Genomic DNA, 55,639 nt, shown 5'->3' with positions numbered 1-55,639 from the left:
GTTCTGACCTTCGACAAGCCAGAACCTAGGCAGGACAACGGCATGCGCCATAAACGACGCACCGAACCACCCACACATGCGTCACAAGACCCATATTTATGCCCCTGAGGCATATCGCTCGGCAGGGAGAATGCCGCCGCCCGCCGCCCGCCGCCCGCCGCCCGCCGCCAAGTGAGGTGTCAGCCGGCGAGCACGTCGCTCGCCGCGGACGCCAGCAGCTCCCACGCCTCGTCGACGTGCTCCTCGGCGGTCAGCGGCGAGCCGACCGCCAGGCGCAGCGTGTACCGCCCGCCGACCCGGGTGTGCGTCAGGTGCACCCGGCCGGTGTCGTTGACCCGGGCCAGCAGCGCGGCGCTCGCCTCGTCGCCAGCCCGCAGCCGGAAGCAGACCAGCGAGAACGGGTGCGGTGCGGCGAGGTCGAACCGGTCGTCGGCCGTCACCCGGCGGGCGAACCGGTCGGCCAGCGCGACGCCCGCGCGGATGTGCGCGCGCAGCCCCTCGACGCCGTACCAGCGGAGCACGAACCAGAGCTTCAGCGCCCGGAAGCGCCGGCCCAGCGGCACCTGCCAGTCCCGGTAGTCGATCACCGCGCCGGACTCGGTGGCGGCGTTGCGCAGGAACTCCGGCATCACCGTCAACGCCTCGATCAGCTCGCCCCGGTCGGCCACCCAGAACGCGTCGCAGTCGAAGCCGGTGAGCAGCCACTTGTGCGGGTCGAAGCAGTACGAATCGGCCTGCTCCAGCCCGGCGTGCGACCAGCGCAGCTCCGGGCAGACCGCCGCCGCCCCCGCGTACGCGGCGTCGACGTGCAGCCAGACGCCGTACTCGGCGCAGATCGCGCCGATCTCCGGCAGCGGGTCCACGGCGGTGGTGGAGGTCGTCCCGATGGTGGCCACCACGATCGCCGGTACGTCCCCGGCGGCCCGGTCGGCCTCGATCGCCGCCCGCAGCGCCGCCGGGCGCATCGCCAGCGTCTCCGGGTCCACCTCGATCGGGCGGACCCCGTCCTCGCCCAGCCCGGCGATCCGCGCCGCCTTCTCGATGGAGGAGTGCCCCTGGGTGGAGGTGTACGCCCGGTACCGGCGGTCGATGCCCACCGCGCGCCACCGGCCGCCGCTGGCCCGGTGCAGCGCGCCCAGGGTGGCGACCAGCGTGGCCGAGGAGGCCGAGTCCTGGATGACCCCGCCGCCCGGACCGGTGGAGCGGAACCGTTGCGGCAGGTCCATGAGCCCGGCGAGCCAGTCCAGCATCACCGTCTCCAGCTCGGTGCAGGCCGGGCCGGTGGCCCAGAGCATGCCCTGCACGCCGAGCCCGGAGCTGACCAGGTCGCCGAGCACGCTCGGGCCGGAGGTGTTGGCCGGGAAGTAGCCGAAGAACCCGGGGTGCTGCCAGTGGGTCAGCCGGGGAGTGATCAGGGTGTCCAGGTCGGCGAGCACGGCCTCGACCGGCTCGCCGTGCTCGGGCGGGCTCACGGGCAGCGCCGCCGCCACCGCGCCGGGCGGGTCCTGCGAGGTAACCGGACGCTTTCCGAGCGTCGTCCAGTAGTCGGCGATCCAGTCCACCACCGCGTACCCGGCGCGGCGGAACTCGTCCGGGTCCATGTGCTCAGCCATCCGACGAGTCGACCAAACCGATCCGGCGCGGGCAAGGGCCGAGCGACTGCCGTTGCGGGCGGGAAGGCGTTCGGCGATGGCATGGGCACCCCGCCCACGCGGAACATCTACCTGCGCTGAGCCCGAAGCCTCGATCCGGTAGGCACCGGGTCGCCAGCTGCGGAATCCGCACCACTGGCGACCCGGTGCTCCACACCGCAGCACCCCCGACCCGTCCCGACCGGGAGTGCCGTACCACCACCGATCACCAAGTTAGGCGCGGCACGCGACACTGGGGTGACGTGGGTATGAAGAGCGTGTTTCAGGCATTCCGCCTGAGCCCGCCGGCCACCTCGTCGGCGACCAGCTCGAAGGAGCGCACCCGGTCGGCCACGTCGTACACCATCGTGGTGACCATCAGCTCGTCCGCGCCGGTGCGCGCCAGCAGGTCGCCGAGCTGCCGGCGGACCGTCTCCGGCGAACCCATGGCCTGCCCGTCGCGGCGCTGCCGCACGAACTCCCGCTCGAACTCGTTGTACGGGTACGCCGCCGCCTCCTCGGGCGTGGCGAGGGGCTCCGGCCGCCCCGAGCGCAGCTTCAGGAACGACAGCGCGCTCGGCCCGGCCAGCCACTCGGCCCGCTCGTCGGTCTCCGCGCACACCACGTTCACCGCCACCATCGCGTACGGCTGCTCCAGCCAGCGCGACGGGCGGAAGTTCTGCCGGTACAGCTCCAACGCGGGAAGGGTGTTCTGCGCGCTGAAGTGGTGCGCGAACGAGAACGGCAACCCGAGCAGCCCGGCCAGCTGGGCGCTGAAGCCGCTGGACCCGAGCAGCCAGACCGCGGGGGACTGGCCGAGCCCCGGGGTGGCGGTGATCTGCCCCGGCTCGTCGCCGCTGAAGTAGTTCATCAGGTCCGCCAGCTCGCGCGGGAAGCCCTCCGCCGACAGCCCTTCCATGGTGCGGCGCAGCGCCAGCGCGGTCACCTGGTCGGTGCCCGGCGCGCGGCCGATGCCCAGGTCGATGCGGCCCGGGTGCAGCGCCTCCAGCGTGCCGAACTGCTCGGCGACCACCAGCGGCGCGTGGTTGGGCAGCATCACCCCGCCGGAGCCCAGCCGGATCGTCGAGGTGTGCGCCGCCAGGTGCGCCAGCAGCACCGCCGGCGCGGAGCTGGCGATCGCCGGCATGTTGTGGTGCTCGGCCACCCACAACCGGCGGTAGCCCAGCTCCTCGGTGCGGCGGGCCAGCTCGGTGGTGGCCCGCAGGGCCTCCCCGGCGGACGCCCCACGGGCCACCGGCGCAAGATCAAGAACAGACATCGGTACGTCGATCACGGCTGTGGCCAACCCGCCGCGCGCCGGATTTGTTCCCCTCGTCGGGTACGGGTGACCCGATCCATCCCGTCGGCGCCCGCCGGTCAGCCCATGCCGCGAGCCTGCTCGAAGATCAGGCTGGTCTGGGTGTGCTGCACGGCCGGGTCCACCGCGAGGTGGTCGAGCACGAAGTCGCGCAGGGCGTCGCCGGACGCCGCCCGCACATGCAGCACGTAGTCCTCCGCGCCGGCCACGTGGAACACCGACACCACCCCGGGCAGCCGGACCGACCGGGCCCGGAAGGCGTCCACCGCGGCCCGCTCGTGCGCGGTCAGCCGGACCGACACCAGCGCCTGCAACGGCAACCCCACCGCGGCCGGGTCCACCTCGGCGTGGAAGCCGCGGATCGCCCCGCAGTCGCGCAGCGCCCGGGTCCGGGTGAGACAGGTCGAGGGGGCCACTCCCACCCGCTCGGCGAGGGCGTTGTTCGGCAGCCGGCCGTCGGCGGCCAGCTCGGTGAGGATCGCTCGGTCCACGTCGTCCAGCGCGGCGAACGGCCGCACATCATTCGGCGCAGGGGGCATGTGAACATCCTTCCGCGAATGCCCCGACAACGAAAGCGGCTCCTACAGAATCATCTTCGATCCTATTGCCCGGCGACAGCTTATTGTTCGACGCTTCCGGCATGACGACCGTGGACACCCGGGCCGTGCACGCCGGCCGCGACGATCTCGCAGGCCTCGGCGTCCACGTGCCGCCGATCGACCTCTCCACCACCAACCCGCTGCCCTCGGTCGAGGGCGGCGGCGACGCGTACGAACTGCTCGCCACCGGCGGCACCCTCCCGGCCGGCGCCAGCGCCGTCTACCAGCGGCTCTGGAACCCCACCGTGGCCCGCTTCGAGACCGCCCTGGCCGAACTGGAGGGCACCGCCGCGGCCGTCGCCTTCGCCAGCGGGATGGCCGCCCTGACCGCCGCGCTGCTCGCCGCCACCCGGGACGGCAAACGGCACATCGTCGCCGTCCGCCCCCTCTACGGCGGCACCGACCACGTGCTCGCCACCGGACTGCTCGGCACCGAGGTCACCTGGGCCCGCCCCGACGAGGTCGCCGCCGCCGTCCGCCCCGACACCGCCCTGGTGATCGTCGAGACGCCCGCCAACCCCACCCTCGACCTGGTCGACATCGCCGCGCTCGCCACCGCCGCCGGCGACGTCCCGCTGCTCGTCGACAACACCGTCGCCACGCCCGTGCTCCAGCAGCCTGCCCGGCACGGCGCCGCGCTCGTCCTGCACAGCGCTACCAAGAGCATCGGCGGCCACGGCGACGTGCTCGCCGGCGTCGTCGCCTGCGACGCCGACTGGGCCGCCCGACTGCGCCAGGTCCGCGCCGTCACCGGAGCCGTGCTGCACCCGCTCGGCGCGTACCTGCTGCACCGGGGCCTGCAGACGCTGCCGCTGCGGGTCCGCGCCCAGCAGGCCGGCGCGGAGAAGCTCGCCGGCTGGCTCACCGGCCACCCGGCCGTCGCCCGGGTGCACCACCCCTCGGTCCACGACCCGTCCGGCCTGGTCGGCCGCCAGATGTCCGGCACCGGCAGCCTGCTCGCCTTCGAGGTACGCGGGGGCGCGTCCGCCGCCGCGGCCGTCGCCGGCGCCTGCGAACTGATCACCCACGCGGTGTCGCTCGGCGGGGTGGACACCCTGATCCAGCACCCGGCCTCGCTCACCCACCGGCCGGTGGCGGGGGAGGCCAAGCCGGGCGGCGGGCTGCTGCGGATCTCCGTCGGGCTGGAGGACCCGGAGGACCTGCGGGCCGACCTGGAGCGGGCGCTCGGAGTGCTCTGACCGGCGCTCGCCGTTCCTGTCGCGCGGCTGAGGCGACCCGCGCCTCGCCCTGAAGTCCGTCATGTCGGGTTCATGACTTCGGGCCGACGTGCCGGTCGAGGGCCGCGACCGCCTCCCGTCGGGCGACGGAGAGGGAGTTGCGGCGGTTCATCCTCCAGGCGATGCCGAGCAGGTCGAGGGCCCACTGGCAGAGCCCCATGATGTCGGCGGACTCGTTGGTGAACATGTAGCGCGGATAGACGTAGCCCTTGCCGCGGACGGTGACCCGGTTGCTGACCCGGCAGCCGTCGGAGTGGAAGAGGCCCCGCAGGAAGTCACCCGCGTGGCCCTCGACGATCTCGCGCTGCCAGTCGGCGAGGACGATCGGCCGCTCGTGCTTCTTGCCCGGCCCGTGCTGCGGAAACAGGCATGGCCAGTGCACGCCGTAGCTCTGCACGGTGACACAACCCTGCTTCTGCACCCGTTGAACCGAACCCGCCAGCACCTCCCGCATCGCCTTGTCGCAGAGCGTGATCAGGTCTGGCCAGGCATCGGCGCAGTAGATCCGCAGCACCGGCACACGGGCTGCGGTGACGAGGTGACCATCACCGAGATAGAGGCCGAGGAGGTACGCGTAGGCGGCGGGCTTTGTCGGATTGTCGACGTCAGCCCGGCAGCGGAAGCAGCGCGCCTGGGTGGCGTGCCGCTTCGGTTCGCGCCGATCTTTGCACCAGTGACGAACGGTCGGATACGGCAGGCCGAACCGGCGAGCGACCTCGGCGACCGTGTTACCGGCCAGATACTGCTCACGGGCGCGGGAGCGGATCTCAAGGGAATGCACGGGGCCATCTTCGAACGCCCGTACGACAATCTGGTGCCCCCGGTGGGACTCGAACCCACACTGTCGGAGGTTTGAGCTCCGTCTCTCTTCCGTTGGAGTACAGGGGCGTTCCGTGATTCGGTCTTAACAGACTACCCATTACGCTAAGGGCGGCGACACCCGGCACGGCGGGTGTCGAGCACAGACTGGTGGGAGTGGCTCGTGGCCGAGACGCAGACGGACGCCGAGCGCAGGCGGGTACTGATCGCCGAGGACGAGGCGCTCATCCGGCTGGACCTGGCCGAGATGCTGGTCGAGGAGGGCTACGAGGTCGTCGGCGAGGCCGGCGACGGCGAGACCGCCGTCCGGCTGGCCGAGGAGCTGAAGCCGGACCTGGTCATCCTCGACATCAAGATGCCGATCATGGACGGGCTGGCCGCCGCCGAGCGGATCGCCGGCGCCCGCATCGCCCCGGTCATCATCCTGACCGCGTTCAGCCAGCGCGACCTGGTGGAGCGGGCCCGGGCGGCGGGCGCGATGGCGTACCTGGTGAAGCCCTTCCAGAAGAGCGACCTGGTGCCGGCGGTGGAGATCGCGCTGTCGCGCTACTCGGAGATCGCCGCCCTGGAGTCGGAGGTCGCCGGCCTCACCGACCGGCTGGAGATCCGCAAGACCGTCGAGCGGGCCAAGGGCGCGCTGATGACCACGTACGGGATGACCGAGCCGCAGGCGTTCAAGTGGATCCAGCGCACGGCGATGGACCACCGGATGACCATGAAGGAGGTCGCCGAGCGGATCCTCGCGGAGACCGCCGGCGGTGAGGTCGCCCAGCCGACCGCCTGACACCGGTCGGCCCGCCGGGTCCCCGGAAACCACCGGCGGTGGCTAGCATCGACGCGTGTCCACTCGGCGCGTGCTCGCGGTGCTCGGCGTCCTCGCCGTGCTGCTGGCCGCCTGTGATCCGGCGCCCGCGCCACGCCCTGCCGAGGAGCCGGTCCGCCCGGCGTGGCAGGCGCTGACCCTGCCGGCGCCGCCGGGTCCGCCGGGCCGCGCGCTGCTGCGTGACGCGACCGCCTGCGCGGGCCGGTGGTACGCGGTGGGCGGCGTCGCCGACACCGCCGGCGGCACCCGGCCGGCCGCGTGGACCAGCCGGGACGGTACGAACTGGACGATCGTGCCGATCGCCGCGGATTCCTTCTACGGCAAGCAGAACGTGCTCTATTCGGCCGGCTGCCGCGACGGTGCGCTGGCGGTGATCGGCGCGAAGGTCGGCGGCGCGCACGGCTATCCCCGGGTGAGCACCTGGCAGCAGCGCCCCGACGGTGGGCTGGTCGAGGTGTCCGCCTCGTTCGAGACGTACGGCGGGCCCAAGGCGGTGAACGTGTCCCGCCTGACGGGCGGGCCGGCCGGCTGGCTGATCGTCGGCAACCGGTCCAGCGGCGCGGCGGCCTGGGTGTCGCCGGACGCGGCGGACTTCGCCCTGGTGGAGGGGGCGCCGGAGCTGGCCAGCGACGGGCGCGGGGTCAGCTGGGCGTTCGACGCGGTGGGCGTACCCGGGGGGTGGTTGGCGGTGGGCGGCGTGCTGCCGGCGGGCCGGATCGACCGCGACCCGGTCGCCTGGTCGTCGGCGGACGGCCGCACCTGGCGGCGGACGGCGCTGCCCGGTACCGACCGTTACGAGGAGTTGCAGCGGGTCGTCCTGGTCGACGGTGCGGCGGTGGCGGTCGGGCTGCGGGGCGGGGCGTTCGGCGCCTGGCGGCGCGACGGTGACCGGTGGGCGGCCGCCGGCGGCTTCGGCGGGGCGGCGCCGTCGCAGGTGCCGTCGGTGGACGGCCTGGTCACGGCGGGTGGGTGGCTGGTGGCGGCGGTTTCCGACGGGAAGTCCCGTTCGGTCTGGACGTCCGCCGACCGGGGTGGGTCCTGGCGGCGGGTCGAGCTGCCGGGTCCGGTGCCGGCCGGGGCGGACCGGGACGTGGCGCTGGCGGCGGTGGGGGAGCGGCTGTGGATCTTCGCCGACGACGGTGTCCGCTCCGCGGCCTGGTCGGCCCCGATGCTCGCCGTTCCGCGGTGAGGGCACAGCTGGGGCTTAAGGACCGCTCAGGGAACCACCTGTTACGGCGTCCGTATCCATCGCGCGCGTCTTCGTAACGGTTTGGCAGACCACGCCCCAAGCCCTTCCTCGACCGTATGAGTGTCGGTACGCTCCGCCATCACGAGCCGTAACGCAGGGGCGTCCCTGCCGGGTGGGGTGGTGGTGCGGGCTGTACTCTCGCCGTCCTTCTCGGTGCCGTCGCCATCTGCTTCTGGAGGAGGTCAGGAAGCCGTGAGGCGTAGCTATGTACGGGTGCTCGGAGCCGCCGCGATCGCTGCGGCGATGGTCGGCGCCGCGGGTTGCCAGGACTCTGGCGGTGGCAGCGGCACCGCGTCCGGCGACTGCGGTGGCAAGATCGCTATCTTCGGCGCGTTCACCGGTGACAACGCGGGCCTGGTGATCCCGTCACTGAACGGCGCGAAGCTCGCCGTCGAGCAGTTCAACGAGAAGAACAAGGACTGCAAGGTCACCATGCAGGAGTTCGACACCCAGGGTGACCCTGCGGTGGCGACCCCGTTCGCGAACCAGATCGCCGGTGACAACTCGTTCCTCGGCGTCATCGGTGGTCACTTCTCCGGCGAGTCCGACGCCACCATGCCGATCTACCAGGCCGCCGGCCTGGCGATGGTGAGCCCGTCGGCGACCCGGACCGACCTGACCCAGAAGGGCAACAAGTCCTTCTTCCGGGTGGTAGGCCACGACGGCACCCAGGCGGGCGCCGTGGCGACCTACATGAAGTCGCAGAACGCGGCGAAGGTCTTCGCCATCGACGACGGCAGCGCCTACGGCGCGGGCATCACCGCCGAGCTGGGCAAGAACCTGCAGCTCGCCGGCACGGACAAGATCCAGGAGAAGCAGTCGCAGTTCGACGCGACGATCTCCAAGATCAAGGCGGCGCAGGCGGACTTCGTCTTCTACGGCGGTTACACCCGTGAGGCGGCCCCGCTGGTCAAGCAGATGCGCGCGGCCGGTGTCCAGGCCAAGTTCGTCGGCCCGGACGGTCTGTACGACCCGGCGTTCCCGCAGGGCGCGTCGGGTGGCGCCGAGGGCGCCATCATCACCTGCCCCTGCCTCCCGGCCGACAAGGCCGGCGGCACCTTCTCCGCCGACTACCAGAAGAAGTTCGGCCAGGCGCCGGGTTCCTACGGCGCGGAGGGCTTCGACGCGGCCCAGGTCTACCTGGACGCGTTCAAGGACGGCAAGAAGAGCCGGGCCGACATCCTCGCCTACGTGAAGTCCTACGACAAGCAGGGCGTCTCGAAGTACATCAAGTTCGACGACAAGGGCGATGTCGACCCGTCGAAGGTCGTCATCTGGGCGTACCAGATCAAGGGCACGGAGATCACTGCTCTGCAGGAGCTCAAGCTCAGCTGACGTCATGGCACTGGAGTGCGGCCGGGGTGTCGTCCCCGGCCGCACTCGATGCAAGGAGACCCCGGTGAATTTCGACGAACTCTTCGGCCACCTCGGCCAGCACACCGTCGACGGGTTGTCCAAGGGGGCGATCTACGCCCTGATCGCCCTGGGCTACACCCTCGTCTACGGCGTACTGCGACTGATCAACTTCGCCCACTCCGAGGTCTTCATGGTCGGCACCTTCGCGGTGCTGGGCGTGTGGACCGCTTTCGGGGTGCAAAATAACCCGCCGATCGGCCAGGCCATCCTCTTCCTGGTGCTCGGCCTGATCGCCGCGGCGGTCGCCTCGGGCGGCACGGCCCTGGCGATCGAGCGGATCGCGTACCGCCCGCTGCGGCGCAAGAACGCCCCGCCGCTGATCTTCCTGATCACCGCGATCGGCCTCTCCCTGGTGCTGGTCGAGGTCTTCGGCCTGCTCCTGCCCGACGTGGCGGGCGGCGCGCTGCCGTCGCTGTTCGGTCGGGCCCGGCAGATCGTCGGCATGCCGACGATCATCAAGCAGGAGACCCTGTTCCAGATCGGCGGCACGTCGATCACCAACATCCAGGTGATCGTCTTCGTCTCCGCCGTGGTGATGATGGCCCTCCTCGACTGGTTCATCAACCGCACCCGCTACGGCCGGGGCGTGAGGGCGGTGGCGCAGAACCCGGAGACGGCCGCGCTGATGGGCGTCAACCAGGAGCGCGTGATCATGCTGATCTTCGTGCTGGGCGGGATCATGGCCGGCGCGGCCGCGCTGCTGTGGAGCATGCGTTTCGGCTTCACCCAGAACAGCATCGGCTTCGTGCTCGGCCTCAAGGCGTTCACGGCCGCGGTGCTGGGCGGTATCGGCAACCTGCGGGGCGCGCTGGTGGGTGGTCTGTTCCTCGGCGTCGTCGAGGTCTACGGCGCCACGCTCTTCGCCTCCAACTGGGAGGACGTCATCGCGTTCATCGTCCTCATCGTGGTGCTGATGTTCCGCCCGACCGGCCTGTTGGGCGAGTCGCTCGGGAGGGCCCGCGCATGATCGACAGGATTCGGAACGCAGACCGCCGCCGGGTCGGCATGCTGACCTCCGTCGGTGACCGATTCAGCGCGCTGCCGAAGTGGCAGCGGATCGCGGCGCTCGTGGCCCTGGTGGGCTTCCTGTACTACCTGCCGCTGCTCGGCATCCCTGGCCTGACCTGGCTGCGCACCGACTCGATCGCCGGTGGCAACAACTGGGCCGGCGTGCTCTTCGTCTGCGCCATCTACGTGCTGGTCGCGATCGGTCTGAACGTGGTGGTCGGCCTGGCCGGCCTGCTCGACCTCGGCTACATCGGCTTCTTCGCCGTCGGCGCGTACAGCGTGGCGCTGTTCGGCTCGGTCAACTCGCCGGTGGTGAAGTGGATCCAGAACGAGTTCGACCTGCCGCCGACCTGGGCGGTCACCTGGTCGATCTGCCTGCTGCTGGCGATCGTGCTCACCATGGTCTTCGGGGTGCTGCTGGGCTGGCCGACGCTGCGGCTGCGCGGTGACTACCTGGCGATCGTCACGCTGGGCTTCGGCGAGATCATCCGGATCGTGGCCCGCAACGCCAACGGGGTGACCAACGGCCCGCAGGGCATCTCCGCGATCCCGGGCCCGGAGGGTCCGCCGGCGGCGGAGAACGAATGGTTCGGCCTGATCGACGCGAAGCCGTGGTACTGGCTGGCGATCACCGCGGTGCTGCTGATGGTCTTCGCGGTGCGCCGGCTGGAGCGCAGCCGGGTCGGCCGCGCCTGGCTGGCCGTCCGCGAGGACGAGGACGCCGCCGCGGTGATGGGTGTCTACCCGTTCAAGTTCAAGCTCTGGGCGTTCGCCATCGGCGCGGCGCTCGGCGGCCTGTCCGGGTTCCTCTTCGCCAGCCGGAACGCGTTCATCGACCCGACCCAGTTCAACGCGAACCTCTCCATCCTCTTCGTCGCCATGGTCGTGGTCGGCGGCTCGGGGAACATGGTCGGGGTCTCGCTCGGTGCGGTGCTGCTGGCCTACCTCCCGGAGCGGTTCCGGGAGATCGCCGACTACCGGTGGCTGGCCTTCGGCCTGGCCATGGTGCTGGTGATGATCCTGCGTCCGCAGGGCCTCATCCCCAGCCGGCGGCGGGCCCGTGAGCTGAAGGACCGCGCGGCGGAGGCAGAGGAGGCGCCCGCTCATGTCTGACGAGACCACCAGCACCGCCACGCCGAAGATCCCGGCGCAGCCGGGTCCGCGGCCGGTGCTGCTCGAAGTCGACGACGTCACGCTCCGCTTCGGCGGCGTGGTCGCCCTCGACAAGATCGATTTTCAGATCTACGAGGGCGAGATCCTCGGCCTGATCGGGCCGAACGGCGCCGGCAAGACCACCAGCTTCAACGTGATGACCGGCGTCTACAAGCCCACCTCGGGCGCGGTCCGGTTCCGCGGCGAGCGGGTCACCGGGCGCAAGCCGCACCAGATCAGCCGGCTGGGCATCTCGCGGACGTTCCAGAACATCCGCCTGTTCCCGGAGATGACCGCGCTGGAGAACGTCATGGTCGGGACCGACTCCCGGCACAAGACGAGCGTGCCCGGGGCGCTGTTCCGGCTCTACCGGGTCCGCCCCAAGCCGGAGGAACTGCCGCAGGTCACCGCCCCGGACGGCATCAAGCGGACCTGGCAGCAGGTGCGTCGGTCGTGCGCGAAGACCTTCGGCCTGTCGCGGCACATCCTGGAGGAGCGGGCCGCCGAGGCCAAGGCGCTGGAGCTGCTGCGCTTCGTCGGGATCGCCGACCGGGCCAACGACGAGGCCCGCAACCTGCCCTACGGCTACCAGCGTCGGCTGGAGATCGCCCGGGCGCTGGCCACCGAGCCGAAGCTGATCTGCCTGGACGAGCCGGCCGCCGGCTTCAACCCGGCGGAGAAGGAGGAACTGCTCACCCTGATCCGGAAGATCCGCGACAAGGGGCTGACCGTGCTGCTCATCGAGCACGACATGCGCCTGGTAATGGGGGTCACCGACCGGATCGTGGTGCTGGAGTTCGGCCGCAAGATCGCCGAAGGGGCGCCCGCCGAGGTCAGTCGGAACCCGAAGGTGATCGCCGCATACCTGGGGGAGTCCGCCGATGACGCTGCTTGAGCTGAACGACGTGAGCGTCGCGTACGGCCGCATCGAGGCCCTGCACGGCATCAGCCTGACCGTCAACGAGGGCGAGGTGGTGGCCCTGATCGGCGCGAACGGCGCCGGCAAGACCACCACCATGCGGGCCATCTCCGGGACCCGGGCGCTCGCCGGTGGCCGGGTGACCTTCAACGGCGAGGACATCAGCAAGCTCCGGGCCGACCTGCGGGTCGTCCGGGGGCTGTGCCAGTCGCCCGAGGGTCGGCAGATCTTCCCCGGCATGACGGTGATGGAGAACCTGGACATGGGGGCGTACACCCGGCGGGACTCCGCCGGCATCGCCGCCGACCTGGACCGGGTGCTGACCCTCTTCCCGCGGCTGGCCGAGCGGCGCAAGCAGGCCGGCGGCACGCTCTCCGGCGGTGAGCAGCAGATGCTCGCCGTCGGCCGGGCGCTGATGAGCCGGCCGAAGCTGCTGCTGCTCGACGAGCCGTCGATGGGCCTGGCCCCGATGGTGATCCGGCAGATCTTCGACATCATCACCGAGATCAACGAGCAGGGCACCACGATCCTGCTGGTGGAGCAGAACGCCCAGCAGGCGCTCTCCCGGGCGCACCGGGGGTACGTGCTGGAGACCGGTCGGATCGTGAAGGAGGGGTCCGGTCAGGACCTGCTCACCGACCCGGCGGTCAAGGAGGCGTACCTCGGCGTGGCCTGAGCTGCGTCGTAGCGTCGGCGGCCGTCCGTCCCCCAGGGGGCGGGCGGCCGTCCGGCGTCTGCCCGGATGTCGGTTTCCCTCCTACCAGCGCGGTGCCGCCGCCCGGAGATGTCGGGCGTTGCGGCTAGAGTCGCTGCCGTGACAGCTACGACCCCGCGCCTGCTCCTCGTCGACGGACACTCGATGGCATACCGGGCCTTCCACGCCCTGCCGGTGGAGAACTTCTCCACCACGACCGGGCAGCCGACCAACGCGGTCTACGGCTTCACCTCGATGCTGATCAACGTGCTCCGCGACGAGCAGCCGACGCACATCGTCGTCGCCTTCGACGTCTCCCGCCGCTCCTTCCGCACCGAGAAGTACGCCGAGTACAAGGCCGGCCGCAAGGAGACCCCGACCGACTTCAAGGGCCAGGTCAGCCTGATCAAGGAGGTCCTCGACGCGCTGCGCGTCCCGGTGGTGGAGAAGGAGGGCTTCGAGGCCGACGACGTCATCGCCACCCTCGCCTGCCAGGCCCGCGACCAGGGCATGGAGGTGCTGATCAGCAGCGGCGACCGGGACGCCCTCCAGCTCGTCGGCGAGCGGGTCACCCTGCTCTACCCGCGCAAGGGCGTCTCCGACCTGGCCCGGATGGACCCGGCCGCCGTCGAGGCGAAGTACGGGGTCGGCCCCGAGCGCTACCGCGACCTGGCCGCGCTGGTCGGCGAGGACAGCGACAACCTCACCGGCGTCGACGGCGTCGGCCCGAAGACCGCCGCCAAGTGGATCAACCTGTACGGCGGCGTCGACGGGGTGGTCGCCAGCGCCGACGCGATCAAGGGCAAGGCCGGCGACAACCTGCGGGCCCAGCTGTCCCGGGTGATCCGCAACTACGAGATCAACTGCCTGATCTCCGACCTCGACCTGCCGCTGCGTCCCGAGGACGCCCGCTGGACCGGCTGGGACCGGGAGGCCGTGCACCAGGTCTTCGACACCCTGCAGTTCCGCATCCTGCGCGACCGTCTCTACCAGTACCTGGAGGCGGTCGAGCCGGAGGCCGAGGCCGGGTTCGACCTGGCCGGCGAGGTGCTGACCGAGTCGGGGGCGCTGGCCGGCTGGCTGGCCACGCACGCCCCGGCCGGCACTCCGGTGGGGCTGGCGGTGAAGCTCGACACCGGCCCGAACCGCCGGCACACCGCCTCGGTCACCGGGATGGCGCTCGCCACCGCCGGCGGCGCGGCGGCCTGGTTCGACCCGGCCGCGCTGGCGCCGGGCGACGAGTCGGCGCTGGCCGGCTGGCTGGCCGACCCGCAGCGCCCCAAGGTGCTGCACGACAGCAAGCCGGCGGTGCTGGCGCTGGCCGCGCACGGCTGGTCGCTGGAGGGCATCGCCCGGGACACCCAGATCGCCGCCTACCTGGCCCGCCCCGACCAGCGTTCCTACGACCTGACCGACCTGGCCCTGCGCTACCTGCACCGCGAGCTGCGGGTCGACGCCCCGGAGACCGGCCAGCTCACCCTCGACGGGCTGGGCGACGAGGGCGTCGTCGAGCAGAATCTCATGCTCCAGGCCCGGGCCACCCTCGACCTGGCCGACGCGATCGACGCGGAGCTGTCCCGCGACGGTGAGCAGCCCAACCGGCTGATGGCCGGGGTGGAGCTGCCGCTGATGCGGGTGCTCGCCGGCATGGAGCGGATCGGCATCGCCGCCGACACGCAGTACCTGTCGGAACTGGAGGCGCACTTCGCCGCCGAGGTGAAGGCCGCGGCGCAGGGCGCGTACGAGGCGGTGGGGCGGGAGTTCAACCTCGGCTCGCCCAAGCAGTTGCAGGAGATCCTCTTCGGCGAGCTGGGCCTGCCCAAGACCAAGAAGATCAAGACCGGCTACACCACGGACGCCGACGCCCTGCAGTGGCTCTACGCGCAGAACCCGCACCCGGTGCTGGAGCACCTGCTGCGCCACCGGGACGTCGCCAAGCTCAAGTCGACCGTGGACGGCCTGCTCAAGTCCGTCTCCGACGACGGCCGGATCCACACCACCTTCAACCAGACGGTGGCGGCGACCGGTCGGCTCTCGTCCACCGAGCCCAACCTGCAGAACATCCCCATCCGCACCGAGGAGGGGCGGCGGATCCGCCGGGCCTTCGTGGTGGGGGAGGGCTACGAGTGCCTGCTCACCGCCGACTACAGCCAGATCGAGATGCGGATCATGGCGCACCTGTCGTCGGACGACGCGCTGATCGAGGCGTTCAACTCCGGCCACGACTTCCACGCCGCCACCGCCTCGTCGGTCTTCGACGTGCCGGTCGGCGAGGTCACCCCCGACCAGCGCCGCAAGATCAAGGCGATGAACTACGGCCTGGCGTACGGGCTGAGCGCGTTCGGTCTCTCCCAGCAGCTCGGGATCAGCGCCGAGGAGGCGCGCGGGCTGATGGAGAACTACTTCGCCGGGTTCGGCGGGGTCCGCGACTACCTGCACGAGGTGGTGGCCCGGGCCCGGCAGGACGGCTACACCTCCACCATCCTCGGTCGCCGGCGTTACCTCCCCGACCTGGTCAGCGACAACCGGCAGCGCCGGGACATGGCCGAGCGGATGGCGCTCAACGCCCCGATCCAAGGCTCCGCGGCCGACATCATCAAGGTCGCCATGCTGCGCGTCGACACCGCGCTGCGCGACGCCGGGCTGCGCTCGCGGATGCTGCTCCAGGTGCACGACGAGCTGGTCTTCGAGGTGGCGCCGGGCGAGCGGGAGACTCTGGAGGCGCTGGTGCGCCGGGAGATGGGTGCGGCGTACCCGCTGTCGGTGCCGTTGGAGGTGTCGGTCGGCGAGGGGCGGGACTGGAACAGCGCCGACCACTGACCGGGCCTCGGTCGGGCCGGGTGCGCCGGGCCGCGAGGCAGACCCTCGCGGCCTCGGGAACCCCGCTCCGGTCGCCGGGTCCGGCGCAAGGGCGTGGGTCAGCGTCCGGGTCCCCGGCGCTCCTTCGGCGGGGTGCCGTGCCGCTCGAGGGCCCGTCGGGACGGGCCGCCCGGGGGCGGAAGCGGGCCCTTGAGGGGGTCGTGGCCCCAGTTCATCAGGGACCAGCGCCACTTGGTGTCGCGCACGTCGCCGGAGGGACGCTGGGCCATGTGCCGGCGGACGTAGCCGACCACCTTGCGCATGTGCTTGTAGTCGCCCTCGGACAGGTCGCCGCGCTTGCGCCGCAACAGGTCGATGATCTTCCGGCCGGATTCGTGCCCCACCGACTCGCCGCCCCCGGAGCGGCCGCCCTTGTGCCAGCCGACCTGCTTCGACTCGTCGGTCTCGAGCCAGGAGGAGATCTCGCCGGGCTTCATGTTCACCGCCTCGGTGAACTCCTGGTACGTGTCCCGGCCGTCGTCATCTCTGCTCATGACGCAACGCCTCCGGTCGGTGGGCCACGTCGCGGCCCGAGTGGTCGTTGCGGATCCGGTACTGCGGATCGTCCTCCGTCGCGTTGACGGCGTGCCCGCGTACGTGCGTCCGGTCGATCAGCTTCTCCTTGACCACGCCGTACGCCCGGCCGCTGTGACTGGCCCAGGAGACGTGGTCACCCTCGCGGAATTCCCTCTGCTCGGCCATGCCGGGCGGGTACCCGCCGTCGATGCCCCGAAACGACGCCCTGGGCGTGCGGCGGGGTCAGCCGGCGGGCTTGTCGGTGACGAAGATGGCGGTGCCGGGGAAGAGCCGCCCGCGCAGCGGGCTCCACTGCCCCCAGATCCCCTCGTGCCCCGCCGGCCACTCCGGCTCCACCAGATCCCGCAGCCGGAACCCGGCGCCGACCAGCTCGCGGATCCGATCGCCGAGGGTGCGGTGCTGCTCGACGTAGGTGGCCACGCCCGAGTCGTCCTGCTCGACATAGGGGGAGCGGTCGAAGTACGAGTGCACGGCGGTCAGGCCCCCCTCGCCCGGGTCGTCCAGGAAGATCCACCGCATCGGGTGGGTCACCGAGAACACCCACCGGCCGCCCGGACGCAGCACCCGGTGCACCTCGGCCATCAGTGCGGCCGAGTCGTCGACGAAGGGGATCGCGCCGAAGGCGGTGCAGGCGATGTCGAACGCCCCGTCGGCGAACGGCAGCGCCAACGCGTCGGCCTGCACCAACGGCACCCGTACCCCGGTGCGGTCGGCCGCCTGCGCGGCGTGCCGCAGCATGCCGGCGGAGAGGTCGAAGGCGACCGGCCGGGCGCCCTGGGTGGCCAGCCAGCGCGCGCAGGCCGCGGCACCGCAGCCCACCTCCAGCACCCGGCGTCCGGCGACGTCACCGAGGAGCCGGGCGTCGGCCTCGCGCAGGCCCTCCGGGCACCAGACGAAGTCCGTGTCGCCGAGGAAGGCGCCGTGCTCGGCCTGGTAGTCGTCGGCGTCGGTGTCCCACCAGCCCCGGTTGGCCCGGCGGGTCTCCGCGTCGCCGACCCGCCGTCGGGTCACCCTGTCGTCGTCCACCCGCTCACGCTAGGCCCTGGCCCGGTCGACGCCGACGGCGACCGGCCGGCGGATACGGCCACGATCGGCACGAAGGCGAGGGCGGTCTGCGGGCGTCGCCGCGGTGCGCTACCTTCTCTGCTTGGTGGGACGGCTGTGACGCAAGAGACAGTCGAGACGCTTTTCCACCGAAATCTCCGCTTTCGCAGCTGACGAGGTCGCGAGGACACGGGAGGCCTTGCACGCTGTGGTAATGCAGCGGGTAGGCTAGACGATGCGCTCGCGGATCGTGTGCCTCGGCAGGGAGCAGGTGCGCGGTCACCGGAGCCACTAATGATCTTCACTTGGCGATCGTTCGGTGTGCCCGATGGCGGATCCGCTGGCGCGAAATGGTCACCGCGACACCACGCCTGCTGTGACAACCCATCCGACCGGAGCAACCGCCCACATGACGAGCAGCATCGAGGCCCCCTCGAGCGCCACCCGGGTCACCCACGACGATCTCGGTTCCGAGGAGGCTTTCCTCGCCGCGATCGACGAGACCATCAAGTACTTCAACGACGGCGACATTGTCGAAGGCACCGTCGTCAAGGTCGATCGGGACGAGGTCCTGCTCGACATCGGCTACAAGACCGAGGGCGTCATTCCCTCTCGGGAGTTGTCGATCAAGCACGACGTGGACCCCGCCGAGGTCGTCTCGGTCGGTGACCACATCGAGGCCCTGGTCCTCCAGAAGGAGGACAAGGAGGGTCGTCTGATCCTCTCCAAGAAGCGGGCGCAGTACGAGCGGGCCTGGGGCACGATCGAGAAGATCAAGGACGAGGACGGCGTCGTCCGCGGTTCGGTCATCGAGGTGGTCAAGGGTGGCCTCATCCTCGACATCGGGCTGCGCGGCTTCCTGCCCGCCTCCCTGGTCGAGATGCGGCGGGTGCGCGACCTGCAGCCGTACGTCGGCCGCGAGCTCGAAGCCAAGATCATCGAGCTGGACAAGAACCGCAACAACGTGGTCCTGTCCCGCCGTGCCTGGCTGGAGCAGACGCAGTCCGAGGTGCGCACCGAGTTCCTCAACAAGCTGCAGAAGGGCCAGGTCCGCAAGGGCGTCGTCTCTTCGATCGTCAACTTCGGCGCGTTCGTCGACCTGGGCGGCGTGGACGGCCTGGTGCACGTCTCCGAGCTGTCCTGGAAGCACATCGACCACCCGTCCGAGGTCGTCGAGGTGGGCCAGGAGGTCGAGGTCGAGGTCCTGGACGTCGACCTGGACCGCGAGCGGGTCTCGCTGTCGCTGAAGGCGACCCAGGAGGACCCGTGGCGGCAGTTCGCCCGCACCCACGCGATCCAGCAGATCGTGCCGGGTAAGGTCACCAAGCTGGTGCCGTTCGGCGCCTTCGTCCGGGTGGACGACGGCATCGAGGGCCTGGTCCACATCTCCGAGCTGGCCGAGCGCCACGTGGAGATCCCGGAGCAGGTCGTGCAGGTCGGCTCCGAGGTCATGGTCAAGGTCATCGACATCGACCTGGAGCGCCGCCGCATCTCGCTGTCGCTCAAGCAGGCCAACGAGGGCTTCGTCGAGGGCGAGGAGCACTTCGACCCGACCCTCTACGGCATGGCCGCGACGTACGACGCCGAGGGCAACTACATCTACCCGGAGGGCTTCGACCCGGAGACGGGCGAGTGGCTCGAGGGGTACGACAAGCAGCGCGAGACCTGGGAGAACCAGTACGCCGAGGCGCGTCAGCGTTGGGAGGCCCACACCAAGCAGGTGCAGACCTCTCGCGCGGCCGACGCCGAGGCCGCTGCCAACCCGGCTCCGGCGGTCACCGGTGGCACCACCACCACGACCACCACGGCGCCGAGCCGTCAGGCCGAGGAGCCGGCCGGCACCCTGGCCACCGACGAGGCGCTCGCCGCTCTGCGGGAGAAGCTCGCCGGCGGCAAGTGATCCTGTGACAACTCCAGCTCGGCGCGGCTGACGCCGCGCAGCGACCTGGAGCCGTCACTGACGACGACGGGCCCCGTTCCCGCGACCCGGTAGCCACCGGGTCGTCGGGGGCGGGGCCCTCGCGCGTCTCCGGACAGCCCTCCCTCGCCGCTCACGCGGGAGCCACGCCTGACCCCGCCTGGCATGCGCCTGGCATGCGCCTGGCATGCGCCTGGCATGCGCCTGGCATGCGCCTGGCTGTGCGCCTGGCTGTGCGCGGCGAAGCTCAGCCGCTCCCGGCCACGCCGTGGCCGGCTGTTGCCGCCCGAGGCGGCTTGATCGATTCCGTTTGCGGCGTGTTGCGGTGTCCCGGGCCTTGAACACCGCCACACGCCGCAATCCGCGACGCCACCGGGGGCTGCCACCAGGGCGACTTGATCTACTTGGTTTGCGGCGTGTGGCGGTGTCCCGAGTACCGGACGCCGCCACACGCCGCAAACGGCGAGATCGCCGCGGTTTTGTGGTGGGCGCGGTGATCCGGTTGACTGGTCCGGTGCTGATGGTGGGACTGACCGGAGGGATCGGCTCCGGCAAGAGCGCCGTGTCGGCCCGGCTGGCCGAGCGGGGTGCGGTGGTCATCGACGCCGACCGGATCGCCCGTGAGGTGGTCGCCCCGGGCTCCGCGGGGCTGGCCGAGATCGTCGCCGCCTTCGGCGACCGGGTGCTCGACGCCGGCGGCGCGCTGGACCGGGCGGCGCTGGGCGCGGTGGTCTTCGGCGACGAGGTGGCCCGCCGGCGGCTGGAGGCGATCACCCATCCCCGGGTGCGGGCGCGTACCGCCGAACTGGCCGCCGCCGCGCCCTCGGACGCGGTCGTGGTCAACGACGTGCCGTTGCTGGTCGAGGTGGGGCTCGCGCCGACGTACCACCTGGTGGTCGTGGTGCAGACGGCCGTCGCGACCCGGCTGGAGCGATTGGAACGCGAGCGGGGGATGCCCCGCGCGGAGGCGGAGCGGCGGATCGCCGCGCAGGCCGACGACGCCCGCCGGCGCGCGGCGGCGGACGTGGTGCTCAGCAACGACGGCACCCTCGATGAGCTGCACGCCGCCGTGGACGCCCTCTGGCGGGACCGGTTGCTGCCCTACGAGCGCAACGTCCGGGCGGGCCGGGTGGCCCGCCCGGAGCGGGTCGTGCTGACCGAGCCGGACCCGACCTGGCCCCAGCAGTACGCCCGGCTGGCCGCCCGGATCCGGCACGCCGTCGCCCCGGCGGAACTGCGGGTGGACCACATCGGCTCGACCGCCGTGCCCGGCCTGGCCGCCAAGGACGTGATCGACATCCAGGTGACCGTGTCGTCGCTCGACGAGGCGGACGGGCCGCTCGCCGAGCGGCTCGCCCGGGCCGGCTTCCCGCGGCTGCCCGGCGACTGGTGGGACAGCCCCCGCCCGGCCGGCCGCGGGCGGTGGGCCAAGCGGTTCCACGGCAGCGCCGACCCGGGGCGCCCGGCCTGCCTGCACCTGCGGGTGGCCGACTCGCCCGGCTGGCGGTACGCCCTGCTGATGCGGGACCACCTGCGCGCCGACCCGGACCAGCGGGCCGCCTACCTGCTGCTGAAGCGGGAGTTGGCGGCCTCGGCACCGGACAGCGGCGCGTACGCGACGGCCAAGGACCCGTGGTTCGACGAGGAGCACCTGCGGGCCGAGGAGTGGGCCGCGCAGACCGGCTGGCGGCCCTGACCGGTCAGCGGCGGCCCGCCGTGCCGGCCGGCGCCTTCGGGGCGGGCGGTCCGGGCCGGGGCGGCACGATCCCGGCCGGCACCGGCGCCGGGGTGAGGTCGAGCTGGGCCCAGGCGCCCGCCCGGGTGCGCAGCTCCAGCCGGCGGGGCAGGCCGGTGCGGTCCAGCCAGTAGCGCAGTCGCAGGCCCTGCACGCGCAGCTCGACCACGTCCACCACCCGGCCGGCGACCCGGTCGGTGCGCAGCCGCACGGCGGCCGCGGGCCGGGCGGGCGCGGTGTCCGCCCGCAGCGCCGCGTCGACCAGCAGGTCGAGGTCGTCCAACGGGCGGGCGCCGGTCCGCCAGCCGGCCTCGGCCGGTGGCGGCAGCGGCGGGCCGTTGGCGGCCCCGGTGGCGCCGGCGCCCGGCCCGACCGGCACCTCCGCCCGGGCGAAGCCGTCCCGGTCGCGCCGCAGCAGGGTGCGCCGGCCGAGGGTGTCCAGCTCGGCCACCGACAGGTACGCCACCCCGTCGGACCAGCTGAGCCATCCCGAGCCGCGCAGGTTCGCGGCGGTGCCGAGCGGGACGGCGATGCTGACGGCGGCACCGGGCTGGGCCCGCAGTTGGGCGGGCAGCCGGGCCAGCCGCTCGGCCTCGGTGTCGGTGAGCGCGCGGGGCAGCCCGGGGCGGCCGCCCAGCGCGTCCACCGGCCAGATGGTGGGCCGGTCGTTGCGATCCAACTCGACGGTGGCCGGCTGCCCGCCGGGCAGCCGGCCCTCCCACCGGTGCAGCCGGGAGTCGCCGTCGACCCACCAGCGGGGGTCGCCGTCGCCGGCCGCCGGCGGGGCGGGTGGACGGGCGGTCGGGTCGGTGGCGGCGGTGGGCCTGGGCAGCGGGGCCTGGAGGACGTCCACCGGCTCGCCGGCGAGGGTCTCCCGTCCCACCCAGCGCCCCGCGCCGTGGCGCAGCGGCTCGGCCGGCTCCGCCCGGTCCGCGCTCAGCCCGAAGAGCACGTCGAGCGCCCCGGCGAGTGGCCGGCCGGTGGGCAGGTCGCGCAGTCGCCAGCGGTCCGTCGGCGGTACCAGCGGAGGGGACGCCGGCGTGGGGACCGCGGTGGGGTCGGGGCGGAGTACGACGACCGAGGGCGTCGCCTGCACCAGTCCCCGGTCGGCGCCCGCGCCCGGGCCGCCCACGTCGAGGTAGGCCAGCGGCCGCGCCCAGTCGATCCAGCCGACCAGGTCGGTGCGGGCGGCGCCGGTCCCGATCGTCACCCGGACCCCGGCGCGCACGTCGCGGAGGTTGGTGACCCGGGTCGCGGCCAGCCGCTCGGCCTCGGCCGCGGTCAGCGCCCGGGCCGGTTCCCCGGGGGCTGGCGCCCAGCTCAGCAGGCCGGCGACCAGCGCCGTGGCCGAGGCGGCGGCAACCACGCCGAGGGCGACCAGGGTGGTGCGCCGGCGGGCGGGCTCCTCCGGGGAGCCGGCGACGGCGGCCAGGACCGGCGGGGTGCGCAGCGCGTGCCGGGCGGGGTCGCGCCGGCGCCGGCCCGGCCGTCGGCGTCCGGCGCCGTGGCCGGCCGCGCCGCGTCCGCCGTCACCGACGGGGGTACGGGTGGGCGGCCGCGCGGCGACGGGGATGTCGGGGGGCGGACCCGTCGGGGTGGACGGGGGCGGCGGCCGGTCGGGGGAGGTCTCCACGAGTGGTTGAACGCCCGGCGGCGGCGAGGGTGACGAGGAAGACGGTGCGAGGCAGGGGCGCTCGCGGCGGCCGGTCTGCGCCATGGGCGCGACCACGTCGGGTGCGCACGCCGGCGATGTCCGGGTGCTGCGACCCTCCTGTGCCGGGGGCGGGAGCCCCGTGGGGGCCCGGCCACCTGCCCGGTCGGCCGCCGCGAGCGGCCTACGGTGTTCAGGCTAGCGCGGTGGGATGTGGGCCACAATGGGAATATCGAAGCCGATCAGGGACCGCCCGTAGTCGCGACGGAGTGTCGGACCCCCGGCGTACCGTTGGTGTCATGGCGCTCGACATTCCCCGGCTCGACGGCCGCTTCCAGGTCGTCAGCGAGTTCCAGCCGGCCGGCGACCAGCCGGCCGCCATCGACGACCTTGAGCGTCGGGTCCGGCGCGGCGACCGCAACACGGTGCTGCTCGGCGCGACCGGCACAGGCAAGAGCGCCACCACGGCGTGGCTCGTCGAGCGGCTGCAACGCCCCACCCTGGTGCTCGCGCCCAACAAGACGCTCTGCGCCCAGCTGGCCAAGGAGTTCAGCGAGCTGCTCCCGCACAACGCGGTGGAGTACTTCGTCTCCTACTACGACTACTACCAGCCCGAGGCGTACATCCCGCAGACCGACACCTACATCGAGAAGGACTCCTCGATCAACGAGGAGGTCGAGCGGCTGCGCCACTCGGCCACCATGTCGCTGCTCACCCGCCGGGACGTGATCGTGGTCGCCACGGTCTCCGCCATCTACGGCCTGGGCACCCCGGAGGAATACCTGGACCGCGCGGTCCGGGTCGCGGTGGGGCAGGAGCTCGACCGGGACCAGCTGCTGCGTCGCCTGGTCGACATCCAGTACACCCGCAACGACATGGCCTTCCAGCGGGGCACCTTCCGCGTCCGCGGCGACACCCTGGAGATCATCCCGGCGTACGAGGAGCTGGCGGTCCGGATCGAGCTGTTCGGTGACGAGGTGGAGAAGCTCTACTACCTCAACCCGCTCACCGGCGACGTGGTCCGCGAGGTCGACCAGCTGGTCATCTTCCCGGCCACCCACTACGCGGCCGGCCCGGAACGGATGGAGCGGGCGATCCGCGACATCGAGACCGAGCTGGGCGAGCGGCTGGCCGAGCTGGAGCGGCAGGGCAAGCTGCTGGAGGCGCAGCGGCTGCGGATGCGCACCACCTACGACATCGAGATGATGCGCCAGGTCGGCTTCTGCTCCGGCATCGAGAACTACTCCATGCACATGGACGGGCGGCTGCCCGGCAGCCCGCCGCACTGCCTGCTCGACTACTTCCCCGACGACTTCCTCACCGTCATCGACGAGTCGCACGTGACCATCCCGCAGATCGGCGGCATGTACGAGGGCGACGCGTCCCGCAAGCGGATGCTGATCGACCACGGCTTCCGGCTGCCCAGCGCCGCCGACAACCGGCCGCTGCGCTTCGACGAGTTCCTGGAGCGGGTCGGCCAGATGGTCTACCTCTCCGCCACCCCCGGCCCGTGGGAGCTGGAGCAGGCGCAGGGTGAGTTCGTCGAGCAGGTGATCCGCCCGACCGGGCTGATCGACCCGGAGGTCGTGATCAAGCCCACCAAGGGGCAGATCGACGACCTGATGCACGAGATCAAGCTGCGCACCGAGCGCGACGAGCGGGTGCTGGTCACCACGCTGACCAAGAAGATGGCCGAGGACCTCTCCGACTACCTGCTGGAGAACGGCATCCGGGTGCGTTACCTGCACTCCGAGGTCGACACGCTGCGCCGGGTCGAGCTGCTGCGCGAGCTGCGCAAGGGCGAGTACGACGTGCTGGTCGGCATCAACCTGCTCCGGGAGGGCCTCGACCTGCCCGAGGTGTCCCTGGTCGCGATCCTCGACGCCGACAAGGAGGGCTTCCTGCGCAGCGGCCGGTCGCTTATCCAGACCATCGGCCGCGCCGCCCGTAACGTCTCCGGCCAGGTGCACATGTACGCCGACAAGATCACTCCGTCGATGGCGGCCGCGATCGACGAGACCGACCGGCGCCGGGCCAAGCAGATCGCGCACAACGAGGCGCACGGCATCAGCCCGGAGCCGCTGCGCAAGAAGATCCACGACATCCTCGACGACATCTACCGCGAGGCGGAGGACACCGAGAACAGCCGGGTCGGCGGGGCGGTGCGCCAGCTCTCCCGGGGCAAGGCCCCGGTCAAGGAGACCCGCAGCCGCAGTCGGGGTGGCGCTGCCGGCCCGTCCCGGGAGGGGATGGCCCGCGCCGATCTGGCGCAGCTCATCCAGGAGCTCAACGACCAGATGCTGGCCGCCGCCCGGGAGCTGCAGTTCGAGCTGGCCGCCCGGATCCGGGACGAGGTCGCCGACCTCAAGAAGGAACTGCGCGGGATGGACGCCGCGGGCGTGAAGTAGGGGGAGCGGGGGATGGGCGGGATCGAGGTCGTCGTCGGTCTGCCGGACCCCCGCCTGCGTCCGTTCGTCGATCGGTACCTCGGCTACCGCGAGCCCGCCCCGGTGCCGCTGGTCCGCCGCGAGGTGGCCGGCGCCTTCGTGGTGCTGGTGCTGGGCTGGGGCGCCCCGCTCGACGTGGTCGACCCGCGGGCGGCCGGGCGCGGGGCGTACGGGGTGGACTCGTTCGTCGCCGGGCCCTTCGACAGCCACTGCACCACCTCCACCCTGGGCGTGGGGCTCGGCGTGCAGCTGGTGCTCACCCCACCGGCGGCCCGCCGGGTCCTCGGCCTGCCGCTGGGCGAGCTGGCCAACCGGGCCGTGCCGGTCGGCGACCTGCCGGACCGGTGGCTGGACGGGCTGCGCTGCCGGCTGGCCGACGCGCCGGACTGGCCGCGCCGGTTCGCCCTGCTCGACGCGGCGCTCGGCGCGCGGCTGGCCGGCTCCGCCCCGCTCGATCCGACGCTGGGCCGGGCGTGGCGTCGGCTCGCCGGCACCGGCGGCCGGATCGGCGTCGGTGACCTTGCCGACGAGCTGGGCTGGAGCAGCCGGCACCTCGCCGTCCGGTTCCGCGCGGAGCTGGGGCTGACGCCCAAGGCAACCGCCCGGCTGGTGCGCTTCGGCCGGGCGTACGCGACGCTGGCCCGGGAACTCGTCGCACGGCCGGGCGCCGATGCTCCCGACGATCCGGGCGGCTGGGCGGAGCTGGCCGCCCGCTGCGGCTTCTACGACCAGTCGCACCTGATCCGGGACTTCCGCGAGTTCGCCGGTACGACGCCGGCCACGCTGGCGCGCTCCGGATCGCTTTCGTCCAATCCCGGCTGACCGAGCCGGCGGCAGACTCGGGCCATGCGAAGCATCTACCCGGTCTTCCGGTATCCCGACGCCCGTGCCGCGATCGACTGGCTCCGCGCGGCGTTCGACTTCCAGGTCCACGAGGTGCACGACGCGCCCGACGGGTCCGTCGCGCACGCCCAACTCGGCTACGGCGGCGATCTGATCATGCTGGCCACCGGGAGCGGTCCCCGGGTCCGGCCGGCCGACGACGACTACGTCGTCTACGTGGCGGTCGACGACGTCGACGCCCATCACGGCCGGGCGAAGGCGGCCGGCGCGGAAATCGTCCGGGAGCCCTTCGACACCGACTACGGCTCCCGCGACTACACCGCCCGCGACCTCGCCGGCAACGTCTGGTCGTTCGGCACGTACCGGCCCTGACCGGTGCGCTCCGCCCGGCGGCGCGAAGGTCGCACCCGACGGGGGCGTCGCCGGGCGGTTGCGGTGCGCAAGCGAGGTATTGCCCTGGGTGACGGTCCTGCGTACCCTCCGTCGTGGGGAGGCCGGGATGCCGTTGTCATCGAGTCCTGTCATTCGCCGTGCGCGCCTCGGCGCCGAGCTGCGCCAGCTGCGCAGACGGGAGGCGCTCACCCTGGAACAGGTGTGTGGGCTGCTGGGCTGGGCCTCCACGTCGAAGCTGTCCCGCATCGAGCTGGGGCAGAGCCGGCCCGACCTCGCCGACGTGCTCGACCTGCTGGACGTCTACCAGGTGCCGTCGCCGCAGCGGGAGGCGCTGATCGTCATCGCCCGGGACGCCGCGACCAGCCGTGGCTGGTGGAAGGCGCTCGGCGAGATGCACGAGCGGCAGCGCACGTACGCCGAACTGGAGGCGGGGGCGGCGGCCATCGTGGAGTACCAGCCGGTCGTCGTACCCGGTCTGCTCCAAGCCCCCGGGTACGCCCGCCTGCGGGTCCTCGCCGGCCGGCTGCTGCACCCGGACGTCGACGTGGAGGCCGACGTGCGGGCGCGACTGGCCCGCCAGGAGGTGCTGCGCCGCCCCGACCCGCCGCACTACACCGGCCTGCTGGACGAACGGGTCTGCGACCCGGCCGGCGTCCCGGCCGAGATCTGGCAGGAGCAGTTGGTGCACCTGCTCGCCCTGGCCGACCTGCCGAACGTGACGATCCGGGTGGTGCCCCGCACCGCCGCCCCGCCCGGGGCGGTGCACGCGCTGACCGCCTACTCCTGCTACTCCTTCCCCGACCCGGCCGACCCGCGCACCGTGATGCTGGAGGCGCTCACCAACGACGTGCGGCTGGTGACCGACGCCGACGTGGCCCGCTACGAGCGGATGACCGGGTGGCTGTCGGCGGTGGCGTTGAGCGCGGAGGAGACCGCCGCTGTCCTGCGCGACCGGGCCGGCGAGGTCGCCAACGGCGCGCGCCCCGGCGGTGCCGAGGGGGAGGCGGATCGCTCGGCCGGCGGGTGAGCGCCGCTCAGCGGTGCCGCTGGAAGCCGCCCTCCGAGTCGATCACCTGTCCGGTGATCCAGTCGGCCTCGGGCGAGCAGAGGAAGCGGACCAGCCGGGCGGCGTCGGCCGGGGTGCCCCACCGCCCGCCGGGGAAGAGCCCGGCCACCGCGGCGTGCACGTCCGGCGGGGGTAGCCGGTGTCGGTCGGCCCGGGGTTGACGCAGTTGACCGTGATGCCGCCAGGCATCAGCAGCGGGGCGAGCTGGGCGGTCAGGTTCTCCACGCCGGCCTTGCTGGCCGCGTACGCCAGCTCACCGGGCATCGGGCCGAGCCGCTGCCCGCTGGAGAAGAGCACCAGCCGGCCGCCCGAGCCGGCGGTGAACGCGGCGGCGAACGCCTCGGCGAGCAGCAGCGTCGCCCGGACGTTGACCAGCAGGTGCCGGTCGATCTCGGTGGCGTCGAGCGCGCCGAGTGGAGTGTGGGTCGAGTACGCGTGCACAGCCACCACCGCGTCGAGCCGGCCGTGCCGGCGTACCGCCTCGGCGACCAGTGCACCGGGCGCGGCCGGGTCGAGCAGGTCGGCCGGGACGTACCCGGCGGCGGCGCCGAGCTCGGCGAGCAGCGCGGGCACGCCGTCGGGGTCGCCGCCGTAGGGCTGGGCGTCGTCGTAGGCCGGCAGGCCGCTGAGCAGCAACCGGTGCCCGTCGGCGGCGAGCAGCCGGGCCACCGCCGCGCCGATGCCGATCCGGCGGCTCACGCCGGTCACCAGGAAGACCCGACCACTCATGATCGACAGTCAACCCGCCCGCGCCCCGGTCGGCGCCAGCGGATTGTCGCCGCGCGGCCACCGGACCCGGCACCCCCGAACGCGTCGGGGCCGGTGTGCCGCGCGTGCGTCGCACGGTAACCGGGGGGTACGACAATGGCGGGCGTGGATCCGCCGGATCAGGCCGGGACGTCGACGAAGTGCTCGACCAGGGGCGGGCCGGCGAAGTGCGGGCCGATCAGCGCCCGCCACTTGTCGAAGGCCTCGGTGCCCCGGAAGTTCTGCTCGTGCGCCTCGACCGAGTCCCACTCGACCAGCAGCACGAACCGGGTCGGGGTCTCGATGCCCCGGGTCATCCGGACCGACCGGCAGCCCTCGACGGCCGCGAGGATCCCGCGCGCCTGCACGTAGGCAGCGGCGAACTCGTCCTCGTGTCCGGGCAGTACGTCGATGAGCGCGACCTCAAGCACCATGACCGAAGCCTCGCACGCCCGGCGGTGGAATCGGACGGAGGGGTCTTCTCCGCCGGCCGCCCCGGCCCAAGGGCCTGTGTCAAAGCCCCTGGCCGGCCTGCGGCGGGCCCAGACGACGACTGGCCGCGTTGGAGATCCGTCCGGATACAACACCGGTATCCGGACGGATCTCCGCCTTGCCGGATCGCCGCCTGGACTCCGCCTCGGCTCGACCGAGGACTTTGACACAGGCCCTAGGGTGATCGCTCGGGCCAGGGAAGGGGCGGATCATGCTGGACTGGTTGACCACGGTGGCGTTCACCGTCGGGGACGTCGGGACGACCTGGGCGGAGCTGCTCGGCTTCGCCACCGGCGTGCTCAACGTCTGGCTGGTCGCCCGGCAGCACACCGTGAACTGGCCGGTGGGCATCGCCAACGTGCTGCTGCTGATGGTGCTGTTCTGGACCGCCGGCCTGTACGCCGACGCCGGCCTCCAGGTCGTCTACGTGCTGCTCGGCCTCTACGGCTGGTACCACTGGCTCTTCGGCGGCGAGCGGCGCAGCCGGCTCGCGGTCAGCCGGACGAGCGGCCGGGAGTGGGCCGGGCTGGCGGTCGCCGGGGTGCTGCTCACCGGCGGGCTGTGGGCGCTGCTGGACCGGGCCACCGACTCCACCGTGCCGCTGGCCGACGCCTTCACCACCGCGCTGTCGCTGCTGGCCACCTACGGGCAGACCCGCAAGCTGGTGGAGAGCTGGTGGCTCTGGATCGTGGCCGACCTGGTCTACATCCCGCTCTACGCGTACAAGGGGCTCTGGCTCACCGGCGCGCTCTATCTGGTCTTCCTGGCGCTCTGCGTACTCGGGTTGCGGGCCTGGCGGGCCGACCTGCGCGCGGCCGGCGCCCCGACGGCGGTGCCGCCCGGTCCGGCCCCGGTGGCAGCGTGAGCGCGAGGAGTGAGCCGGGTCTGCGAGCCCCGCAGTCGCGGACTGAGATTGGCGGTGTGAGCGGGCCGTCCGCCGGCCCGGCCCGGCCGGAGTTCCGGCACGGCCTGGTGGTCGGCAAGTTCTACCCGCCGCACGCCGGGCACCACGCCCTGATCGAGGTCGCCGCCGGCCGCTGCGCGGCGGTGACCGTGGTGGTCGCGCCGTCGCGCCGGGAGTCCCTCCCGCTCGAGCTGCGGCTGGACTGGCTGCGCGAGGCGCACGCGCATACCCCCTGGGTCCGGTTCGTCGGCCGCTACGACGACCACCCGGTGGACTACGCCGACCCGGCGGCCTGGGACGCGCACTGCGCGGTCTTCTCCGCCGCGCTCGGCGGGTGCCCGGTGGACGCGGTGTTCTCCTCAGAGGCGTACGGCGGGGAACTGGCCCGGCGGTTCGACGCCACGGCGGTCTGCGTGGACCCGGACCGGCGGGTCGTGCCGGTCTCCGGCACGGCGGTGCGGGCGGACCCGGCGGGGCACTGGGACCGGCTGAGCCCGGCGGTGCGGGCCTGGTTCGTCCGGCGGGTGGTGGTGGTCGGGGCGGAGTCCACCGGCACCACCACGATGGCCGGCGCCCTGGCCGCGCACTACGGCACGGCCTGGGTACCGGAGTACGGCCGGGAGCTGACCGCCCGCAAGCTGGCCCGGCTGCGCGCCGGTCGGCCGGCGGCGACGGTCTTCGACGTCACCTGGGACCGGGACGACTTCGTCGAGGTGGTCCGCGCCCAGCAGGCGGCGGAGGACGCCGCCGCCCGGTCCAGCGGCCCGCTGCTGGTCTGCGACACCGACGCCCGGGCGACCGCGGTGTGGGAGGAGCGTTACCTGGGCTCGGCGTCGGAGCCGGTCCGGGCGGCGGCCCGCCGGCCCGCGCTCTACCTGCTGACCGACCATGTCGGGGTGCCGTTCGAAGACGACGGGCTGCGCGACGGCGCGCACCTGCGGGCCTGGATGACCGAGCGGTTCCGGGCCGAGCTGGCCGGCTGCGGGGTGCCGGTGATCGAACTCACCGGGCCGCACCCGGAGCGGCTGGCCCGCGCGGTGGCGGCCTGCGACGAGCTGCTGGCCGCCGGCTGGTCGCTCGCCGATCCGCTGCTGCCACCCGGCTGAGCAGCGGTTACACCGCCGGCCGCGCCGACCCTCCGATGGCACCTAGCCTCCTAGGACGGCGTAGGGAGCGTGCCACGGATCGTGTCGGAAGGTGATGCTGCCGGCAATCCAGGTACCTGGAGATGCGGTGGCCGGCCGGGATGGGGAACAATGGCCCGCGAGGAGGGGAGTATTCCCTCGCGACGGAGTCGTCAGCACGGTCGACCGCCGAACCCGGCGGCCCGACCCGGCGCCGTCGGTCATCGCCCCGCCCGCGGGTCGCTGACGGAAGAGACCTCCGACAGTCACCAGAGTCCGCGTCGCCGCTCGTCTCGCCGCCAACCGGCGTTACGGTGTGCCCGACGTCGCGTGTCTGCCGGAGGAATGCATTGAACGTGTCCGGAGTGGTGTGGGCCGGGACCCTCGTCGTGATGACGGCGGTCCTGCTCGTCGACCTTCTCATCGTCGGTCGACGACCGCACGAACCCAGTGTCCGGGAGTCGAGCCTCTGGGTCGGCTTCTACGTAACCCTGGCCCTGATCTTCGGCGCCGGGCTGTGGCTCACCTCCGGCGCGAGCGCGGCCGGCCAGTTCTACACCGGCTGGCTCACCGAGTACAGCCTCTCGGTGGACAACCTCTTCGTCTTCGTGATCATCATGGCCCGGTTCGGGGTGCCCCGGCCGTACCAGCAGAAGGTGCTGCTCATCGGCATCGTGCTGGCCCTGGTCATGCGGGGCGGGTTCATCGCCGCCGGCGCGGCGCTGATCTCCCAGTTCTCCTGGGTCTTCTACATCTTCGGCGCGTTCCTGATCTACACCGCGGTGAACCTCGCCCGGCAGGGTGAGCCGGACGAGGACGAGTTCAGCGAGAACATGCTGATCCGGTGGAGCCGCAAGGCGTTGCCGATCTCCAAGGACTACGACGGCGCGAAGCTGACCACGCACCAGGCCGGCAAGCGACTGTTCACCCCGATGCTGATCGTGATGATCTCCATCGGCACCACCGACCTGATCTTCGCGCTGGACTCGATCCCGGCGATCTTCGGCATCACCCAGGAGCCGTACCTGGTCTTCACCGCGAACGTCTTCGCGCTGATGGGGCTGCGGCAGCTCTACTTCCTGCTCGGCGGCCTGCTGGACCGGCTGATCTACCTCAGCTACGGCCTGGCGGTGGTGCTCGGCTTCATCGGCGTCAAGCTGGTGCTGGAGGCCCTGGCCGAGAACAACCTGCCGTTCATCAACGGCGGGGAGCACGTCGGGTGGGCCCCGCACATCCCGATCTGGCTCTCCCTGACGGTCATCCTCGGCACCCTCGCCGTGGCCACCGCCGCCAGCCTGGTCAAGTCGTCCCGGGACCGGCGCCGCGAGCTGGCCGACGCCCGCCGCTGAGCCGCACCCGCGTACGCGGAGAAAGGGGCACCCCGTTCGCCGGGTTGCCCCTTTCTCCGCGTACGGGTCAGACCCGGCGGACGGCGACCAGGGTGGCGGCCCGGTCGGCGGGGAGCTGCTCCTCCAGCACCCGCCGTTGCCGGTAGCAGGCGTGCAGCATCCGGCGGTCGCCGCCGGGCTCGGCGGTGACGATGCCGACGTGGTGGATCGGGCGCCCGGGGCGGGCGAAGAAGTACAGGTCGCCGGGGTGCTCCTCGCCCAGCGGCACCGGCGCGGTGGCCTCGGCCTGGTGGTCGGCGTCGCGGGGCAGGGTCACCCCGAACCGGCGCCAGGCCAGGTGCACCAGGCCGGAGCAGTCGATGCCGTGGCTGGAGACCCCGCCCCAGATGTAGACCACGTCGCGCAGGCGCTCCGCGACGGCCAGCACCTCGCCGGGCTCCGGCCGGCCGGTGGGCAGCGGCACCACGTCCGCCTCGGAGATCCACAGCGGCCCCGGGTGGCCGGGGGCGTGCACCGGACGCCACCCGTCGACCGGGCCGCCGGCCGGGGTCAGTCGGGTGCCGAGGACGACGCCGGGCACGACCACCGGGCCGTCCGGCGCGCCGTGCAGGGCGGTGACGCCGGCGTCGACCACCAGCGGCTCACCGGCGGGGGTGTTCGGGTCGGCGGGGGCCAGCTGGGCGGTGGGCAGCCAGCCGGGGTAGCCGCGCGGGTCGAGTTCCGCCGCGGGCTGCTCGACGGCGACCACGCGGGCCCAGCCGTCCGGGCGCAGCTCGGTGACCAGCACCCGCTCGCCGAGCAGCAACTGGCTCAGCACGCACTCGCCGACCCGCTGGTCGGTGTCCATCCCGGCGACCCAGGCCGGGATGTCGGTGCGCGGGGCGAGGGCGGGGCGGTCGACGGGGCGTACCGCCTCGGGGGTGGCCCAGAGCGTCGCGACGGCGACCCGGACGACGGCCTCGCGGCCCGGTTGCAGCTTCACGTCGACCTCCGGTTCGGGCGGGCGCCTATCCGACCCTATGAAAGAAACCAACGATCATCAACTGCGGGGCTGCACTTTTGCTTCAGTGACGGAGGTGATGCCCAGCCCAGGCGCGTCCGGCAGCACAACGGTGGCGCCGTCGTACCGGACCCCGCCCCGCACCGGCGACCAGGCCAGCCACCAGGCGGCGTCCAGGTCCGACACGGCGGTGGTGCGGTAGGCGGCGACCAGGCTGGCGGCCGCCCCGATGCCGACCGCGCTCTCCATCATGGAACCGACGATGGTGCCCATGTCGTGGGCGCGGGCCAGGTCGAGCAGGGTGCGAGCGGTGTGCAGGCCGCCGCACTTGGCCAGCTTGACGTTGACCATGTCGGCGGCCCGACGGCGGATCACCTCGACCAGGTCGCGGACGCCGAAGACCGACTCGTCGGCGAGGATCGGCACCTCCACCCGGTCGCTGACCCAGGCCAGGCCGTCCAGGTCCCACCGGGACACGGGCTGCTCGACCAGCTCGACGTCGAGCCCGGCGTCGACGATGCCCCGGATCACCCGCACCGCCTCGCGCGGGGTCCAGCCCTGGTTGGCGTCCAGCCGGATCCGCATCCCGGGGCCGACCGCCGCCCGGACCGCGCGGACCCGGTCCAGGTCGGTCGCCGCGTCCGTGCCGACCTTGAGCTTGAGCACGTCGAAGCCCTCGGCGCGGCGCTGCTTGGCCGCCGCCGCCAGCTCCACCGCGTCGCCGGCGGCCAGCGTGACGTCCGTCGGGACGCGCAGCGTCGTGCCGCCGAGCAGCCGCACCAGGGGTACGCCGAGCCGCCGGGCCGCCAGGTCGTGCAGCGCGACGTCGAGCGCCGCCTTGGCCGACTCGTTCCCGGTCACCGCCGTGCGCACCTCGGCGCAGCGGGCCACCAGGTCGTCGGCGTCCCGGCCGGCGACCGCGGGGGCCAGCATGTCGCGTACGCAGGCCTCGGCGCCGGCGACCGAGGCGCCGGTCACCTTCCAGACCTGGGGCGCCTCGCCGAAACCGGACCGCCCGTCGGAGTCGATCACCTCGACCACCAGGGTGTCCACCGTGGTGGTGCGGCGCAGCGCGGTGACGAACGGGGTGTGCAGGGGCGCGGAAAGCCGGTGGGTGCGTACCGCGGCGATCGTCATGTGCGGCACCCTATACGGAGACGGGCAGCGCAGGGGGAGGCCGAATGGGCAGGCGGGACTGGGAGCTGGTGGGCGCGCCGAACGCGCGTGATCTGGGCGGGCTGCCCACCGCCGACGGGCGCCGGGTGCGCGCCGGACGGCTGATCCGCACCCCGGCGCTGGGCCGGCTGACCGATGCCGACCTGCCGGTGCTGGGCAAGCTCGCCCCGGCCTGCGTGGTGGACCTGCGGGACGCCTCCGAGATGGTGGTCGCCCCGGCGGACCGGCTGGTGGGGGAGCCCCGGGTGGTGCACCTGCCGATCCTCGACCCGGCGCACCCGGTCTTCACGTACGTCTCGGCGCTGCTGCTCGGCCACGACCTGGAGGCGTACGACGAGCTGGCCCGGGAGGGCACCCCGGCGGCGATGGCGGCGATCTACCGCTGGTTCGTCACCGGGGAGGCGGCCCGGGCGGGGTTCGGCACGGCGCTGCGGCTGGCGGCGGACGCGGACAACCTGCCGCTGCTGTTCCACTGCTCGGCCGGCAAGGACCGCACCGGCTGGCTGGCGGTGCTGCTGCTCACCGCGTTGGACGTGGACCCCGCGGCGATCCGCGCCGACTACCTGTGCCACAACGAGCTGACCGTGAGCCTGCGCGAGGTGCTGCTGGAGGCGATGGTGGGGCGGCAACCGGCGCTGGACCCGGAGACGGTGCGCCCGGTGCTGGAGGTGCGCCCGGAGTACCTGGACGCCGCCTACGAGGAGGTGCGCCGGGTGCACGGCTCGTTCGACGCGTACCTGCGCGACGGGCTGGGCGTCACCGACGAGGTGCGCGACGCGCTGCGGGACAACCTGCTGGAGTGACCCCGCCCGGGGTCAGCCGGCCAGGTCGTGCCGAGCCGCCCAGACCGCCGCCGAGACCTCCGCGATCAGCCGGCAGGCGTCGTCCTCGACCTCCTCGCCGGTCGCGCCGCCGTCGGCGAGGTCGGTGGTGGTGCAGACGACGATCACGTACGGCGGGGCGTCGTCCGGCAGGACCACGCCGGCGGCGTGCCGGACGCCCCGTACCCAGCCGTTCTTGTGCGCGATCCGGGTGCCCTCGGGCAGCCCGGCGGCCAGGTCCTCGCGGTGTTCCTGGGCCAGCAGCACGTCCGTCATCGCCGCGCAGGCCGCCGGGGAGGCCAGCGGCCCCGGGCGGGCGGCCCCGGTGACCAGCCCGCCGAGCAGCGCCGCGAGGTCGGCGGCGGTGACCAGGTTGGTGATGCCCGCGTCCCGGGCGGCGAAGTCCTCGATGCCCCGGCCGGTGACGCTGTGCCGGGCCCCGGCCAGCGCCCAGGCGCGGGCCACCGCCGGCAGGCCCACCCGGCCGAGCACGATGTTCGTGGCCAGGTTGCTGGACCGGGTGATCATCCGGTCGGCGAGCCAGCGCAGCGGGGCGCTCCCGCCCACCCGCTCCCACACCGCGTCGTCGTTGTCGTAGTGCTGGGCGCAGGAGAAGCGGCGCGTCCCGGGCTGCGCCGAGTCGAACCCGTTGACCACCGAGATCGGCTCGTCCAGGTCCAGCTCGCCCGCCTCGGCGGCCCGGTGCAGCGCGAGCAGCACCGCGACCTTCATCGTGCTGGCCGCGTAGTGGGTGGCGTCGGGCCGGCGGGTCCAGGTCGGCGCCGCGCCCAGCCGCCCCACGTACGCCGAGACGGTGCCGGGCACCCGCTCCAGCCGCGCGTCGAGATCATCCCAGGTCATGCCGGTGACCGTAGCCGATCATCCCCGGCGCGGGACAGCGCGACCCCGGCCCGGGCGCCTACCGTGCCGACATGACGGTTGCCGCGTACGACGCCCACGCCGACTGGTACGAACAGTTCGCCTCCGACACCGCCGCCGACTACATGACGCGGGTCCGCCGGCAGCTCGCCGACCTGCTCGGCCCCGGCCCCGGCCGCTGCCTCGACCTGTGCTGCGGCACCGGCGCGCACGCCGCCGAGCTGCGCCGGTCGGGCTGGGAGCCGGTCGGCGTCGACCTCTCCGGCGGGCAGCTCCGGCACGCCCGCGCCCGGCTGCCGGTGACCCGGGGCGACGCCGCCGCGCTGCCGGTCGCCGACTCGGCACTGCCGGCGGTGGCCTGCGTGCTCGCCCACACCGACGTGCCCGACTACCCGGCGGTGATCGCCGAGGCGGCCCGGGTGCTGGCGCCCGGCGGGCGCTTCGTCCACGTCGGCGTGCACCCGTGCTTCGTCGGCCCGTTCGCCGACCGGTCCGACCCCGGGCGGGTCGTCGTCGACGGCGGCTACGCCGAGCGGGAACGCAGCTTCCGGGTCTGGTCGACGCACGGGGTGCGGGCCCGGGTCGGCGCCTGGCACGTACCCCTGGCCGACCTGCTCAACGCGGTCACCGCCGCCGGCCTCACGCTGACCCGGACCACCGAGTCCGGGTCCGGCCCGGTGCCGGACCTCTTCGCCCTGCTCGCCGTCAAACCGGTCCGGTCGTGACCGACGGCCGGTGTGGAACGGGAACGGGCGGAGCCCGGACCGCAGGGGCGGTCCGGGCTCCGGTGGTGTGCCGGGCGGTGGGTCAGCCGGCGTGCTTGCGGCGGGCGGCGGCCCGGCCGCGCAGCTGCTGGTCCAGCACGACCTTGCGGATCCGGACCGCGCTCGGAGTGACCTCGACGCACTCGTCCTCGCGGCAGAACTCCAGCGCCTGCTCCAGGGAGAGCTTGCGCGGCGGGATCAGCTTCTCGGTCTCGTCGGAGGTCGACGCCCGCATGTTGGTGAGCTTCTTCTCCTTGGTGATGTTGACGTCCATGTCGTCGGAGCGGGAGTTCTCCCCGACGATCATGCCCTCGTACACCTCGGTGGTCGGCTCGACGAAGAGCTGTCCGCGCTCCTGAAGGTTGATCATGGCGAACGAGGTGACGGCGCCGGCCCGGTCCGCGACCAGCGAACCGTTCTGCCGGGTCCGCAGCTCGCCGAACCACGGCTCGTACGACTCGAACACGTGGTGCAGGATGCCGGTGCCCCGAGTGTCGGTGAGGAACTCGGTGCGGAAGCCGATCAGGCCGCGCGCCGGGACCAGCCACTCCATCCGGATCCAGCCGGTGCCGTGGTTGACCAGCTGCTCCATCCGACCCTTGCGGGTGGCCAGCAGCTGGGTGATCGCGCCGAGGTACTCCTCCGGGGCGTCGATGGTCAGGCGCTCGACCGGCTCGCAGGTCTTGCCGTCGATCTCCTTGGTGACGACCTGGGGCTTGCCGACGGTCAGCTCGTAGTTCTCCCGGCGCATCTGCTCGACCAGGATGGCCAGCGCCAGCTCACCACGGCCCTGCACCTCCCAGGCGTCCGGCCGCTCGGTCGGCAGCACCCGCAGCGAGACGTTGCCGACCAGCTCCTTGTCGAGCCGGTCCTTGACCATCCGGGCGGTGACCTTGGCGCCCTTGACCCGGCCGACCAGCGGCGAGGTGTTGGTGCCGATGGTCATCGAGATGGCCGGCTCGTCGACGGTGATCAGGGGCAGCGGGGTCGGGTTCTCCGCGTCGGCCAGCGTCTCACCGATCATGATCTCCGGGATGCCGGCGACCGCGATGATGTCGCCCGGGCCGGCCGAGTCGGCCGGCTTGCGCTCCAGGCCCTCGGTCATCAGCAGCTCGGAGATGCGCACCCGCTGGGTGCTGCCGTCGGTGCGGCACCAGGAGACCGACTCGCCCTTGCGGATGGTGCCCTGCCGGACCCGGCACAGCGCCAGCCGGCCGAGGAACGGGGAGGCGTCGAGGTTGGTGACGTGCGCCTGCAGCGGCGCACCCTCCTCGTACACGGGCGCCGGGATGGTGTCCAGCAGGGTGCGGAACAGCGGCTCCAGGGAGCTGCTGTCGTCCGGCACCGAGCCGTCGGCCGGCTGGGTCAGCGAGGCGATGCCGTCGCGGGCGCAGGCGTAGACGATCGGGAAGTCGATCTGCTCCTCGTCGGCGTCCAGGTCCAGGAAGAGCTCGTAGGTGTCGTCCACGACCTCCTTGATCCGGGCGTCCGGGCGGTCCACCTTGTTGATCACCAGGATGATCGGCATGCGGGCCTTGAGCGCCTTGCGGAGCACGAACCGGGTCTGCGGCAGCGGGCCCTCGCTGGCGTCGACCAGCAGGACGACCCCGTCGACCATGGTGAGGCCGCGCTCCACCTCGCCGCCGAAGTCGGCGTGGCCGGGGGTGTCGATGATGTTGATGGTGACCGGGTCGGAGCCGTCCGCCGGCATGTACCGCACGCCGGTGTTCTTGGCGAGGATGGTGATGCCCTTTTCCCGTTCGAGGTCCATCGAGTCCATGACCCGCTCGGTTACCTCGCCGCGGGCGCCGTAGGCGCCGGCCTGCCGCAACATGGCGTCGACCAAGGTCGTCTTGCCGTGGTCGACGTGGGCGATGATGGCGACGTTGCGGAGGTCGGTGCGAAGCTGCATACCCTCCATACTCCTGTCTACGGTTGCCGGGGCACGTGTCGGGGTCACCCCCAGATGGCCCGGATCTCTGCCGGAACTGCTGTTCCGACCATTCGCGCGGCTGGCATGCTGGCCCCCGTGTTCATGGGGACCGGATGCATGACCTGCTGACCTCGCTGCAGGGCCTGCCGTCCCTGCTGATCTATGTGATCGCCGCGACAATCGTCGCGGGGGAGACCGCGGTGATCTTCGGTCTGCTGGTGCCGGGCGAGGCGACCCTGTTGCTGGTCGGCTTCTTAGCCTACGCGGGGACGCTTCGGCTTGTTCCCGCGCTGCTCGTCATGACAGGTGCGGCGGTGATGGGAGACACACTCGCCTTCCGGTCCGGCCGCCGGTACGGCCCCCGGCTGCGCGCCAGCGGGCTGGGCACCCGGGTGGGATCCGAGCGGTGGGCCCGGGCCGACGCGCTGCTGGGCCGGCTGGGCGGGCGGGGGGTGTTCGCGGCCCGGTGGATCGCCTTCGCCCGGACCCTGGTGCCCCGGCTGGCCGGTGCGGCCGGCCTGCCGTACCGGCGGTTCGCGCCGTGGAACCTGGCCGGGGTGACGACCTGGGTGGGCGGCTCGGTGCTGCTGGGCTACCTGGCCGGCGAGTCGTACGAGACGGTCTCCCGGCTGCTGGGCCGGGCCACCGGGGTGGTGCTGGTGCTGCTGGCCGTGCTGGCCGCGATCGTGCTGGCCGGGCGGTGGCTGGGACGCCATCCCGACCCGGCGCGGGCGCTGCTGGGCCGGGCCGCCGCCCTGCCGCCTGTGCGTTGGGTCACCGGCCGGTACGGCATCCTCTTCTTCCTGATCGCCATGCACCTCGGGCCGGGCTGGGCGTTGCTGCTCAACCTCGGCGCCGGCCTGCTGCTGCTGTCGGCGGCCGGGCTCGCCGTCGCCTGGCTGCTGGAGGCGGTGGTCCGTTTCAGCGGGCTGGCCGTGGTCGACGGCGCGATCGCGGACTGGTTCGCCCACCGCCGCACCCCGGGCGCGATGCAGGCCGCCCTGACGACGGTCTCCGTGCTGCGGGGGTCGTTCCTGATCGTGCTGGTGGCGGTGGTGGCCGGGGTGCTCGCCTGGCGGCACCGGCCCTGGCGGGCGGACCTGCTGAGCGTCTTCGGCACGGTCGGGGCCTTCCTGCCGCTGGTGGTGCTGGCGGTGGTCGCCGACGCCACCCCGTCGGCCCGGGCGGCTGTCATGTTCCCGACGCAGAACGCGGTGGTCGCCGCGAGCCTCTGCACGCTCGCCTGGCTGGTCTCCCGCGACGCCCGCTGGCCGATGGCGGTGGCCGCCTGGACGGCGGCGGCAGCCGGCATCGCCGTGCTCGGCGGGGCCCGTCTCTACCTGGGCTGGAGCACGGCCAGCGGGACGGTTACCTCGGTGCTGCTCGGGGTGGCCTGGACGGCGGTGTTCGTGGTCGCCTGGGCCACCCGGGACCGGGCGGTACGCGCCACCGGCGCCCCACCGTCCCGATAGCCGGGCCCCACTCCCGCGTCAGCGGGGAAGCGGCGGGGGCCGGGGCGCGACCCGCCCCGGCCTCGGAAACGGTCAGTGCCGTGCGGCGACGGGCTCCGGCTGCGCCGGCGCGTCGGGCGCGGGATCGCGGTGGATGCGGCCCGGCGCCCAGAACCGGTCGCCCAGCAGGAAGGCCAGCGCCGGGACGAGGACCGTGCGCACCAGCAGGGTGTCGAGCAGCACACCGATGCAGACGATGATCCCGACCTGGGTCAGCGTGATCAGAGGCAGGACGCCGAGGACGGCGAAGACCGCGGCGAGCAGGATGCCGGCGCTGGTGATGACCCCGCCGGTGACCCGGAGCGCGGAGAGCATGCCGTCCCGGGTGCCCGCGCTGCGGGCGTCCTCCCGGGCCCGGGTGACCAGGAAGATGTTGTAGTCCACGCCGAGCGCCACCAGGAACACGAACGCGATCAGCAGGACCCCGCTGTCCAGCGCCGGGAACCCGAGGACGTGGTCGAAGAGCAGCCACGCCGCGCCGAGGCTGGCGAAGAACGACGCGATGACGGTGAGCACCAGCAGCACCGGGGCGACCAGGCCCCGCAGCAGCAGCACCAGCACGGCGCCGACGAGCAGCAGGATGATCGGCAGGATCAGCCGCAGGTCCTTCCCGTCGGCCTCGGTCGAGTCGTAGGTGGCGGCCACCGGACCGCCGACCACCGCCCCGGAGAACCCGTCCGCGCCGTCGACCGCCGGCGGGCCGGAGTGGGGGACCGCGGCGACCGCGTCCCGCAGCGCCTCGATCGCCCGGTCGGAGGCGGTGGTGCCCGGCTCGGCCGCCAGCACGACGTCGACCTGGGCGATGCCGGCGCCCGCCTCGCCGGGCCGGGCGGAGGCCACGCCGGGGACGGCCGCCGCGGCGGCCGTGACGGCCGGTGCGGCCGAGGGAGTGGTGAGCACGGCGACCGGCTGGGTTGTTCCGGCCGGGAACGCCTTCGCCAGCGTCTCGGCGCCGGCGACGGCCTCGGGCTTCACCCGGAACTGCTCGGTCTCGGACAGGCCGGTGCGGATGCCGAGCCCACCGAGCGCCAGGCCGGCGAGCAGCAGCGTGGCGAGCAGGGCGACCGGTGCCGGCCGACGGACGACGGCGGCGCCGAGCCGGCCCCACAGCCGGCCCTCCCACGCCGCGCTGCCGGCCCGCGGGACGAACGGCCAGAACAGCCCCCGGCCGAAGATCACCAGCGCGGCGGGGAGGACGAAGAGCGCGGAGAGCATGGCGAAGACCACACCGGTGGCGCAGGCCACCGCGAGGGCCCGGTTGAGCTCCTGCTCGGAGAGCAGCAGGGTGAGCACGCCCAGGACCACGGTGATGCCGCTGGCCAGGATCGGCTCGGCGGTGCGGCGCAGGGCGGCGCGCATGGCGACGAAGCGGTCCTCCTCGCGACGCAGTTCTTCGCGGTACCGCGCGATGATCAGCAGCGCGTAGTCGGTGGCGGCGCCGAAGACCAGCACGCTGGCGATGCCGGTGACGGCACCGCCGGGCATGTTGATGCCGAGCGCCGGGACGATCGTGTCGAGGGCGCGCAGGGTGAGCTGCTCGGTCGCCGCGACGACGACCAGCGGCACGATCCACAGGAACGGGCTGCGGTAGGTGATCAGCAGCAGCAGCGTGACCACGGCGGCGGTGACCAGGAGCAGCGTGGTGTCGGCGCCCTCGAAGACCTTGGTGAGATCGGCGGTGAAGGCCGGCCCGCCGGTCACCTGCACGGCGAGCCCGTCGGGCAGGCCGTCCAGGGCGGCGCGGAGCTGGTCCACCGTCTGCCCGACCTGTTCCTGACCACCGGCGGTGGACAGCGGTACGGCGACCAGCGCCACCGTGCCGTCCGGGGCGACCTGCGGCGGGCTGATCCGGCCGCCGACGGCCAACCGGGCCAGTTCGCCCGAGCGGGCGGTCAGCGCGGCGCGGTCGGCCTCGGTGAGCGCCCCGCCGTCGACGCGGCTGAGCACCACGATCGCCGGCTGGGTGTCGCTGGAGGGCAGTTGGTCCTGCAGGCGCTCGACCTGGGTCGACTGCCACTCGACGGACAGGCCGGTGGCGGAGACCGGGTCGGGATTGGCGGGCTTGGGCAGCCCGAAGACCGCCGCGCCGACGACGAGCGCGGCTACCACGGTGAGCCAGGCGGCCAGCCGGCCGCGGGCGACGCGGGTGAACACAGACATCGGATGCCCTCACGGTCCTTCGACTTAAAATCTTGGCTGTCAAGAGTCTTGTCGAGCGAGAGCATCAGTGCAAGCCGTCGAGTATCTTGACAAGCGAGATTGTCGAGGGCTGCTCTATGCTGCACCCGGGCGGCGGTCCGACAGGGGGAACGACCAGACGTGGCAGCGCACGGCATGTATCGACGGCGGGACGACCGACGCAGTCAGCTGGTCGCCGAGATCACCAACGACCTGCGGCGGTACTCGGTGGACGCGCAGCACATCGGGCACGCGTTCGCCGGCCTGCACGGGCTCAACCCCACCGACCTGCACGCCCTGATCGCCGTCATGGACGCGGAACTGACCGGCGACCCGATCACCCCCGGGCGGCTGGGAGAGCAGCTCAACCTCTCCTCCGGCTCGGTGACCGCACTGATCGACCGGCTGGAGCGGGCCGGGCACATCCGCCGCGACCGGGACACGGCCGATCGGCGCAAGGTCTTCCTGCACTACGCCGACCAGGGCGCCGCGCTGGCGATGAGTTTCTTCGGCCCGCTCGGCCGGCGCACCGACGAGGTGATGGCCCGCTTCAGCGACGAGGAGCTGGAGACCGTGCACCGTTTCATGGCGACGATGGTCGACTCGATGCGGGCGCACCGGGACGCGGTCCGGGCCGAGTCGGCCCGCCGCCCGACGAGCTGACCCGGCGCCCGGGCGAGGCTTTTCGGTCAAGGGTTGCACGCACCCGTCCGGCGTGCCGGTCACTCTCCGTTGTGGACTTCGGCTCATCGGGGGCGGCGGCGCGGGTGGCGCCGCGTCCCACGGCCCGTGGTCCCAGCCGGCTCACAGCTTCGTCCCATCTGAAGAGAAGCCATTTGAGCTGGGCGTTTGTCCGTTCGTCCAGTTATCGTTCAGCCAACGCCCGACGAAGTGCATCTCCGGTCGGGCTCGCTCCCGCATCCGTACACCGCCACGCGGTGTCACTGTCGTGCCCGGCCCCTGACCCTATGGAAGGGGGATCCCATGACAACGGCTCCGGCCAATCTGCTGGCCGCCCGCCGCCTGTTGCTCGACAACCTCAACATCGACCCCGACACGTCTCGCGACGACGACCTCGAACCCGGTGAGGTCGGCATCGTCGGCGATCCCGCACATCGTGGCGGCTACCACTGTGGCTCCGACCGGGTGGTGACCAACGACTACTCGGTGGTCGAGTCCACCCGGGACTCGACCGGGCTCACCCTGCACGCCTCCGCGATGGACGTCGGCATCTTCGAGGTCCGCTCCGGCGGCCGGACGCACAACCTGTACACGTTCTCCACCTGGTGTGTCGCCCAGTGCGTGGCGAACACGCCGGACAGCCGCGACCTGCGCGAAATCATCTACTCACCGGACGGGAACGTCGTCCGCCGGTGGGACCGGCTGGGCAGGCGCAGCAGCGGCGACGACTCGCACCTGTACCACACCCACTTCAGCTACTTCCGCGACTCCACGAAGGCGAACCGGGACCAGCGACCGCTGTTCCGGCGCTATCTCACCACCATCGGACTCCTGGAGGACGACGACATGACCCCCGAAGAGCACAACTGGCTGCAGACCGTCCACCGCAACCTGACCGTGCTGGACGGACGTAACCCGGTCGGCCAGATCTACACCCGGATGGCGCTGGGCGAGGACCACACGGACCCCGCGTTCGTCGTCCAGCACCCGACCCTGAAGTCGCTCGGCGCGCAACTCACCGCGCTGCAGACGGCGCTGACCGCGCTCGGCAACAAGGACTTCACCGACGAGGCGGCGATCGTCCAGGGTGTCCTGGCCGGCCTCACGCCGGAGAAGATCGCCGCGGCGATCCCGCCGACCATCGCCAAACAGGTCGCCGACGAGCTCGCCCGACGCATGGTCGCTTGAGCAGGCCGGACACCGGCCGGCCGCGTCGGACCGGTCCGGGGGACGCGCAGTGGCGGCGGCCGACCCGACCGCCGCCACCGGCACGGAACTACAGCGGACGAACGTTGTCCGCCTGCGGACCCTTCTGCCCCTGGGTCACCTCGAACTCGACCTTCTGGCCCTCGTTCAGTTCGCGGTAGCCGCTGGAGGCGATGGCCGAGTAGTGGACGAAGACGTCCGGGCCTCCGCCGTCCTGCTCGATGAAGCCGAAGCCCTTTTCCGAGTTGAACCACTTGACCGTGCCGGTTGCCATGCATCTCTCCCTGTTCAAGACGGGTGAGCACCCGCGCGTCGGCGGATGATCGCCCTGTACTTCCCCGAGAGTAACCGGCGAACCCCCCGTTCGCTGGCTGAAGTGCCGCATGGCGGCAAACGGAAAAATCGCGAGTCGGACGCGAAAGCCGCGCGATGCCCGGTCGGCTCCGGCATGCTCGACCGGTGGGCGGACCCAGCACGGCGGCGTTGAGCGTCCTGGCGCGCGAGATCGACGCGCCGGGCGACGGGCTGGACCGGCTGCGGCTGGTGCCCACGCCGTTCGTGCCGGAGGTGTGGCTGCACCTCGCCGAGGACGCCATCGTCTGGTGGGCCCGGATGGAGGCGGCGGCGGGCCGCACCCTCCCGCCGCCGTACTGGGCGTCGGCCTGGCCCGGCGGGCAGGGGCTCGCCCGGTACCTGCTCGACCACCCCGAGTTGGCCGCCGGACGCCGGGTGCTCGACCTGGCCGCCGGCTCCGGTCTGGTGGCCATCGCCGCCGCGCTGGCCGGCGCGTCCGAGGTCGTCGCCAACGACGTCGACCCGTGGGCGGTGGCGGCGGTGACGGTCAACGCCCGGGCCAACGGGGTGGCGGTCACGGCCACCGAGGGCGACCTGCTCGACGGCGACGCTACCGGGGTGGACCTGCTGCTCGCCGGCGACGTGCTCTACGACGCGGGGCTGGCCGGACGGGTGCTGCCGTTCCTGCGTCGGGCCGCCGCCGCCGGGGCGGTGGTGCTGGTCGGCGACCCCGACCGGGGGCACCTGCCGGCCGAGGCCCTGGAGGTCGTGGCCAGCTATCCGGTGCCCACCACCGAGCCGTACGTCGACTCGCCGGTACGCCGGGTGCAGGTGCTCCGGCCGCGCTGACCCGACGGCCGGCTCAGGGGTGACCCCGAGCCGGGGTTCAGGGCGGGGTGGGGGACCGGACCCGATGTGCGGATCGCCCGCGGCTCATAGCGTCATGGCCATGCTGGATACGTTGGCCCAGGTCGGGGAGCTGCCCACCACCCTGCTGATGGGGGCGCTGGGGCTGGTCATGCTCGCCGACGCCGTACCGCTGCTCGGGGTGCTGGTCCCCGGCGACGTCGCGGTTCTCGCGGCGGTGGGGGTGGGCCGACCGGCGACCGGCGCGGCCACCGTCGCCGCGGTGGTGGTGGGCTGCGTCGCCGGCTGGTCGCTGAGCTTCCTCGCCGGCCGGGTGTACGGCGAGCGGCTGCGGCACAGCCGGGTCGGCGGCTGGATCGGCGAGGCCCGCTGGGCCGCGGCCGAGGGGATCCTGCGCTCCGGCGGCGGGCGGATGGTGCTGGTCGCGCCCTTCCTGCCGGTGTTCAACGCGCTGCTGCCGCTGGCCGCGGGCGGGCTGCGGATGTCGTACCGGAGGTTCGTGGCCTGCGCGACGGCGGGCGCCGCGCTCTGGGCCGGCCTCTACCTGGCGCTGGGCACCGCGTCCCGGTCGCTGGCCGGGCTGCTGCCGGGGGAGAGCAGCCCGATGCTGGTCACCATGGCGGTCGGCCTGGCGCTGGCCGGCGTGGTGCTGCTGGGCACCCGGCGCCGGCTGCGCGCCCTGACCGGCGCCGGCCAGCCGGGCTGACCGGCGCCGGCCAGCCGGGCTGGACCGGCGCCGGACGCCTCACCAGCCGCGGGCCCGCCACTGCGGCAGCGACGGGCGCTCCGCCCCGAGGGTGCTGTCCTTGCCGTGCCCCGGGTAGAACCAGGTCTCGTCCGGCAGCCGGTCGAAGAGCTTCTGCTCCACGTCGTCGATGAGCTGGCCGAAGCGCTCCGGATCCTGGTTGGTGTTGCCGACCCCGCCCGGGAAGAGACTGTCCCCGGTGAACAGGTGCGGGGTGCCGGCCGGGTCGCGGTAGAGCAGCGCGATGGAGCCCGGCGTGTGCCCCCGGACGTGGATCACCTCCAGGGCGCAGTCGCCGACCGGCACGGTGTCGCCGTCGGCGAGTCGTTCCGCCTCGATCGGCAGCCCCTCGGCGTCGTCGGCGTGCACCAGGGCGCGGGCGCCGGTCTTCGCGACGACCTCCTCCAGCGCGACCCAGTGGTCCATGTGCCGGTGCGTGGTGACCACCGCGGCCAACCCGCTGTCGCCGACCAGGTCGAGCAGCCGCGGGGCCTCGTTCGCCGCGTCGACGAGCACCTGCTCGCCGGTGCCCTTGCAGCGCAGCAGGTACGCGTTGTTGTCCATCGGGCCCACCGACAGCTTCGTGACGGTGAGCCGGTCGAGCTCCCGCACGGCGGGCGGGCCGCCGGCGGTGACGTCTCCGGTGTAGCTCATGACGTGTCTATATCCATTCCGGTGGAGTCGGCAGGGGTCCGTCGGGGGTGACGGTCAGCGCCTCGCCGCGGCTGCGCCCGATCAGCCAGGCGGCCAGCTCGGCGACCGGGCCGTTGACCAGCGGCGCGGCCTCGCGTTCACCGACGACCCGCTCGTGTCGGCTGCCGTCGAAGCGCAGCACCATCGCCGGGACGTCGGTGCGGGCGGCCAGGCCGCCGCCCACCTCGTGCAGCAGGTGGTGGGCGAACGCCGCCGGCCAGTCGGCCGCCCGGTAACCCATGTCGAGGTCCACGTGGTGGACCTCGATCTCGCGCAGCCGCCCCCAGACCAGCATCGCGGCCTTCCAGGGGCCGCGCCGGGTCTGCACCGTCGCCGACCACGCCTCGACGGGCATGGCCGCGACCGCCTCGGCGAACCGTTCGGTGGAGTGGCGCAGGTCGTCCAGGTGGGCGCCCGGTGGCCGGGACGCGCCGGCCTCGATGTCGGCGGCGCGGGCCTCCGGGCTGGCGTACATCGGGATGGGCTCGCCGGTACGGGCGGCGGTCAGCAGGTTGACGAAGCCGTCGGCGTTGCGGGCGAGGTGCGCCAGGACGTGCCCGCGGGTCCAGCCGGGCAGCAGCGAGGGCGCCGCGACGTCCGCGTCGTCGAGAGCGGCCGCGGCGCGCAGGAGCCGGGCCGTGGCGTCGTCCACCTCACCGGTCAGCAGAAGCGGATCAGTGGTCACGCACCGACCCTAGCGGTACCGGGCCGGCCCGTCGCCGGGGAAATCGCTTTCGGTGCGTCGCCGCGGCACCTACCGTCGGCATCGAACACGCACCCGGACATCGGAGGAGAGGTGGTGGCCATGCCGGTAGCAGCAGCACGCGTGTACCACCACGACCAGTTCCGACTCCGATGAGGATGCCATGACCATCGATCTGACCGCCCTCGGCCTGGACGCCGACCGGGCGGCGTACGCACGACGGCGCCCCGACCGCCGACCGGGCCGGGTGGCCCGGGTCGACCGCGGGGTCTGCACCGTGCTCTGCGCGGACGGACCCGTCCGCGCCAGCCTCGGCCCGGCGGTGCTCGCCGCCGCGGCCCGCGACCTGACCGCCCTGCCCTGCGCCGGCGACTGGGTGCTCCTCGCCACCTGGCCGGACGGCCCGGTCACCGTCGAGACGGTGCTGCCGCGCCGCACCGCGCTGGTGCGCCGGACCGCCGGCAAGGACGCCAGCGGGCAGGTGCTCGCCGCCAACCTCGACGCCGCCGCGGTCGTCGAGCCGGTGCACCCGGAACCGGACGTCGCCCGCATCGAGCGGCTGCTCTCCCTGGCCCACGAGTCCGGGGCGCGGCCCGTGGTCGTGCTCACCAAGGTCGACCTGGCCGCCGATCCGGCGGCCGTGGCCCGGCAGCTCGCCTCGGTGGCGCCGGGGGTGCCGGTGCTGCCGGTCAGCGCCGAGCGGGGCACCGGGCTGGAGCCGCTGCGTCCGTTCGTCGCCCCCGGGCTGACGCTCGGCCTGCTCGGTCCCTCCGGGGCCGGCAAGTCGAGCCTGGTCAACGCGCTGGCCGGGGCCGCGGTCATGCCGACCCAGGCGATCCGCCGGGTGGACGGCAAGGGCCGGCACACCACCACCTGGCGGGCGCTGGTGCCGGTTCCGGGCGGCGGCGCGGTGCTGGACACCCCGGGGGTACGGGCGGTGGGCCTGCTGGACGGCTCCGCCGGGCTGGACCGTGCCTTCTCCGACATCGCGGAGCTGGCCACCGGCTGCCGGTACGCCGACTGCGGGCACGAGGCCGAGCCGGCCTGCGCGGTGCGGGAGGCGCTGGAGACCGGGGAGCTGCCCGCGCGGCGCTGGGAGAGCTGGAGCCGGTTGCAGCGGGAGGTGGCGTACGAGAGCCGCCGCCGGGAGACCCGGCTGGCGGCCGAGCGGCGCGGCGGGTGGCGGGGTGGCCGCCGGCGGACGGCGCGTCCGGCACCACCGGCGTCACCGGGCGGATTCTGAGCCCCGCCTCGGCGTGGGTTATCCCGGCCCGACCGTGTGAGCTGGGGGAATGTGCGGGCGCGGAAAGTTGTCGTACCTCGGGGCTAGAGTTGCCGAGGCGTCATTTCTGCGCCCGTAAACCGCTCAGATCACGCTCCGAGCGGACAGATCCGCCTCACTTTCTTCACCCGGGAGTACACGGACAGTGGCCGACCGACTGATCATCCGTGGCGCGCGCGAGCACAATCTGCGTGACGTCAGTCTCGACCTGCCCCGGGACGCCCTGATCGTCTTCACCGGGCTCTCCGGCTCCGGCAAGTCGAGCCTGGCCTTCGACACCATCTTCGCCGAGGGCCAGCGCCGGTACGTCGAGTCGCTGTCGTCGTACGCCCGGCAGTTCCTCGGCCAGATGGACAAGCCCGACGTCGACTTCATCGAGGGCCTGAGCCCCGCGGTCTCCATCGACCAGAAGTCGACCTCGCGCAACCCCCGCTCCACCGTCGGCACCATCACCGAGGTCTACGACTACCTCCGGCTGCTCTTCGCCCGCATCGGCGAGCCGCACTGCCCGGTCTGCGGGGAGCGGATCTCCCGGCAGACCCCGCAGCAGATCGTCGACCGGGTCCTCGGCATGGCCGAGGGCACCCGCTTCATGGTGCTCGCGCCGGTGGTGCGCGGCCGCAAGGGCGAGTACGTCGACCTCTTCGCCGAGCTCCAGGCCAAGGGCTACGCCCGGGCCCGGGTCGACGGCGTGGTGCACCCGCTGACCGAGCCGCCCAAGCTCAAGAAGCAGGAGAAGCACACCATCGAGGTGGTGATCGACCGGCTCAGCGTCAAGGCCGGCGCCAAGCAGCGGCTCACCGACTCGATCGAGGCCGCCCTGGGCCTCTCCGGCGGCCTGGTGCTGCTCGACTTCGTCGACCTGGCCGAGGACGACCCCGACCGGGAGCGCCGCTACTCCGAGCACCTGGCCTGCCCCAACGACCACCCGCTGGCGATCGAGGACCTGGAGCCCCGGGTCTTCTCCTTCAACGCGCCGTACGGCGCCTGCCCGGAGTGCACCGGCCTGGGCACCAAGAAGGAGGTCGACCCCGAGCTGGTCGTCCCCGACCCGGAGCGCACCCTGCGCGAGGGCGCGATCCAGCCCTGGGCCACCGGGCACAACCTCGAATACTTCCTCCGCCTGCTGGAGGCGCTCGGCGAGAGCCAGCACTTCGACGTCGACACGCCCTGGCGGGCGCTGCCGTCGCGGGCGCAGAAGACGATCCTGCACGGCTCCGACGACCAGGTGCACGTGCGCTACCGCAACAAGTACGGCCGCGAGCGCTCCTACTACACCGGCTTCGAGGGCGTGGTGCAGTGGATCGAGCGCCGGCACACCGACACCGAGTCGGAGTGGTCGCGGGACAAGTACGAGGGCTACATGCGGGACGTGCCCTGCGCGGCCTGCGGCGGCGCCCGGCTCAAGCCCGAGGTGCTCGCGGTCACCCTGGCCGGCAAGAGCATCGCCGAGGTCTGCAACCTGTCCGTCGGCGAGGCGGCCGAGCTGCTCGCCGGCATCGAGCTGACCGACCGGCAGAAGATGATCGCCGAGCGGGTGCTCAAGGAGATCAACGCCCGGCTGAAGTTCCTGCTCGACGTCGGTCTGGACTACCTCTCCCTGGACCGCCCGGCCGGCACCCTCTCCGGCGGCGAGGCGCAGCGCATCCGGCTCGCCACCCAGATCGGCTCCGGCCTGGTCGGCGTGCTCTATGTGCTCGACGAGCCCTCCATCGGCCTGCACCAGCGGGACAACCACCGGCTGATCGAGACGCTGCTGCGGCTGCGCGGCCTGGGCAACACGCTGATCGTGGTGGAGCACGACGAGGACACCATCCGGGTCGCCGACTGGATCGTCGACATCGGCCCGGGCGCCGGCGAGCACGGCGGCGAGATCGTGCACAGCGGCTCGGTGCCGGCGCTGCTGGAGAACCCGGACTCGGTCACCGGGGCGTACCTGTCGGGGCGCAGGTCGATCCCGACGCCCCGGCAGCGCCGCCCGCAGATGCCGGAGCGGGAGCTGGTGGTGCACGGCGCGCGCGAGCACAACCTGCGCAACCTCACCGTCTCCTTCCCGCTGGGCCAGCTCATCGCGGTCACCGGGGTCAGCGGCTCCGGCAAGTCGACGCTGGTCAACGACATCCTCTACGCGGTGCTGGCCAACCAGATCAACGGCGCCCGGCTGGTGCCGGGCCGGCACACCCGGGTCAGCGGCCTGGAGCACGTGGACAAGGTCGTCGGCGTCGACCAGTCGCCGATCGGCCGGACGCCGCGCTCCAACCCGGCCACCTACACCGGCGTCTGGGACCACGTCCGCAAGCTCTTCGCCGAGACCACCGAGGCCAAGGTCCGGGGGTACGGCCCGGGCCGGTTCTCGTTCAACGTCAAGGGCGGCCGCTGCGAGGCGTGCTCCGGCGACGGCACCATCAAGATCGAGATGAACTTCCTGCCGGACGTCTACGTCCCCTGCGAGGTCTGCAAGGGCGCCCGGTACAACCGGGAGACGCTGGAGGTGCACTACAAGGGCAAGACCGTCTCCGACGTGCTGGAGATGCCGATCGAGGAGGCGGCGGAGTTCTTCTCCGCCATCCCGGCCATCCACCGGCACCTCAAGACGCTGGTCGACGTCGGCCTGGGCTACGTCCGGCTCGGCCAGCCGGCGCCGACGCTCTCCGGCGGTGAGGCGCAGCGGGTCAAGCTCGCCTCCGAGCTGCAGAAGCGCTCCACCGGGCGGACGGTCTACGTGCTCGACGAGCCGACCACCGGCCTGCACTTCGAGGACATCCGCAAGCTGCTGATGGTGCTGGAGGGCCTGGTCGACAAGGGCAACACGGTGATCACCATCGAGCACAACCTCGACGTGATCAAGACGGCCGACTGGCTGATCGACATGGGTCCGGAGGGCGGCCACCGGGGCGGCACGGTGCTGGCCACCGGCACCCCGGAGGAGGTCGCCGAGGTGGCCGAGAGCCACACCGGTCAGTTCCTGCGCCAGGTGCTCAAGCTCGACGGCGAGGCCAAGGGCGCCAAGGCGGCGACCAGCCGGGCGGCCAAGGCCAACGGCAGCGCCACGAAGTCGCGTACCCGGAAGGTGCCGGCCGCGGCGCGCTGAGCGACGGTACGGCGGGGCGGGTCGGGAAACCGGCCCGCCCGTCCCGTTCCCGGCGAGCCGCGGGTCGACCGGATTGAACCGTCCGGCACAGTGTTGCGTGTGCCGAGGTGAGGGCCGCGAGGTCGACGACCGGCGGCGGCAGTCGAGAGAAAGGCCGGAGATGAGTGACGACCAGGTGTTGACCGGACCCGGTACGCAGACGCGGCGGGCCCTGCTCGCGGGCGCCGGCGCGGTGGGGGCGTCGGTCCTCCTGACCGCCTGCGGAGGCGACGACTCCGGGGCCGGGACCACCGCGCCGACCAGCGGCGGACCGGGCGCCACCGCCGGCGACGCGGAGGGCGGCGACCGCGAGGGCTCGTCCTCGCTGGCGACGACCAGCGACATCCCGGTCGGTGGCGGGCAGGTCTACGCCGCCCAGGGCGTCGTGATCACCCAGCCGGAGCCGGGGCAGTTCAAGGGCTTCGACCCGATCTGCACCCACCAGGGCTGCCCGGTGTCGAACGTCGACGGCGGCACCATCAACTGCACCTGCCACAACAGCAAGTTCTCCATCACCGACGGCTCGGCCAAGCAGGGCCCGGCCACCAAGCCGCTCGCGCCGAAGCCGCTCAAGGTCCAGGGCGACCAGATCAGCCTGGCCTGAACCGCCGCCGCCGGCAGCGGGCCTGCGTGATCATGAGGTCGGCGATGCCGGCCTCATGATCCACCGGCCGGGCGGCGGGGGAGCGCCCCCGCGGGTCGGGGGAGCGTGTCGGGGGTGCGGATTAGTCTTGAGGGGTGGCTGACCCCTCGACCTACCGTCCCGCACCCGGCACCATCCCGGAGTCACCGGGGGTCTACCGCTTCCGTGACGGCACCGGCCGGGTGATCTACGTCGGCAAGGCGAGGAACCTGCGCAGCCGGCTCAACTCGTACTTCGCCGACCCGGTCAATCTGCACCAGCGCACCCGGCAGATGGTCTTCACCGCCGAGTCGGTGGACTGGATCACCGTCGCCACCGAGGTCGAGGCGCTCCAGCAGGAGTTCACCTGGATCAAGCAGTACGACCCCCGGTTCAACGTCCGCTACCGCGACGACAAGTCGTACCCGTACCTGGCGGTCACCCTCGACGAGGAGTACCCCCGCCTGCAGGTGATGCGCGGCGCCAAGCGCAAGGGGGTGCGCTACTTCGGGCCGTACTCGCACGCCTGGGCGATCCGCGAGACCCTCGACCTGCTGCTGCGCGTCTTCCCGGCGCGGACCTGCTCCTCCGGGGTGTTCAAGCGGGCCGGCCAGGTGGGCCGGCCCTGCCTGCTGGGCTACATCGGCAAGTGCTCCGCGCCCTGCGTCGGCAGCGTCTCCGCCGACGAGCACCGCGACATCGTCAACGGCTTCTGCGACTTCATGGCCGGCCGCACCGACACGATGGTGCGCAAGCTGGAACGGGAGATGACCGAGGCCAGCGAACAGCTGGAGTTCGAGCGGGCCGCGCGGCTGCGTGACGACGTCGCCGCGCTGCGCCGGGCCATGGAGAAGCAGACCGTGGTGCTCGGTGACGGCACCGACGCCGACGTGGTGGCCTTCGCCGACGACCCGCTGGAAGCCGCCGTGCAGGTCTTCCACGTCCGCGACGGGCGGGTGCGCGGCCAGCGCGGCTGGGTGGTGGAGAAGACCGAGGAGCTGAGCACCGGCGACCTGGTGCACCACTTCTGCACCCAGGTGTACGGCGGCGAGCACGGCGAGGCGGACGTGCCCCGCGAGTTGCTGGTCCCCGAGCTGCCGGCCGACGCCGACGCGCTGGCCGACTGGCTCTCCAGCCACCGGGGCAGCCGGGTGTCGCTGCGGGTGCCCCAGCGCGGCGACAAGAAGTCGCTCATGGAGACGGTCGAGCGCAACGCGAAGGACGCGCTCGCCCGGCACAAGCTGCGCCGGGCCGGCGACCTGACCACCCGCGGCAAGGCGCTCGACGAGATCAGCGAGGCGCTCGGCATGCGGACGTCCCCGCTGCGCATCGAGTGCTTCGACGTCTCGCAGATCCAGGGCACCGATGTGGTGGCCAGCATGGTCGTCTTCGAGGACGGGCTGCCCCGCAAGAGCGAATATCGCCACTTCATCGTCCGGGGCGCCACCGACGACCTCTCCGCGATGTCCGAGGTGCTGCGCCGCCGCTTCGCCCGCTACCTCGACGCCCGGGCCGAGAGCGGCGAGATCGGCGAGGAGACCGCTTCCGACCCGGACCGGCCCGGCATCGACCCGACCACCGGGCGGCCGCGCCGGTTCGCGTACCCGCCGCAGCTGGTGGTGGTCGACGGCGGCGCACCGCAGGTGGCGGCGGCCGCCCAGGCGCTGGCCGAGCTGGGTATCGACGACGTGGCGCTCTGCGGCCTGGCCAAGCGGCTGGAGGAGGTCTGGTTGCCCGACGACGAGTTCCCGGTCATCCTCCCGCGCACCTCCGAGGGGCTCTACCTGCTGCAACGCGTTCGCGACGAGGCGCACCGCTTCGCCATCACCTTCCACCGGCAGCGTCGCTCCAAGCGGATGACCGAATCCGCGCTGGACAACGTCCCCGGCCTCGGTGAGGTACGCCGCAAGGCGCTGCTGCGGCACTTCGGCTCGCTCAAGCGGCTCTCCGCCGCGAGCGTGGAGGAGATCACCGAGGTGCCCGGGGTGGGGAAGCGGACCGCCGAGGCGATCCTGGCCGCCCTGGACGAGGGCACCAAGGCGGGTCGCTGACCTGCCGTCAGCTTCCTTTCGGCTGTTCGCCGGCTGAGCGCGCCGTCCCGGCCGGGTGGCCGCCGGTCGGCTGTTCGCCGGCTGAGCGCGGCGCCCCGGCCGGGGTGGCTGCCGGGCTCGCGGCGCGCGTGAGGTTCCACCACCCGCAGCAACGCCGCTGATTGGTGGGGAACGTTGCGCTCGCGGCCGGCCAGCAGAAGCCGGGCGGTCTGCGGGCTTGGCGGGCGACCGGGCCGCCTGCGTGGCCGGCTTGGGCGCGGGGTCCCGGTCGGCGCGGGGGGCGGGCTACAGGCTGTGTCCGCCCCTCACTTGCCACATGAGCGATATGCCGCTGAGTCATTTTTATGCCTCACAGGCATATCGCTCGATCCTCTTATGCCTCGGGTCGCCGTCCCGCTTCGCCTGTTCGACTCCGAATGTCCGGGTTACCTCGGGTGTTCGCCGGCCAGCTGTCCGGTTTGACCCGCCACGCCGGGTTCGGAGTCACTGGGCCGGTGGAATGGTCGGCGGGGCGGGGTCGTTGTACATGGCAGACCGCCGTGGCCCCCGGCCCGGACTGGTGAACCGGAGAGTCAGGCCTGGCGGAATGCCGGCCGCCCCGGGTTGGTTACATCCCCCCGGACACCCGAGCAGAGCCCCTTGTGCGGCCGCCGGGCATCCCCCTTCTTTGACTTCCTTTCACGCATCGCCGTCCCCCGACGACGGTTGCGTATCCCCCGATCGAAAGGTGCACCCTCATGCGTACCGATCTGATCCGCAAGACCGCCCTGACCTTCGCTGGTGTCGCCGCGACCGCCGGTGGGATCGCCGGCCCGGCCCTCGCCGCGCACGCCGCCCCCACCCACGCCCCCACCGCCTCCATGCAGGCCGACCGTGGCAGCGACCGTAAGTCGCACGGCGAGCGGGAACTCAACGTGCGCTACGAGGCCCAGCCCAACTTCTACTACTGCGGCCCCGCCGCCACCCGCAACGCCCTGTCCGTGCAGGGCAAGAACATTGACGTCGACGCCATGGCCAAGGAAATGGGCACCACCGAGGCCGGCACCAACAGCATCAACGACATCACCCCCGTCCTGAACAAGGAAACCGGCACCAAGGACGCCTACCGGTCGGTGGAGATCCGCGACA

48 protein-coding genes, 1 tRNA gene and 1 pseudogene are annotated in these 55,639 nt (G+C 72.8%); 30 read left to right on the top strand and 20 right to left on the bottom strand.

Annotated features, from left to right (window positions below):
* Positions 1-179: 179 nt before the first annotated feature.
* From M2302_RS27935 to M2302_RS27925, 3 genes are all read right to left on the bottom strand, one after another.
* Positions 180-1,613, bottom strand: a complete 1,434-nt coding sequence (locus tag M2302_RS27935; protein ID WP_280840804.1) for a pyridoxal-dependent decarboxylase — start codon at positions 1,611-1,613, stop codon at positions 180-182.
* A gap of 301 nt (positions 1,614-1,914) precedes the next feature.
* Positions 1,915-2,937: an LLM class flavin-dependent oxidoreductase gene (locus tag M2302_RS27930; RefSeq protein WP_280840803.1), complete on the bottom strand. Its 1,023-nt coding sequence runs from the start codon at positions 2,935-2,937 to the stop codon at positions 1,915-1,917.
* A 71-nt stretch (positions 2,938-3,008) separates the two neighbouring features.
* Positions 3,009-3,488: an Lrp/AsnC family transcriptional regulator gene (locus M2302_RS27925; RefSeq protein ID WP_088961197.1), complete on the bottom strand. Its 480-nt coding sequence runs from the start codon at positions 3,486-3,488 to the stop codon at positions 3,009-3,011.
* Between the two features lie 83 nt (positions 3,489-3,571).
* Here M2302_RS27925 and M2302_RS27920 point away from each other — a divergent pair, with 83 nt between their 5' ends.
* Positions 3,572-4,747, top strand: coding sequence for an aminotransferase class I/II-fold pyridoxal phosphate-dependent enzyme (locus M2302_RS27920; RefSeq protein WP_280840802.1), 1,176 nt, complete (start codon positions 3,572-3,574; stop codon positions 4,745-4,747).
* 70 nt (positions 4,748-4,817) lie between these two features.
* Here the strand turns inward: M2302_RS27920 and M2302_RS27915 are convergent, their stop codons facing one another.
* The gene (locus M2302_RS27915; protein ID WP_280840801.1) at positions 4,818-5,567 is read right to left on the bottom strand and encodes a helix-turn-helix domain-containing protein; all 750 of its coding nucleotides are present in this window, start codon (positions 5,565-5,567) and stop codon (positions 4,818-4,820) included.
* Positions 5,568-5,598: 31 nt separating this feature from the next.
* Positions 5,599-5,674, bottom strand: a tRNA-Leu gene (locus tag M2302_RS27910).
* 94 nt (positions 5,675-5,768) lie between these two features.
* Here M2302_RS27910 and M2302_RS27905 point away from each other — a divergent pair.
* The 8 genes from M2302_RS27905 to polA all read left to right on the top strand — a co-directional run bounded on the left by M2302_RS27905 (position 5,769) and on the right by polA (position 15,686).
* Positions 5,769-6,389 carry a response regulator gene (locus tag M2302_RS27905; RefSeq protein ID WP_154943735.1) on the top strand — a complete coding sequence of 207 codons (621 nt, stop codon included), beginning with the start codon at positions 5,769-5,771 and terminating at the stop codon, positions 6,387-6,389.
* Positions 6,390-6,444: 55 nt separating this feature from the next.
* A complete protein-coding gene (locus M2302_RS27900; protein ID WP_280840800.1) occupies positions 6,445-7,617 on the top strand; it encodes a hypothetical protein in 1,173 nt (390 codons plus the stop codon).
* 252 nt (positions 7,618-7,869) lie between these two features.
* Positions 7,870-9,012, top strand: a complete 1,143-nt coding sequence (locus M2302_RS27895) for a branched-chain amino acid ABC transporter substrate-binding protein (protein ID WP_280840799.1) — start codon at positions 7,870-7,872, stop codon at positions 9,010-9,012.
* A 64-nt stretch (positions 9,013-9,076) separates the two neighbouring features.
* On the top strand, positions 9,077-10,060 hold the full coding sequence (locus tag M2302_RS27890; RefSeq protein WP_280840798.1) for a branched-chain amino acid ABC transporter permease: 984 nt from the start codon (positions 9,077-9,079) through the stop codon (positions 10,058-10,060).
* Positions 10,057-11,214, top strand: coding sequence for a branched-chain amino acid ABC transporter permease (locus M2302_RS27885; protein ID WP_280840797.1), 1,158 nt, complete (start codon positions 10,057-10,059; stop codon positions 11,212-11,214). The genes M2302_RS27890 and M2302_RS27885 overlap by 4 nt, the downstream gene beginning before the upstream one ends.
* On the top strand, positions 11,207-12,148 hold the full coding sequence (locus M2302_RS27880) for an ABC transporter ATP-binding protein (protein WP_280840796.1): 942 nt from the start codon (positions 11,207-11,209) through the stop codon (positions 12,146-12,148). Before M2302_RS27885 ends, M2302_RS27880 begins: the two co-directional genes overlap by 8 nt.
* Positions 12,135-12,848 (top strand): ABC transporter ATP-binding protein, encoded by a 714-nt coding sequence (locus tag M2302_RS27875; RefSeq protein ID WP_280840795.1) that lies wholly within the window; start codon positions 12,135-12,137, stop codon positions 12,846-12,848. The genes M2302_RS27880 and M2302_RS27875 overlap by 14 nt, the downstream gene beginning before the upstream one ends.
* Before the next feature lie 138 nt (positions 12,849-12,986).
* Entirely contained in the window at positions 12,987-15,686 is a 2,700-nt protein-coding gene (gene polA, locus M2302_RS27870) for a DNA polymerase I (protein ID WP_280840794.1), read from the top strand.
* A 98-nt stretch (positions 15,687-15,784) separates the two neighbouring features.
* Here polA and M2302_RS27865 read toward each other — a convergent pair whose 3' ends face one another.
* The 3 genes from M2302_RS27865 to M2302_RS27855 are packed head-to-tail and all read right to left on the bottom strand — an operon-like array spanning position 15,785 to position 17,288.
* Complete coding sequence (locus tag M2302_RS27865) at positions 15,785-16,219, bottom strand: DUF3140 domain-containing protein (RefSeq protein ID WP_280840793.1); 435 nt, start codon at positions 16,217-16,219, stop codon at positions 15,785-15,787.
* On the bottom strand, positions 16,206-16,427 hold the full coding sequence (locus M2302_RS27860) for a DUF2945 domain-containing protein (RefSeq protein ID WP_280840792.1): 222 nt from the start codon (positions 16,425-16,427) through the stop codon (positions 16,206-16,208). Before M2302_RS27860 ends, M2302_RS27865 begins: the two co-directional genes overlap by 14 nt.
* A gap of 57 nt (positions 16,428-16,484) precedes the next feature.
* Positions 16,485-17,288: a class I SAM-dependent methyltransferase gene (locus tag M2302_RS27855; RefSeq protein WP_280840791.1), complete on the bottom strand. Its 804-nt coding sequence runs from the start codon at positions 17,286-17,288 to the stop codon at positions 16,485-16,487.
* A 427-nt stretch (positions 17,289-17,715) separates the two neighbouring features.
* Between M2302_RS27855 and rpsA the strand changes: the two genes are divergently transcribed.
* Both rpsA and coaE read left to right on the top strand, forming a co-directional pair.
* On the top strand, positions 17,716-19,206 hold the full coding sequence (gene rpsA / locus M2302_RS27850) for a 30S ribosomal protein S1 (protein ID WP_088961211.1): 1,491 nt from the start codon (positions 17,716-17,718) through the stop codon (positions 19,204-19,206).
* 532 nt (positions 19,207-19,738) lie between these two features.
* Complete coding sequence (coaE, locus tag M2302_RS27845) at positions 19,739-20,920, top strand: dephospho-CoA kinase (RefSeq protein ID WP_280840806.1); 1,182 nt, start codon at positions 19,739-19,741, stop codon at positions 20,918-20,920.
* Positions 20,921-20,924: 4 nt separating this feature from the next.
* On the opposite strand, the gene M2302_RS27840 is transcribed toward coaE, so the two are convergent.
* A complete protein-coding gene (locus M2302_RS27840) occupies positions 20,925-22,592 on the bottom strand; it encodes a hypothetical protein (protein ID WP_280840790.1) in 1,668 nt (555 codons plus the stop codon).
* A 317-nt stretch (positions 22,593-22,909) separates the two neighbouring features.
* Here M2302_RS27840 and uvrB point away from each other — a divergent pair, with 317 nt between their 5' ends.
* The 4 genes from uvrB to M2302_RS27820 all read left to right on the top strand — a co-directional run bounded on the left by uvrB (position 22,910) and on the right by M2302_RS27820 (position 27,320).
* Positions 22,910-25,018, top strand: a complete 2,109-nt coding sequence (gene uvrB / locus M2302_RS27835; RefSeq protein ID WP_280840789.1) for an excinuclease ABC subunit UvrB — start codon at positions 22,910-22,912, stop codon at positions 25,016-25,018.
* A gap of 12 nt (positions 25,019-25,030) precedes the next feature.
* Positions 25,031-25,879, top strand: coding sequence for a helix-turn-helix domain-containing protein (locus tag M2302_RS27830; protein WP_280840788.1), 849 nt, complete (start codon positions 25,031-25,033; stop codon positions 25,877-25,879).
* A gap of 24 nt (positions 25,880-25,903) precedes the next feature.
* Positions 25,904-26,272: a VOC family protein gene (locus tag M2302_RS27825; RefSeq protein ID WP_280840787.1), complete on the top strand. Its 369-nt coding sequence runs from the start codon at positions 25,904-25,906 to the stop codon at positions 26,270-26,272.
* A gap of 127 nt (positions 26,273-26,399) precedes the next feature.
* A complete protein-coding gene (locus tag M2302_RS27820) occupies positions 26,400-27,320 on the top strand; it encodes a helix-turn-helix transcriptional regulator (RefSeq protein ID WP_280840786.1) in 921 nt (306 codons plus the stop codon).
* Between the two features lie 7 nt (positions 27,321-27,327).
* Here the strand turns inward: M2302_RS27820 and M2302_RS27815 are convergent, their stop codons facing one another.
* The 3 genes and pseudogenes from M2302_RS27815 to M2302_RS27805 all read right to left on the bottom strand — a co-directional run bounded on the left by M2302_RS27815 (position 27,328) and on the right by M2302_RS27805 (position 28,540).
* Positions 27,328-27,468 carry an SDR family oxidoreductase gene (locus M2302_RS27815; protein ID WP_280840785.1) on the bottom strand — a complete coding sequence of 47 codons (141 nt, stop codon included), beginning with the start codon at positions 27,466-27,468 and terminating at the stop codon, positions 27,328-27,330.
* 86 nt (positions 27,469-27,554) lie between these two features.
* Positions 27,555-28,088: pseudogene (locus M2302_RS27810) on the bottom strand (SDR family NAD(P)-dependent oxidoreductase); the annotation flags it as partial.
* A gap of 158 nt (positions 28,089-28,246) precedes the next feature.
* Positions 28,247-28,540, bottom strand: a complete 294-nt coding sequence (locus M2302_RS27805) for an antibiotic biosynthesis monooxygenase (protein ID WP_280840784.1) — start codon at positions 28,538-28,540, stop codon at positions 28,247-28,249.
* Positions 28,541-28,809: 269 nt separating this feature from the next.
* On the opposite strand from M2302_RS27805, the gene pnuC reads away from it, so the two are divergent.
* The 3 genes from pnuC (at position 28,810) to M2302_RS27790 (ending at position 31,975) form a co-directional block, all read left to right on the top strand.
* A complete protein-coding gene (gene pnuC / locus M2302_RS27800; protein WP_280840783.1) occupies positions 28,810-29,463 on the top strand; it encodes a nicotinamide riboside transporter PnuC in 654 nt (217 codons plus the stop codon).
* A 56-nt stretch (positions 29,464-29,519) separates the two neighbouring features.
* Complete coding sequence (locus M2302_RS27795; RefSeq protein WP_280840782.1) at positions 29,520-30,608, top strand: AAA family ATPase; 1,089 nt, start codon at positions 29,520-29,522, stop codon at positions 30,606-30,608.
* 368 nt (positions 30,609-30,976) lie between these two features.
* Positions 30,977-31,975, top strand: coding sequence for a TerC family protein (locus tag M2302_RS27790; RefSeq protein WP_280840781.1), 999 nt, complete (start codon positions 30,977-30,979; stop codon positions 31,973-31,975).
* Positions 31,976-32,042: 67 nt separating this feature from the next.
* Here the strand turns inward: M2302_RS27790 and M2302_RS27785 are convergent, their stop codons facing one another.
* Together M2302_RS27785 and M2302_RS27780 are read right to left on the bottom strand one after the other, a co-directional pair.
* The gene (locus M2302_RS27785; protein ID WP_280840780.1) at positions 32,043-32,957 is read right to left on the bottom strand and encodes an NlpC/P60 family protein; all 915 of its coding nucleotides are present in this window, start codon (positions 32,955-32,957) and stop codon (positions 32,043-32,045) included.
* A gap of 57 nt (positions 32,958-33,014) precedes the next feature.
* Complete coding sequence (locus M2302_RS27780; protein WP_280840779.1) at positions 33,015-34,112, bottom strand: dipeptide epimerase; 1,098 nt, start codon at positions 34,110-34,112, stop codon at positions 33,015-33,017.
* Between the two features lie 44 nt (positions 34,113-34,156).
* On the opposite strand from M2302_RS27780, the gene M2302_RS27775 reads away from it, so the two are divergent.
* Positions 34,157-34,954: a tyrosine-protein phosphatase gene (locus M2302_RS27775; protein ID WP_280840778.1), complete on the top strand. Its 798-nt coding sequence runs from the start codon at positions 34,157-34,159 to the stop codon at positions 34,952-34,954.
* Positions 34,955-34,966: 12 nt separating this feature from the next.
* Here M2302_RS27775 and M2302_RS27770 read toward each other — a convergent pair whose 3' ends face one another.
* Entirely contained in the window at positions 34,967-35,833 is an 867-nt protein-coding gene (locus M2302_RS27770) for a class A beta-lactamase-related serine hydrolase (RefSeq protein WP_280840777.1), read from the bottom strand.
* Positions 35,834-35,904: 71 nt separating this feature from the next.
* Between M2302_RS27770 and M2302_RS27765 the strand changes: the two genes are divergently transcribed.
* On the top strand, positions 35,905-36,576 hold the full coding sequence (locus tag M2302_RS27765) for a methyltransferase domain-containing protein (protein ID WP_280840776.1): 672 nt from the start codon (positions 35,905-35,907) through the stop codon (positions 36,574-36,576).
* Between the two features lie 82 nt (positions 36,577-36,658).
* Here M2302_RS27765 and typA read toward each other — a convergent pair whose 3' ends face one another.
* A complete protein-coding gene (gene typA / locus M2302_RS27760; RefSeq protein WP_280840775.1) occupies positions 36,659-38,527 on the bottom strand; it encodes a translational GTPase TypA in 1,869 nt (622 codons plus the stop codon).
* A 134-nt stretch (positions 38,528-38,661) separates the two neighbouring features.
* On the opposite strand from typA, the gene M2302_RS27755 reads away from it, so the two are divergent.
* Positions 38,662-40,020 carry a DedA family protein gene (locus M2302_RS27755; protein ID WP_280840774.1) on the top strand — a complete coding sequence of 453 codons (1,359 nt, stop codon included), beginning with the start codon at positions 38,662-38,664 and terminating at the stop codon, positions 40,018-40,020.
* A gap of 72 nt (positions 40,021-40,092) precedes the next feature.
* Here M2302_RS27755 and M2302_RS27750 read toward each other — a convergent pair whose 3' ends face one another.
* On the bottom strand, positions 40,093-42,219 hold the full coding sequence (locus tag M2302_RS27750; RefSeq protein WP_280840773.1) for an efflux RND transporter permease subunit: 2,127 nt from the start codon (positions 42,217-42,219) through the stop codon (positions 40,093-40,095).
* A 174-nt stretch (positions 42,220-42,393) separates the two neighbouring features.
* On the opposite strand from M2302_RS27750, the gene M2302_RS27745 reads away from it, so the two are divergent.
* The gene (locus M2302_RS27745; RefSeq protein WP_280840805.1) at positions 42,394-42,900 is read left to right on the top strand and encodes a MarR family transcriptional regulator; all 507 of its coding nucleotides are present in this window, start codon (positions 42,394-42,396) and stop codon (positions 42,898-42,900) included.
* Positions 42,901-43,221: 321 nt separating this feature from the next.
* A complete protein-coding gene (locus M2302_RS27740) occupies positions 43,222-44,106 on the top strand; it encodes a hypothetical protein (RefSeq protein WP_280840772.1) in 885 nt (294 codons plus the stop codon).
* An 88-nt stretch (positions 44,107-44,194) separates the two neighbouring features.
* Here M2302_RS27740 and M2302_RS27735 read toward each other — a convergent pair whose 3' ends face one another.
* Positions 44,195-44,398, bottom strand: coding sequence for a cold-shock protein (locus M2302_RS27735; RefSeq protein WP_088961229.1), 204 nt, complete (start codon positions 44,396-44,398; stop codon positions 44,195-44,197).
* Positions 44,399-44,553: 155 nt separating this feature from the next.
* Between M2302_RS27735 and M2302_RS27730 the strand changes: the two genes are divergently transcribed.
* Entirely contained in the window at positions 44,554-45,267 is a 714-nt protein-coding gene (locus tag M2302_RS27730; RefSeq protein ID WP_280840771.1) for a 50S ribosomal protein L11 methyltransferase, read from the top strand.
* 100 nt (positions 45,268-45,367) lie between these two features.
* Positions 45,368-45,991, top strand: a complete 624-nt coding sequence (locus M2302_RS27725; protein WP_280840770.1) for a VTT domain-containing protein — start codon at positions 45,368-45,370, stop codon at positions 45,989-45,991.
* Positions 45,992-46,030: 39 nt separating this feature from the next.
* Here the strand turns inward: M2302_RS27725 and M2302_RS27720 are convergent, their stop codons facing one another.
* Complete coding sequence (locus M2302_RS27720; RefSeq protein WP_280840769.1) at positions 46,031-46,684, bottom strand: MBL fold metallo-hydrolase; 654 nt, start codon at positions 46,682-46,684, stop codon at positions 46,031-46,033.
* A 7-nt stretch (positions 46,685-46,691) separates the two neighbouring features.
* A complete protein-coding gene (locus M2302_RS27715) occupies positions 46,692-47,408 on the bottom strand; it encodes a maleylpyruvate isomerase family mycothiol-dependent enzyme (protein ID WP_280840768.1) in 717 nt (238 codons plus the stop codon).
* Positions 47,409-47,589: 181 nt separating this feature from the next.
* Here M2302_RS27715 and rsgA point away from each other — a divergent pair, with 181 nt between their 5' ends.
* The 5 genes from rsgA to M2302_RS27690 all read left to right on the top strand — a co-directional run.
* The gene (rsgA, locus tag M2302_RS27710) at positions 47,590-48,669 is read left to right on the top strand and encodes a ribosome small subunit-dependent GTPase A (RefSeq protein ID WP_280840767.1); all 1,080 of its coding nucleotides are present in this window, start codon (positions 47,590-47,592) and stop codon (positions 48,667-48,669) included.
* 184 nt (positions 48,670-48,853) lie between these two features.
* Positions 48,854-51,799 (top strand): excinuclease ABC subunit UvrA, encoded by a 2,946-nt coding sequence (gene uvrA, locus M2302_RS27705; RefSeq protein WP_280840766.1) that lies wholly within the window; start codon positions 48,854-48,856, stop codon positions 51,797-51,799.
* Positions 51,800-51,959: 160 nt separating this feature from the next.
* Positions 51,960-52,442 (top strand): Rieske (2Fe-2S) protein, encoded by a 483-nt coding sequence (locus tag M2302_RS27700; RefSeq protein WP_280840765.1) that lies wholly within the window; start codon positions 51,960-51,962, stop codon positions 52,440-52,442.
* A gap of 134 nt (positions 52,443-52,576) precedes the next feature.
* Positions 52,577-54,511, top strand: a complete 1,935-nt coding sequence (uvrC, locus tag M2302_RS27695; protein WP_280840764.1) for an excinuclease ABC subunit UvrC — start codon at positions 52,577-52,579, stop codon at positions 54,509-54,511.
* A gap of 737 nt (positions 54,512-55,248) precedes the next feature.
* Positions 55,249-55,639 (top strand): C39 family peptidase (locus tag M2302_RS27690; protein ID WP_280840763.1); only part of this gene is annotated, 391 nt, incomplete at its 3' end.

This window comes from Micromonospora sp. A200, from assembly GCF_029893845.1.
GTDB classification, from domain to species: domain Bacteria; phylum Actinomycetota; class Actinomycetes; order Mycobacteriales; family Micromonosporaceae; genus Micromonospora; species Micromonospora purpureochromogenes.
The sequence above is the reverse complement of the archived record's forward strand: the minus strand, read 5'-3'. Positions and strand labels throughout refer to the sequence as shown.

Excerpts from the sequence above, each read along its gene's own strand:
- M2302_RS27775 (WP_280840778.1), top strand. The coding sequence starts at position 34,157 with ATGGGCAGGCGGGACTGGGAGCTGGTGGGCGCGCCGAACGCGCGTGAT.
- uvrB (WP_280840789.1), top strand. The coding sequence starts at position 22,910 with ATGGCGCTCGACATTCCCCGGCTCGACGGCCGCTTCCAGGTCGTCAGC.
- M2302_RS27745 (WP_280840805.1), top strand. The coding sequence starts at position 42,394 with ATGTATCGACGGCGGGACGACCGACGCAGTCAGCTGGTCGCCGAGATC.
- M2302_RS27935 (WP_280840804.1), bottom strand. The coding sequence starts at position 1,613 with ATGGCTGAGCACATGGACCCGGACGAGTTCCGCCGCGCCGGGTACGCG.
- M2302_RS27925 (WP_088961197.1), bottom strand. The coding sequence starts at position 3,488 with ATGCCCCCTGCGCCGAATGATGTGCGGCCGTTCGCCGCGCTGGACGAC.
- M2302_RS27780 (WP_280840779.1), bottom strand. The coding sequence starts at position 34,112 with ATGACGATCGCCGCGGTACGCACCCACCGGCTTTCCGCGCCCCTGCAC.
- M2302_RS27860 (WP_280840792.1), bottom strand. The coding sequence starts at position 16,427 with ATGGCCGAGCAGAGGGAATTCCGCGAGGGTGACCACGTCTCCTGGGCC.
- rsgA (WP_280840767.1), top strand. The coding sequence starts at position 47,590 with ATGACCATCGATCTGACCGCCCTCGGCCTGGACGCCGACCGGGCGGCG.
- M2302_RS27765 (WP_280840776.1), top strand. The coding sequence starts at position 35,905 with ATGACGGTTGCCGCGTACGACGCCCACGCCGACTGGTACGAACAGTTC.
- M2302_RS27750 (WP_280840773.1), bottom strand. The coding sequence starts at position 42,219 with ATGTCTGTGTTCACCCGCGTCGCCCGCGGCCGGCTGGCCGCCTGGCTC.
- M2302_RS27725 (WP_280840770.1), top strand. The coding sequence starts at position 45,368 with ATGCTGGATACGTTGGCCCAGGTCGGGGAGCTGCCCACCACCCTGCTG.
- M2302_RS27735 (WP_088961229.1), bottom strand. The coding sequence starts at position 44,398 with ATGGCAACCGGCACGGTCAAGTGGTTCAACTCGGAAAAGGGCTTCGGC.
- M2302_RS27755 (WP_280840774.1), top strand. The coding sequence starts at position 38,662 with ATGCATGACCTGCTGACCTCGCTGCAGGGCCTGCCGTCCCTGCTGATC.
- M2302_RS27830 (WP_280840788.1), top strand. The coding sequence starts at position 25,031 with ATGGGCGGGATCGAGGTCGTCGTCGGTCTGCCGGACCCCCGCCTGCGT.
- pnuC (WP_280840783.1), top strand. The coding sequence starts at position 28,810 with ATGCTGGACTGGTTGACCACGGTGGCGTTCACCGTCGGGGACGTCGGG.
- M2302_RS27885 (WP_280840797.1), top strand. The coding sequence starts at position 10,057 with ATGATCGACAGGATTCGGAACGCAGACCGCCGCCGGGTCGGCATGCTG.
- M2302_RS27865 (WP_280840793.1), bottom strand. The coding sequence starts at position 16,219 with ATGAGCAGAGATGACGACGGCCGGGACACGTACCAGGAGTTCACCGAG.
- M2302_RS27740 (WP_280840772.1), top strand. The coding sequence starts at position 43,222 with ATGACAACGGCTCCGGCCAATCTGCTGGCCGCCCGCCGCCTGTTGCTC.
- rpsA (WP_088961211.1), top strand. The coding sequence starts at position 17,716 with ATGACGAGCAGCATCGAGGCCCCCTCGAGCGCCACCCGGGTCACCCAC.
- M2302_RS27820 (WP_280840786.1), top strand. The coding sequence starts at position 26,400 with ATGCCGTTGTCATCGAGTCCTGTCATTCGCCGTGCGCGCCTCGGCGCC.
- M2302_RS27875 (WP_280840795.1), top strand. The coding sequence starts at position 12,135 with ATGACGCTGCTTGAGCTGAACGACGTGAGCGTCGCGTACGGCCGCATC.
- M2302_RS27730 (WP_280840771.1), top strand. The coding sequence starts at position 44,554 with ATGCCCGGTCGGCTCCGGCATGCTCGACCGGTGGGCGGACCCAGCACG.
- M2302_RS27700 (WP_280840765.1), top strand. The coding sequence starts at position 51,960 with ATGAGTGACGACCAGGTGTTGACCGGACCCGGTACGCAGACGCGGCGG.
- typA (WP_280840775.1), bottom strand. The coding sequence starts at position 38,527 with ATGCAGCTTCGCACCGACCTCCGCAACGTCGCCATCATCGCCCACGTC.
- M2302_RS27720 (WP_280840769.1), bottom strand. The coding sequence starts at position 46,684 with ATGAGCTACACCGGAGACGTCACCGCCGGCGGCCCGCCCGCCGTGCGG.
- M2302_RS27805 (WP_280840784.1), bottom strand. The coding sequence starts at position 28,540 with ATGGTGCTTGAGGTCGCGCTCATCGACGTACTGCCCGGACACGAGGAC.
- M2302_RS27770 (WP_280840777.1), bottom strand. The coding sequence starts at position 35,833 with ATGACCTGGGATGATCTCGACGCGCGGCTGGAGCGGGTGCCCGGCACC.
- M2302_RS27880 (WP_280840796.1), top strand. The coding sequence starts at position 11,207 with ATGTCTGACGAGACCACCAGCACCGCCACGCCGAAGATCCCGGCGCAG.
- M2302_RS27825 (WP_280840787.1), top strand. The coding sequence starts at position 25,904 with ATGCGAAGCATCTACCCGGTCTTCCGGTATCCCGACGCCCGTGCCGCG.